The 57,671-nt window shown below is 67.6% G+C and carries 50 protein-coding genes (1 of these 50 running past the window's edge); 15 read left to right on the plus strand and 35 right to left on the minus strand.

Translation table 11 applies throughout. From position 1 onward, the window contains the following. From BKN37_RS01590 to BKN37_RS01605, 4 genes are all read right to left on the minus strand, one after another. Nucleotides 1-587: PPE family protein (locus BKN37_RS01590; RefSeq protein WP_131823507.1), on the minus strand; the 587-nt coding region annotated here is incomplete at its 3' end. 2 nt (nt 588-589) lie between these two features. Next, entirely contained in the window at nt 590-898 is a 309-nt protein-coding gene (locus tag BKN37_RS01595; protein WP_071020266.1) for a PE family protein, read from the minus strand. Between the two features lie 191 nt (nt 899-1,089). Then, complete coding sequence (locus BKN37_RS01600) at nt 1,090-1,872, minus strand: hypothetical protein (protein ID WP_071020269.1); 783 nt, start codon at nt 1,870-1,872, stop codon at nt 1,090-1,092. Then, nucleotides 1,869-2,276, minus strand: a complete 408-nt coding sequence (locus BKN37_RS01605) for a hypothetical protein (protein ID WP_071020273.1) — start codon at nt 2,274-2,276, stop codon at nt 1,869-1,871. The genes BKN37_RS01600 and BKN37_RS01605 overlap by 4 nt, the downstream gene beginning before the upstream one ends. 96 nt (nt 2,277-2,372) lie before the next feature. Here BKN37_RS01605 and BKN37_RS01610 point away from each other — a divergent pair, with 96 nt between their 5' ends. After that, on the plus strand, nt 2,373-2,909 hold the full coding sequence (locus tag BKN37_RS01610) for a hypothetical protein (protein WP_071020497.1): 537 nt from the start codon (nt 2,373-2,375) through the stop codon (nt 2,907-2,909). Nucleotides 2,910-2,921: 12 nt separating this feature from the next. On the opposite strand, the gene BKN37_RS01615 is transcribed toward BKN37_RS01610, so the two are convergent. From BKN37_RS01615 to BKN37_RS01625, 3 genes are read right to left on the minus strand one after another with little or no spacing between them, the layout of a single operon-like run. Beyond that, entirely contained in the window at nt 2,922-3,344 is a 423-nt protein-coding gene (locus tag BKN37_RS01615; protein WP_095406971.1) for a molybdenum cofactor biosynthesis protein MoaE, read from the minus strand. A gap of 33 nt (nt 3,345-3,377) precedes the next feature. Further along, the gene (gene moaA / locus BKN37_RS01620) at nt 3,378-4,454 is read right to left on the minus strand and encodes a GTP 3',8-cyclase MoaA (protein WP_071020275.1); all 1,077 of its coding nucleotides are present in this window, start codon (nt 4,452-4,454) and stop codon (nt 3,378-3,380) included. Between the two features lie 10 nt (nt 4,455-4,464). Beyond that, on the minus strand, nt 4,465-5,751 hold the full coding sequence (locus BKN37_RS01625; protein ID WP_071020279.1) for a sulfite oxidase: 1,287 nt from the start codon (nt 5,749-5,751) through the stop codon (nt 4,465-4,467). Nucleotides 5,752-6,526: 775 nt separating this feature from the next. Here BKN37_RS01625 and BKN37_RS01630 point away from each other — a divergent pair. The 4 genes from BKN37_RS01630 to BKN37_RS01645 all read left to right on the plus strand — a co-directional run bounded on the left by BKN37_RS01630 (nt 6,527) and on the right by BKN37_RS01645 (nt 12,586). Beyond that, nucleotides 6,527-7,978 carry a catalase gene (locus BKN37_RS01630; RefSeq protein WP_071020283.1) on the plus strand — a complete coding sequence of 484 codons (1,452 nt, stop codon included), beginning with the start codon at nt 6,527-6,529 and terminating at the stop codon, nt 7,976-7,978. A gap of 1 nt (nt 7,979) precedes the next feature. Then, nucleotides 7,980-10,328, plus strand: coding sequence for a molybdopterin oxidoreductase family protein (locus BKN37_RS01635; RefSeq protein WP_071020286.1), 2,349 nt, complete (start codon nt 7,980-7,982; stop codon nt 10,326-10,328). Then, on the plus strand, nt 10,325-10,840 hold the full coding sequence (locus BKN37_RS01640) for a hypothetical protein (RefSeq protein WP_207547198.1): 516 nt from the start codon (nt 10,325-10,327) through the stop codon (nt 10,838-10,840). Before BKN37_RS01635 ends, BKN37_RS01640 begins: the two co-directional genes overlap by 4 nt. Nucleotides 10,841-11,362: 522 nt before the next feature. Next, nucleotides 11,363-12,586: a DUF445 domain-containing protein gene (locus BKN37_RS01645; protein WP_242657043.1), complete on the plus strand. Its 1,224-nt coding sequence runs from the start codon at nt 11,363-11,365 to the stop codon at nt 12,584-12,586. A 2-nt stretch (nt 12,587-12,588) separates the two neighbouring features. On the opposite strand, the gene BKN37_RS01650 is transcribed toward BKN37_RS01645, so the two are convergent. The 16 genes from BKN37_RS01650 to BKN37_RS01720 all read right to left on the minus strand — a co-directional run bounded on the left by BKN37_RS01650 (nt 12,589) and on the right by BKN37_RS01720 (nt 31,366). After that, nucleotides 12,589-13,935 carry an Abi-alpha family protein gene (locus BKN37_RS01650; protein ID WP_071020298.1) on the minus strand — a complete coding sequence of 449 codons (1,347 nt, stop codon included), beginning with the start codon at nt 13,933-13,935 and terminating at the stop codon, nt 12,589-12,591. Between the two features lie 126 nt (nt 13,936-14,061). Continuing rightward, nucleotides 14,062-14,301: a hypothetical protein gene (locus BKN37_RS01655; protein ID WP_105369383.1), complete on the minus strand. Its 240-nt coding sequence runs from the start codon at nt 14,299-14,301 to the stop codon at nt 14,062-14,064. Between the two features lie 142 nt (nt 14,302-14,443). Further along, entirely contained in the window at nt 14,444-16,189 is a 1,746-nt protein-coding gene (locus BKN37_RS01660) for a GMC oxidoreductase (RefSeq protein WP_071020305.1), read from the minus strand. Between the two features lie 10 nt (nt 16,190-16,199). Beyond that, complete coding sequence (locus BKN37_RS01665; RefSeq protein WP_071020510.1) at nt 16,200-17,747, minus strand: succinic semialdehyde dehydrogenase; 1,548 nt, start codon at nt 17,745-17,747, stop codon at nt 16,200-16,202. After that, nucleotides 17,744-18,751 carry a Rieske 2Fe-2S domain-containing protein gene (locus tag BKN37_RS01670; protein WP_318276378.1) on the minus strand — a complete coding sequence of 336 codons (1,008 nt, stop codon included), beginning with the start codon at nt 18,749-18,751 and terminating at the stop codon, nt 17,744-17,746. The genes BKN37_RS01665 and BKN37_RS01670 overlap by 4 nt, the downstream gene beginning before the upstream one ends. A 29-nt stretch (nt 18,752-18,780) precedes the next feature. Further along, nucleotides 18,781-19,782 carry a PDR/VanB family oxidoreductase gene (locus tag BKN37_RS01675; RefSeq protein ID WP_071020310.1) on the minus strand — a complete coding sequence of 334 codons (1,002 nt, stop codon included), beginning with the start codon at nt 19,780-19,782 and terminating at the stop codon, nt 18,781-18,783. Then, the gene (locus BKN37_RS01680) at nt 19,779-21,017 is read right to left on the minus strand and encodes a cytochrome P450 (RefSeq protein ID WP_071020314.1); all 1,239 of its coding nucleotides are present in this window, start codon (nt 21,015-21,017) and stop codon (nt 19,779-19,781) included. The genes BKN37_RS01675 and BKN37_RS01680 overlap by 4 nt, the downstream gene beginning before the upstream one ends. 167 nt (nt 21,018-21,184) lie before the next feature. Next, a complete protein-coding gene (locus BKN37_RS01685) occupies nt 21,185-22,672 on the minus strand; it encodes a long-chain-fatty-acid--CoA ligase (RefSeq protein WP_071020317.1) in 1,488 nt (495 codons plus the stop codon). 6 nt (nt 22,673-22,678) lie between these two features. Then, nucleotides 22,679-23,587, minus strand: coding sequence for a lysophospholipid acyltransferase family protein (locus BKN37_RS01690; RefSeq protein WP_071020319.1), 909 nt, complete (start codon nt 23,585-23,587; stop codon nt 22,679-22,681). A gap of 29 nt (nt 23,588-23,616) precedes the next feature. Beyond that, the gene (locus BKN37_RS01695; RefSeq protein WP_083341517.1) at nt 23,617-24,858 is read right to left on the minus strand and encodes a PucR family transcriptional regulator; all 1,242 of its coding nucleotides are present in this window, start codon (nt 24,856-24,858) and stop codon (nt 23,617-23,619) included. Next, nucleotides 24,858-25,175, minus strand: coding sequence for a hypothetical protein (locus tag BKN37_RS28770; RefSeq protein WP_105369530.1), 318 nt, complete (start codon nt 25,173-25,175; stop codon nt 24,858-24,860). Before BKN37_RS28770 ends, BKN37_RS01695 begins: the two co-directional genes overlap by 1 nt. Nucleotides 25,176-25,242: 67 nt before the next feature. Next, the gene (locus BKN37_RS01700; protein ID WP_071020513.1) at nt 25,243-25,455 is read right to left on the minus strand and encodes a hypervirulence associated TUDOR domain-containing protein; all 213 of its coding nucleotides are present in this window, start codon (nt 25,453-25,455) and stop codon (nt 25,243-25,245) included. A gap of 161 nt (nt 25,456-25,616) precedes the next feature. Further along, nucleotides 25,617-26,447 (minus strand): formate dehydrogenase accessory sulfurtransferase FdhD, encoded by an 831-nt coding sequence (fdhD, locus tag BKN37_RS01705; protein WP_071020324.1) that lies wholly within the window; start codon nt 26,445-26,447, stop codon nt 25,617-25,619. A gap of 2 nt (nt 26,448-26,449) precedes the next feature. Further along, a complete protein-coding gene (locus BKN37_RS01710) occupies nt 26,450-28,822 on the minus strand; it encodes an FdhF/YdeP family oxidoreductase (RefSeq protein ID WP_083341518.1) in 2,373 nt (790 codons plus the stop codon). Further along, on the minus strand, nt 28,819-29,901 hold the full coding sequence (gene cydB, locus BKN37_RS01715; RefSeq protein ID WP_071020327.1) for a cytochrome d ubiquinol oxidase subunit II: 1,083 nt from the start codon (nt 29,899-29,901) through the stop codon (nt 28,819-28,821). The genes BKN37_RS01710 and cydB overlap by 4 nt, the downstream gene beginning before the upstream one ends. Nucleotides 29,902-29,917: 16 nt before the next feature. Continuing rightward, nucleotides 29,918-31,366: a cytochrome ubiquinol oxidase subunit I gene (locus tag BKN37_RS01720; protein ID WP_071020330.1), complete on the minus strand. Its 1,449-nt coding sequence runs from the start codon at nt 31,364-31,366 to the stop codon at nt 29,918-29,920. Between the two features lie 159 nt (nt 31,367-31,525). Between BKN37_RS01720 and BKN37_RS01725 the strand changes: the two genes are divergently transcribed. Continuing rightward, nucleotides 31,526-32,572: an FUSC family protein gene (locus BKN37_RS01725; protein WP_071020519.1), complete on the plus strand. Its 1,047-nt coding sequence runs from the start codon at nt 31,526-31,528 to the stop codon at nt 32,570-32,572. 227 nt (nt 32,573-32,799) lie between these two features. Next, nucleotides 32,800-33,954: an FUSC family protein gene (locus BKN37_RS01730; protein WP_242657044.1), complete on the plus strand. Its 1,155-nt coding sequence runs from the start codon at nt 32,800-32,802 to the stop codon at nt 33,952-33,954. Nucleotides 33,955-34,080: 126 nt separating this feature from the next. Here the strand turns inward: BKN37_RS01730 and BKN37_RS01735 are convergent, their stop codons facing one another. The 8 genes from BKN37_RS01735 to BKN37_RS01770 form a co-directional block, all read right to left on the minus strand. Then, on the minus strand, nt 34,081-35,535 hold the full coding sequence (locus BKN37_RS01735) for a catalase (RefSeq protein WP_071020336.1): 1,455 nt from the start codon (nt 35,533-35,535) through the stop codon (nt 34,081-34,083). 87 nt (nt 35,536-35,622) lie between these two features. Further along, entirely contained in the window at nt 35,623-37,074 is a 1,452-nt protein-coding gene (locus BKN37_RS01740; protein ID WP_071020338.1) for a catalase, read from the minus strand. Between the two features lie 138 nt (nt 37,075-37,212). Continuing rightward, nucleotides 37,213-38,367 carry an NAD-dependent formate dehydrogenase gene (locus BKN37_RS01745; protein WP_071020341.1) on the minus strand — a complete coding sequence of 385 codons (1,155 nt, stop codon included), beginning with the start codon at nt 38,365-38,367 and terminating at the stop codon, nt 37,213-37,215. A 303-nt stretch (nt 38,368-38,670) separates the two neighbouring features. Beyond that, nucleotides 38,671-40,413 carry a GMC family oxidoreductase gene (locus BKN37_RS01750; RefSeq protein ID WP_071020343.1) on the minus strand — a complete coding sequence of 581 codons (1,743 nt, stop codon included), beginning with the start codon at nt 40,411-40,413 and terminating at the stop codon, nt 38,671-38,673. Nucleotides 40,414-40,684: 271 nt separating this feature from the next. Next, nucleotides 40,685-41,071 carry a hypothetical protein gene (locus BKN37_RS01755; RefSeq protein WP_242657045.1) on the minus strand — a complete coding sequence of 129 codons (387 nt, stop codon included), beginning with the start codon at nt 41,069-41,071 and terminating at the stop codon, nt 40,685-40,687. Nucleotides 41,072-41,419: 348 nt separating this feature from the next. Beyond that, on the minus strand, nt 41,420-42,538 hold the full coding sequence (locus tag BKN37_RS01760) for a PucR family transcriptional regulator (protein WP_071020525.1): 1,119 nt from the start codon (nt 42,536-42,538) through the stop codon (nt 41,420-41,422). A gap of 327 nt (nt 42,539-42,865) precedes the next feature. Continuing rightward, nucleotides 42,866-43,783, minus strand: a complete 918-nt coding sequence (locus BKN37_RS01765) for a LysR family transcriptional regulator (RefSeq protein WP_071020347.1) — start codon at nt 43,781-43,783, stop codon at nt 42,866-42,868. 34 nt (nt 43,784-43,817) lie between these two features. Further along, nucleotides 43,818-44,720: an oxygenase MpaB family protein gene (locus tag BKN37_RS01770; protein WP_071020350.1), complete on the minus strand. Its 903-nt coding sequence runs from the start codon at nt 44,718-44,720 to the stop codon at nt 43,818-43,820. A 68-nt stretch (nt 44,721-44,788) separates the two neighbouring features. Between BKN37_RS01770 and BKN37_RS01775 the strand changes: the two genes are divergently transcribed. Then, nucleotides 44,789-45,430, plus strand: a complete 642-nt coding sequence (locus tag BKN37_RS01775; protein ID WP_071020353.1) for a TetR/AcrR family transcriptional regulator — start codon at nt 44,789-44,791, stop codon at nt 45,428-45,430. Between the two features lies 1 nt (nt 45,431). Further along, nucleotides 45,432-46,811 (plus strand): DUF4253 domain-containing protein, encoded by a 1,380-nt coding sequence (locus BKN37_RS01780; RefSeq protein ID WP_071020356.1) that lies wholly within the window; start codon nt 45,432-45,434, stop codon nt 46,809-46,811. 22 nt (nt 46,812-46,833) lie between these two features. Here the strand turns inward: BKN37_RS01780 and BKN37_RS01785 are convergent, their stop codons facing one another. Beyond that, nucleotides 46,834-47,409: a VOC family protein gene (locus tag BKN37_RS01785; protein WP_071020360.1), complete on the minus strand. Its 576-nt coding sequence runs from the start codon at nt 47,407-47,409 to the stop codon at nt 46,834-46,836. Between the two features lie 89 nt (nt 47,410-47,498). Here BKN37_RS01785 and BKN37_RS01790 point away from each other — a divergent pair, with 89 nt between their 5' ends. The 4 genes from BKN37_RS01790 to BKN37_RS01805 all read left to right on the plus strand — a co-directional run bounded on the left by BKN37_RS01790 (nt 47,499) and on the right by BKN37_RS01805 (nt 52,482). Next, the gene (locus tag BKN37_RS01790) at nt 47,499-48,122 is read left to right on the plus strand and encodes a TetR/AcrR family transcriptional regulator (RefSeq protein ID WP_071020363.1); all 624 of its coding nucleotides are present in this window, start codon (nt 47,499-47,501) and stop codon (nt 48,120-48,122) included. Between the two features lies 1 nt (nt 48,123). Then, a complete protein-coding gene (locus BKN37_RS01795; protein WP_071020367.1) occupies nt 48,124-49,260 on the plus strand; it encodes an alpha/beta hydrolase in 1,137 nt (378 codons plus the stop codon). Continuing rightward, nucleotides 49,236-50,210, plus strand: a complete 975-nt coding sequence (locus tag BKN37_RS01800; protein WP_242657046.1) for a 2-hydroxyacid dehydrogenase — start codon at nt 49,236-49,238, stop codon at nt 50,208-50,210. The genes BKN37_RS01795 and BKN37_RS01800 overlap by 25 nt, the downstream gene beginning before the upstream one ends. 73 nt (nt 50,211-50,283) lie before the next feature. After that, nucleotides 50,284-52,482 (plus strand): acyl-CoA dehydrogenase family protein, encoded by a 2,199-nt coding sequence (locus BKN37_RS01805; protein WP_071020374.1) that lies wholly within the window; start codon nt 50,284-50,286, stop codon nt 52,480-52,482. Between the two features lie 72 nt (nt 52,483-52,554). Here the strand turns inward: BKN37_RS01805 and BKN37_RS01810 are convergent, their stop codons facing one another. Both BKN37_RS01810 and BKN37_RS01815 read right to left on the minus strand, forming a co-directional pair. Next, nucleotides 52,555-53,115, minus strand: a complete 561-nt coding sequence (locus BKN37_RS01810) for a TetR/AcrR family transcriptional regulator (RefSeq protein WP_071020378.1) — start codon at nt 53,113-53,115, stop codon at nt 52,555-52,557. A gap of 90 nt (nt 53,116-53,205) precedes the next feature. Further along, complete coding sequence (locus BKN37_RS01815; protein WP_071020382.1) at nt 53,206-54,495, minus strand: lipase family protein; 1,290 nt, start codon at nt 54,493-54,495, stop codon at nt 53,206-53,208. A gap of 153 nt (nt 54,496-54,648) precedes the next feature. Between BKN37_RS01815 and BKN37_RS01820 the strand changes: the two genes are divergently transcribed. After that, entirely contained in the window at nt 54,649-55,155 is a 507-nt protein-coding gene (locus BKN37_RS01820) for a DinB family protein (protein ID WP_071020384.1), read from the plus strand. Nucleotides 55,156-55,330: 175 nt separating this feature from the next. Here the strand turns inward: BKN37_RS01820 and fadD2 are convergent, their stop codons facing one another. Continuing rightward, complete coding sequence (gene fadD2, locus BKN37_RS01825) at nt 55,331-57,001, minus strand: long-chain-fatty-acid--CoA ligase FadD2 (RefSeq protein WP_071020389.1); 1,671 nt, start codon at nt 56,999-57,001, stop codon at nt 55,331-55,333. 57 nt (nt 57,002-57,058) lie between these two features. Here fadD2 and ligD point away from each other — a divergent pair, with 57 nt between their 5' ends. Then, nucleotides 57,059-57,671: the 5' portion of a non-homologous end-joining DNA ligase gene (ligD, locus tag BKN37_RS01830; protein WP_071020392.1), read on the plus strand. The gene runs 626 nt beyond the window's last position; 613 of the gene's 1,239 nt are visible here — the first part of the coding sequence; the start codon lies at nt 57,059-57,061; its stop codon lies beyond the right edge, outside the window.

Genomic DNA, 57,671 nt, shown 5'->3' on the forward strand with positions numbered 1-57,671 from the left:
CCGCTACCCGCACCGGACCCGCTGCCGGCTCCCGCGCCGCTACCCGACCCGCTGCCCGCGCCGCTGCCAGCACCACTGCCGGCGCCGCTGCCCGAACTGGCGGCCTCGGCGGTGGCTTGATAGGTGCTCATGGTGGTGGCCGCCTGCGTCCACATCCGTGCGTAGTCGGCCTCGTTGACCGCGATCGGAATCGTGTTGACGCCAAAGAAGTTGGTCGCCACCAACACCCCATGCACGACGTGGTTGGTGGCCAGCTCCGGCAGGGTCGGCATCGCTGCCAGCGCGGCGCTGTAGGCGCCGGCGGTGACCTCATGCTGGGTGGCCGTCTCGGCGCTGACCGCGCTGGCCAACCCCAACCACGCCAGGTACGGCATGTGCGCGGCCACGTACTGTTCGGCGGTCGGGCCCTCCCACAGCTGCTGCGCGCCGGCCAGCGCGGCCGTGAGTTCGGTTGCCGCCGCTTGATATTCGGTGCTCAACGAACTCCAGGTCCCGGCGGCGGCCAGCAGCGGCCCCGGACCCGGACCGCTGCTCAGCAGCGCCGAATGCACCTCCGGCGGAAACGCCATCCAGACCGGCGCGATCATGCTCAGGCGCCGGCACCCAGATAGGTCGAGGCCGCCGCCGCGTCGCCGGCCGCGTAACTGGCACCGGCCAGGCCCACCCCGACCCCGGCGCGGCCCAACACCTCAACGCCTTGGGCCGCCGCCGCCGAATGTTGACCGCCGCGGGCGCTGAACGCCGCCGCCGACTGCAGCGACCCCGGATCCGCCGCCGGCGGCACCACCACCGAGATCGCCGGGGCAGCGGCCGCATGGGCGGCGGCCAGTCGGGCGGTGATCGCCTCGACGGCCGCGCTCGCCGCGGCCAGACCCTCGGGAACCACTTGCAGCGTCATGATCGGTACTCCTTCTTCCTGATGCCACGCGCGGCAGGCGCGCATCCACGGACTTTACTCCGGCCGACCTGCAAATTAACCCGCAAGTGAGTGATTGCGGCCTGGATCCGGTCATGATTTGCCCAGGCAGGCTGGGGCGGGGCGCCGCGGCTGCGGTTTCGGGCCGGCCCGATGAGGCCGAGCCCGCGCGATCAGTGCTTTTTGACGACGGCCCGCGGCGCGGTGCGCCAGCTGCGCGAACCGTCGGACCGCTGCCGGGGCGGGTCCAACAACAGCACGCTGCGGCCGTCGAGCAGCACCGGGCGCACCCAGTCACCCAGCTCGATCGGCTCACCGGGCGCCGGTGCGCGATCCGCACCGTCGCGGGCCTCGTCAATCGGCACCAGCGCGCGCAGCTCGTCGACGGTGGCTTCGGCGGGCAGGTCTTCCAGGCCGGGCAGGGTGATGAACAGCCCGTCGTTGCCGGACAGGTGCAGGCCCACCCCGGCCAGCGCGCCCAGCACCCCGTCCTGGGTGCCGCCGTGCCCGGACAAATGCACCCCCACCCGGGCGGCGAGCGCCCGGGCGTCCGCGGTGTGTAGCACCTCCCGCTTGGCCCGCTGCCCGAACTGCGCCAGCAGCGCCGCCGCACCGTCACCGAGTTCGTCGGGCACGGCGACCACCAGACCGGGGTCGGCGTCCGGCGGGCAGACCCGCTCCAAAAACCGGCCGGCCAGGTCGATCACCGCGGCCCGCACCTCCTGCGGGTTGCCGGCGGGGCTGCGCCAGGCCAGGCAGGCGCTGGAGTTGTGCGAGGTGTAGGGGATGCGGTCGTCGACCAGCAGCTGATGCCGGGTGGCCCCGGCCGGTGACCCCAAACCTTCGGCCGCCAACTCGACCAGCAGCGCCCGGGCGCGGCGGCCGGTGCCGGGGCTCCACAGGTCGTCGGTGTCGTCGATGCCGATCAGCAGATCGACACCGGCCAACGCGGTCACGGGTTGACCACCAGGGCGGTGACGTCGCGGACCCACCGGCCGCGGTCCAGGTCGGCCCCGACCAGCTTGAGGGTGTGGCGTTTGGTTTCGCTCAAGATGACCCGCTCGGTCAGCTCGTCGGCGGTCAGTGTCTGCGCCGGGTCGCGGCCCTCCACCCGCACCCTGCCCACCCGGGTCGCGCCGGCGGCGTCGAGCACCGCGCGCACCGTGGGTCCGCGCTGGACCTGCGCACCGCGCGACTGCGGTGTCGCGATCTCGACCTGGCGCAGCTCCCGCAGCCGCGCCAGCGTGAAACCGGCCAGCGCCCGGCCGTTCTCGCTGACCGCAAGTTCCACACCCCGGTCCGCGCACCCAGCCAGCAGCAACACGGCCAGGATCAGCAGCCGTCCGGTGAACGCGCGCATCGATCGACCTTATGGGTCGGATCAGCGGAGCCTCAAGGCGGCGACGCTCCGCACTTGAGGTTGTGCGGGGTGCTCGGACCGGCCTACCGTGAGGCCGTGACCGTGCTGCAGTCGACGAACCCGGCGGTGACCCGCTGGGCGCGCGAGGTGGTGTTTCCGGTGCTCGCGGTCGCCGTCATCGTCGCCTACGCCGACCTGCGCATCCCGATGGGGCTGCCCGGGCACCGCGGTTTGATCTGGCTGACGCTGCTGGTGGCGGTCGCCCTGACCACGCGGCGACGGGAAACGGTGCTGGCGGTCGGCGCGGCTGCGACGGCGGCGACGCTGCTGCTGCAGCTGGCGCCCGGACCCGCCGACAGCGCCCGCTACCTGGGGGCGGCGCTGCTGCTGTACGCGGTGGCCGCTGCACCGGTGGTGCGTCGCCGCCGCTGGCTGCTGGCGCTCGCGGCCGCACCGATTCACCTGGTCGCCCTGGCCGGTTCGGTCGCGGCCCTGCTCGGCGGCGGGCAGCTGCTGGCGTTGGCCTCGGTCGGGATGACCGACCGGGTACTGTTCCATCTCGGGTTCGGGCTGGTGGCCGGGCTGCTCGGTTGGGCGATCGCGCTCCGCCTGCATCGACCCGTCCGCGGTTAAGCAGCGGACGAGTTAGGCGCAGCCCACCCATTCGTCGGTGCCGTCGGCGAAGAACTGATGCTTCCACACCGGCAGCCGCGCCTTGACGAGGTCGACCAGTTGCGCGCACGTCGCGAACGCCGCCTGCCGATGATCGGCGGCGACCGCCGCCACCAGCGCCGCCGCCCCGATGGGCAGCGGCCCCACCCGATGGCTGGCGGCGATCGCCCGCACCCCCACGCAGTCCTCGGCGAGTTCGGCCAACACCTCGGCCAGCACCCGCTGCGCCGACGGATGCGCGGAATATTCCAGCCGCAGCACCTGCCGGCCGCGGTCGTGGTCGCGGATCGTCCCGACGAAGCCCACGACGGCCCCGGCGCCCGGACCGCCGACCAGTTCCTCGTGTTCGGACAACAGGATTGGCTGCTCGGTGACCACCGCGCGCCGCACCAGCACCGACCGCACGCCGGGCGTGAGAGCGGTCACCGGTCACCCACCGATCGCACTCATCGGCCGCGACGGCTGCACGAAGCCCGGCTCGTTGATGCCGTGGCCGGCCGGCTTCGCCCACATCGCCGCCCGCCACGCGGCCTCGATCGCGTCGTCGTCGGCACCGCCGCGCAGCAGCCCCCGCAGATCGGTCTCCTCGGTGGCGAACAGGCAGCTGCGCAGCTGCCCGTCGGCGGTCAACCGGGTGCGGTCACAGGCCGCGCAGAAGTTGTGGGTCACCGACGCGATGATGCCGACGCGGCCGCGCGCACCGGTCGCGCGGTCGGTGACCTGCCACAGTTCCGCCGGCGCCGAGCCGCGCGGCGCGGGATCGGGGTGCAGCGTGAAATGGCGGCCCAACGTCTCCAGCACCTGGTCGGCGGTGACTTCGGCGTCGCGGCGCCACTGATGTCCGGCGTCCAGCGGCATCTGTTCGATGATCCGCAGTTGGTAGTCGGACGCCAGGCAGAACCGCACCAGCGGCACCGCGTCGTCGAGCCCGGTGGTGGGATCGAGCACCGCGTTGACCTTCACCGGCCGCAGCCCGGCGGCCTGCGCGGCGGCCAGGCCGGCCAACACCTCGGCCAGCCGGTCCCGTCGGGTGATCGCCGCGAAGTGGGCCGGGTCGATGCTGTCCAACGACACGTTGACCCGGTCCAGGCCGGCCCGCGCCAACGCCTGCGCCCGCGCCGCCAACCCCACCCCGTTGGTGGTCAGCGCCAGCTGCGGACGCGGGCGCAGCGCCGCCGCGGCGGCGACGATGTCCTCGAGATGCTTGGCCAGCAACGGTTCTCCCCCGGTGAACCGCACCCGGGTGACCCCCAGCCGCGTCACGCCGATGCGTACCAGCCGGGTGATCTCGTCGGGGCGCAGCAGTTGCCGGCCGGGCAGCCACGGCACGCCTTCGGCGGGCATGCAGTAGGTGCAGCGCAGGTTGCACCGATCGGTCAACGACACCCGCAGGTCGGTGGCCACCCGCCCGTAGCTGTCGATCAGCGGGCCCCGTGACGGGACCGCGGTGCTGCGCCGCTCGACCCGACGCAGCACCGCCGGAATACCCAGCGCCGTGACCGTCATGCCGGCGCGCTCACAGCGACGGGAACTGCACCGGGCATTCGATCTTGTTGCCCACCGTCAGCGTGCCCTTGGGGTACACGTTCACATCGACGTACTGCGACTTGGGGATGTCCATCGCGTAGTAGTCGTGCGCCGAATCGTCGTCCATCGACATGTTGCCCCGCTCGTCTTTGGCGCGACACCGCAGCGTGTACTCGCCGGGGGTGACGTTCTGCCAGGTGAACGACCAGCCGACCCAGGCCCACTTGCCGAACGGTTTGTCGAGTTTCGCGAACGACCAGGTGTCCCCGCCGTCGAGGCTGACCTCCACGCTCTGGATGCCGAGCCCACCGGCCCAGGCCCGGCCCCGCAGCTCGACGGCGTCCGTCTCCTCCAGGTGCCGGATCCGGCACAAGAAGTCGGGGATGCCGGGCGGGATCATCATCGCCCGCACCTTCTCGAAGGTGCACGGGATGCGGTTGGGGTCCTCGTCGTTTTCGGCGTAGCTGTACCACTTCATCTGGTTCTTGGTGAGCCGCCAGTCGATCGCCTCGATCGAGTCGATCCATTTGACGTTGGTGGCCCCCAACCAGCCGGGGACCAGCAGCCGCAGCGGGAAGCCGTGCTGCGGCGGCAGCGGCTGACCGTTGATCTCGTAGCACAGCAGGACATCGTTGTCCGGGTTCATCACGTAGTCGACGGTCAGGCTGCGCTGGAAGTACTGCACCTCGGCGCCGTCCGGCGGGCCCTGGATGCCCTTGTCGCGCCCGGTGAACAGGATCTCCACCGCGCTGTCTTGCAGGCCGGCTTCCTCGAGCACCCCGCGCAGCGGCGTGCCGGTCCACTCGGCGGTCCCGATCGCGTCGTGGTTCCACGGCACGTGCGCCCACAGCCGCCATTTCTGGCTGGCCCGGCCGTTGCCGCAGCATTCCATCGTGGCCGGGATGGTGACCTTCGGCATGCTGCGCAGCTTGTCCATGTCCAGGGTCAGCTTCTTTTTCACCAGGCCGTCGACCTTGACCTGGTAGCTCTTCTCGTCGATGTAGGGGATGTCGTAGTGGATGAGCAGGTAATGCATTCCGATCGGGGTGATCGGGTAGGCCAGGCCCTCCAGGTGCATGCCGTGGCAGCGGCTCTTGCCGGCGACCTCCATCACGGTGAAGTTGTCCAGCCGGTCGGTGTGCTGATAGTCCATGTAGGGCGGGATGTCGTTGTCTCCGTGGGGATCCGCCCGCGACGCCGCCAGCGCGGCGGGCGGCACATCCAGGGTGAAGCGTCTGCCGTTCGCGGTCGGATAGGCCTGCGTCTTGGTGCTCATCGTGCCTCCTCGTGCGGGTTCGGGATCGCTGTCGCCCTCCCTGGTGGCGGGTAATCGACGCGCGCCAGCTGTCGTCGACGAGTCAGCGGGAACCGGGCTAGGGGTCATTATTCGCCCGATAAACGGCGGACGAAACCGCATTGGTCAATGTTGTGAGAATTGCTCAGATTGGCGGCGATATGCTGTGACACCGACCAAATTCCGCAGTTATTGGACAAAGACCGATAATCTCACGCAGTTGCGGATCGTGGTCGTGCTGTCTCCGCGCTGGCGGAACGCGCCGCGCGAAGTTGTTACGACAGCGAGCCTTTGGGGATCCGGGGTTCAGCCTGGGCACCCGCCCGTACGTGGGGGTGCGCGCTTATCCGCAATTAAGTATTAATTCCACGTTTCGACCATCGTTTGCGGAATATGCGGCGTGGGTGTCGCACACCGAAGTCATCACCAAGCCGCGAGATTGAAACCATGCAGCAAATGTGCGAGTGGACCCCTGCGTGGCTTCAATCTCGCGGGACCGGCGAGCTACCCGGCCCGGCCACCTGCTCGTGAGGCGCACAAGGGTGCGGCACTGCCCGCCGGTTTGGTCGTTACCACAGGGTTCGCGCGACGTTTTCGGCTGCCACCACAACATTCGTCAATGACGGCGCTCCCCGCCCCGCCCCGGCGAATAATGGGTCACACCCCGGTCCGCTGGCTAGGTCGGTGGCATCCGCGACATCCACCGTCTGCCCGACGAAAGGGGACGCCTGCCCGACCAACCCTAGGAGCGGCACTGATGACGGATAACTACACGACGACGAATGCGGGTGCTCCGGCTCCCAGCGACGAGCACTCCTTATCGCTGGGCCCCGATGGGCCGCTCCTGTTGCAGGATTTCTACCTGATCGAGCAGTTGGCGGCGTTCAATCGGGAGCGGGTACCCGAGCGTCAGCCGCACGCCAAGGGGACCGGCGCCTTCGGCCGCTTCGAGGTCACCAATGACCTGAGCGCCTACACGAAGGCGGCGGTGTTCCAGCCGGGCGCCAAGACCGAGGTGTTTGTACGGCTGTCGGGGAACGCCGGTGAGCGCGGCAGCGCCGACACCGTGCGGGACACCCGGGGATTCTCGGTGAAGTTCTACACCTCCGAGGGCAACCTGGACATCGTCGGCCTGGACTTTCCGGTCTTTGTCATCCGCGACCCGATCAAGTTTCCGCAGATGGTCCGCTCGGCCAAGACCCGGGCGAACAACGGTTGTCATGACCACAACATGCAGTGGGATTTTTGGACGCTCTCCCCCGAGTCGGCTCATCAGGTGACCATGATTATGAGCGATCGGGGTATCCCTAAGACGTTTCGGAACATGGATGGCTTTGGCCTGCACGCGTTCAGTTGGCTCAACGCCGCTGGGGAGATCTGTTGGGTGAAGTTTCACTTCAAGACCGATCAGGGCATCGAGTGGTTAACCCAAGAAGAAGGCGAGCAGTTGGCCGGTACGGACTCGGACTACGGGATGCGCGACCTGCATGACGCGATCGAGCGCGGGGAGTACCCGAGTTGGTCGGTGAAGGTGCAAATCATGCCGGTCGAGGAGGCCAAAAGCTACCGGCTCAACCCGTTCGACGTGACCAAGGTGTGGCCGCACGCCGACTACCCGCTCATCGACCTGGGCAAATTGACGCTCGACCGCAACTTCACCGACCACCACACCGAGGTCGAGCAGGCCACCTTCGCGCCGCACGCGCTGGTTCCGGGCATCGGACTGAGCCCGGACAAGCTGTTGCTCGGGCGCAGTTTCGCCTACGCCGACGCGCACCGCTACCGGGTCGGGGCCAACCACAACCAGCTCCCGGTCAACGCCCCGAAGTGCCCGGTGCACAGCTATTCCAAGGACGGGCAGATGCGCTTTGTCCCCTCCACCGACCCGGTGTATGCACCCAATTCCTACGGTGGGCCGAAAGCCGATCCCGATCGGGCGTCGGTGGTGCGTTGGGCCGCCGACGGAGGAATGATGGTGCGCGCTGCCTACACCCTGCGTCCCGACGACGACGACTGGGGTCAGGCCGGCGCCTTGGTCCGCGACGTGATGGACGACGCGGAACGCGAGCGCTTGGTGCACAACGTCGTGAGTCACGTCTCCGCCGGCGTCAAAGAGCCCGTGCTGTCGCGAGTATTCGAATACTGGCGCAATATCGATCCCGACATCGGCAAGAGAATCGAAGACGGTGTCCGCGCGAATCTGAAATAGCTTGCCTCCCGACCGAATCGCCGACATATGGGGCGCACGAACGCCCCACGCGTCCGGCACGGCGTGGCCGGTACGGGTCGATGAATACCTGGCCGACGGGGTCACCGCATCCGAGATCGAGCGCTGGGTGCGCGGTGCGTGCCTCCTGTGCTCCAACGGCTGCGGACTGGAGATCGCGGTCCGCGACGGTCGGATGGTCGGCGTCCGGGGACGCGCGGAGGACCGCGTCAACCACGGCCGGCTGGGCCCGAAGGGGTTGTACGGCTGGCAGGGCGAGCAACGCGACAGGCTCACGGTTCCGCTGATCCGCCAACGTGGCCGACTGGTCGAAACGGACTGGGACACCGCGATGACGCAGATCGTGGAGCGGTCCCGCACCCTGCTCGACGCGAAAGGCCCCCTCTCGCACGGCTTCTTCACCTCCGGCCAGCTGATGATCGAGGAGTACTACACGCTGGCGGTCATCGGGAAGGCGGGGTTGGGTACGCCGCACATGGACGGCAACACCCGGTGGTGCACGGCTACCGCATCGGCCGCGTTCCAGGAAAGCTTCGGCTGTGACGGGCAGCCTGGCTCCTACACCGACATCGACTCCTGCGACGCCGTGTTCTTGTTCGGGCACAACGTCGCCGAGACCCAAACCGTGCTGTGGGCCCGGATGCTCGACAGGTTGGACGGTCCGGACCCGCCGCAGCTGGTCTGCGTCGACCCGCGACGCACCAATGTGGCCGAACGGGCCACCGTCCATCTGCCGATCCGCAATGGCACCAACCTGGCGTTGATGAACGCCCTGGTGCGCGAGCAAATAACACGCGGATTTGTCGACGAGAGATATGTTGCCGCGCACACCATCGGTTTCGACGCGCTCGCCCGCATGACCCGGGACGCGACCCCGGAGTGGGCCGCCGATATCTGCGGTGTGCCGGCCGACGATATCCGTCGGGCCGCGGAGATCTTCGGCACCAGCCAACGGGTGGTGTCGACCTGCTCGATGGGTTTTTACCAGTCGCACCAGGCCACCGCCGCGTCCTGCCAAGTCAACAACCTGCACTTGCTGCGGGGCATGCTGGGCCGGCCCGGCGCGGGGATCCTGCAGATGAACGGTCAGCCCTCGGCGGAGAACAACCGGGAAGCCGGTTGCGGCCCGGCGCTGCCCGGCTTCCGCAACTGGGAAAACCCCGAACACGTGCGCGAACTCGCTGAACTGTGGAACGTCGATCCGATCGTGATCCCGCACTGGGCCCCGCCGACCGACGCGATGACGATGTTCCGCTACGCCGAGCAGGGCTCGATCGGGTTCCTGTGGATTGCCGGCACCAATCCCGCGGTGTCGATGCCCGACCTCGCCCGGGTTCGGCGGATTCTTTCCGGCGACCAGTGTTTCGTCGTGGTCTCCGACGGTTACCGCACCGAGACCACCGAGCTGGCCGACGTCGTCTTGCCGGCCGCGCTGTGGGGTGAGAAGACCGGCACCCACACCAACGTGGACCGCACCGTGCACCTGTCCGAACGGGCCGTCGACCCACCCGGGCAGGCTCGCGGCGATCTGGAGATCTGGATCGACTATGCCCGCCGGATGGCACTAGCCGACAAAGACGGGCGGCCCCTGCCCCCGTGGGAGGAGCCGGAGCAGGCCTTCGAGGCATGGAAACAATGCAGCGCCGGCCGGCCGGTGGACTACACCGGTTTGAGCTATGCCCTGCTGCACGAGCGTGGCGGCATCCAGTGGCCGTGCACCGCCGACACCCCGGCGGGCACCGAACGGCTTTACACCGACGGGAACTTCCCGACCGACCCGGATTCATGCGAGACGTATGGCCACGACCTGGCCACCGGAGCGGCGGTGAGCGAGACGGAATTTCGGGCTTGTCGGCCGGATGGGCGGGCGATCCTCAAGACCACACCATATGAGCCCGCCTTCGAGCAGCCCGACGAGCGGTACCCGCTGCGGCTGACCACCGGCCGCACCGTATACCACTGGCACACCCGCACCAAGACCGCCCGGTCACCGCAACTGCAGCGGGCCGCACCGGCGATGTGGCTGGAGGTGTCCCGACAGGACGCGCAGCGCTTGGGCATCGGGGAGGGCGACATCGTGCGCGTCACCTCGCGTCGCGGCAGCATCGAGGCACCCGCACGGGTCTCCCATGTGCGCGCCGGGATCGTCTTCGCGCCCTGGCATTACGGTGGCACCGCAGCCAACGAGCTCACCCTGTCCGCGTGGGACCCGATCTCCAAGCAGCCGGAGTTCAAGGTCGCTGCCGTTGACCTGGAGCGGGTACGTGACGGCGACGGCCCGGCACCCGCCCCCATCCACACCGCGTCGGCACCCGCCACCCTCGATCGGTGATGATCATGTACCTGACGACCTACCTGACCTTGCTACACGGCGCCGAGAACATGCTCGCCGAGTCCTACCGGCAGGTTGCCTCCGGCCACCAGCTCGATTTCGACGTGTATTACATGTGCCAGAGCTTCGCCCGGGAATGCGATGCACACGGCTCGGCGCTGGTAGCCAGCGTCGAGCGCTACGCGCACGTCGTCGAGCCCGAGCCCGAACGCCTTCACCCGAAAGGTCTGACCGCAACTCGAGGCGGCCCGGTCGGCCTGCTACGGGACCTGCAGGACCTCTACCAGCTGGCCAACCTGGTCGATATCACCTGGACGCTGGTCGGTCAGGCCGCCCACGGCGCCCGGGACCGAGACCTCATCGCCCAGGTGAACCACTGCGGTCGGCAGATCTCCGTCCAGGTGTCCTGGCTGCGGATGCGGATGAAAGCCGAAGCGCCGCAGGCACTGCTGGTCGGTTCCTCAGCGGATCGTCAAACGTCGAGGTCCCACGACACCGCGAAGACACCGTGACTATCGCGCACACTGACCGCGGTTGAGTTGTCGAATCCTTGCCGCCGATAGCGAACACCGTTCCGGCGCAACAGTAATGGCGTCGCCGTGTCTGCCACCCGCATCCCGAACGCGAGGTACGCGGGTAGCGAGACGACCCATCGGCGAGCCACGCGGTACGACCAGAACATGATTCGCTCACTTTCTGGGCATAACGGAATGTTCGAATTCGGCGCGCATTCCGGCGGTGCGGTGTGCATGAAGCTACTGAGCCCAGTCGTAGTGCGTCATGTTGTCAGCCGACCAAGTCTGGCTCCATCTTTGTCTCCGGACGACAACCGAGCGGGAGTTCGTCACGCTACGATGTGATTTTCAGGGTGCGAAATCCCGATGGGTACGGGTGCAATGAACGAGCTGATCACCGCGTCGTCGTTTATCGACTGGGAAGAGCTGACCGGCCAATCGCAGTTCATCGTCGACCTCGTCAGTATCCCGATCTTCAGCGCCATCGCCGGCCTGATCACGAACTGGACCGGGGTGCTGATGCTCTTCGCGCCGGTTCATTTCACCGGGTTTCACATGCGCGGACTCAAGACGATCTTTCCGCTGCTGCCCCGCAAGGTGCAGATCCTGCCGATCTTTGCGCCCAACGGCGTTTTGGGCTTCCAGGGCTTCATCCCCTGTCGGGCCGAGAAGATGGCCAGCTTGATCGTGGACAAGTCCATTTTCCGGATCGGCGGCATCGCGGATTTCTACCAGGAGCTCGAACCGGATGTCCTGGCGGAACAGCTCTCGAAAGCGGCGCGGCCGAATATTCGCCAGCTCGCCACCGATGTGCTGGAGAAGGAACATTCGCTGCTGTGGCAGGTGCTGCCGCAACCGGCCCGCGACGCGGTGCTCGCCACGATCGATGAGCGGCTGCCGGCGATATCCCGGAAGGCGTTTGCCAAGATCGGCGAGCACATCGACGACCTGCTCAACGTCAAGCTGATGACGGTCAATTACCTGCGCAGCAATCCCGGGATCTTGTGCGATATTTTCCAGGGATTTGGCGGCCCGGAACTGCGGTTCATGGTGCGCATCGGCGCGCTGGGTTTTGTGTTCGGTTTCCCGCTGGCGCTGTATCTGACGTTCGTGCGCGAGTATCACCCACCGGTGCTGAGCGCGATCCCGGCGTGGTGCATGGTCCTCGGCGGCGCCGCCCTCATCGGGGTGATTGTCAACATCTTGGCGATCAAGGTCGTGTTCGAGCCCGGTGAACCGCAGCCGCGGTACAGGTACCTGTGGAAGCAAGGTCTATTGCCCAAACGCCAGCACGAAGCGGCGGCCCAGTTTGCGCACATGCTGTCGACCGAAGTGCTCACCGTGACCAACTTCTCGCGGGAGCTGCTTTTCGGTGCCAGCGGCGACAAAACCGCGGCTTTTATCGGGGAGGTGGTTTCCGAGGAGGTCACCGGGATTCTGACTCCGGTGGTGTCCAGCGTGGCCCACACGCTGGGTCTGGTGAATCTCGATTCACTGCAGCAGCGGGCCAGTGCGGAGTTCGTCAATTTCGCGCCGGAAGTGTTCTACTCGAAAGAGTTCAACGAGGAGAAGGCCAAAAAGATCGAGGCCTTCGCGACCGAGCGGTTCCGTGCCCTGCCTCCGGCCGAGTTCGGTGAAATGCTCTACACGGCGATCGAGCAGGATGCCTGGCTGCTCTACGTCCACGGCGGGCTGCTGGGCATCGTGGTCGGCGCCGTCCATCTGCTGCTGTTCGGCTGGTGAAATCAGGACGCGCCGCGGATTCTGTCTTGCCGGCCGTCGCTGTCCCAGCCGCCCGCGTTATAGCCTTCGGTATCGATACACACGTCGATGAATTGTCGACCGAACGCGGTCAGCCCGATACTCCGGTAAATCGTGATCGTCCGCTCCCCGCTTTCGATCGCATGCAACGCCGCCGGTTGCACCTCTAACAATGCGTACCGGCGATAGTCGTCCACCGGTTCGCGCGACAGGTCGACCAATCCCAGCCGGTTGAGATTGGCGAAGTAATGGTGATCCCGGTCGGGCCAATGGCATCCCGCCATCGATGCGACCATGCTGACGTCCCCGGCTAACAGCACCGAACCCACTTGAAACAGCGTCTTGGTTCGAACGTCGAGCAACGGTTGGGGGCCGGCCACGCCCAGGAAGCGCAGGATCCGCGCCTCGTCGGGAAGCAGCTCGTCGAGGATGCGGGCGAACGACGGGTGCACGTCGCGCCGCTGCAGCTCCGGTCTGTAGGAGATCCCGATCAATGCGTTACCGCGCTTCCGCAACGCGTCCGTCTCGTAGCGTGCCCCCGTTCCGACAACCCTGTCGAGGACGTCCTTCACACCGGTCAACGGACCCGTGGCGACCTGCCGCAGTCCTTCGCCGACTTGCTCGATGACCGGTTGGACCGGCTGGGTGACCGTATCGATAGCCCTGCCCAACACCTCGGTGGCCGGATTGGCGCCCAGCAGCGCGGTGACGAGGTTATCCGGTGGTCGCACGGGCGGTGCCGGCCCGTTCGCGGCGGGGGCATCGGTGGCCGAACCATTGGCGCCGGGCGGCGGTGCGGTACTGGATTTCGACGTGCCCGGCGACTTCTCCGGCTCCGGCCGTTGCTTTTCCCGACCCCCGGTCCCCCCTAACACGTCGTTCACCGCGTCGGTCAGTACGCCCACCGGGTTCTGCGGACCGCGGTCGCCCGCCGATTCGGGCTCCGAGCCGCTCGTTCCGGCTGGAAAGTTCAGTAACCTGCGGATGTCCGCCGCGCTGCCGGACCGGCCGACCACACCCAGAGGATTCAACAAGTCACCCACCGGGCCCTGCCCCACGTGGCCGCCCAGCAGTCCGGCGACATTGCCCAGCGGGTTCCCCGATCCGCCGGGCCTATCACCCGCGTTGTCTGGATAACGCAACAAGGTCAGTGCATTCCACACGCTTGTCGTCGCGCCGCGCACGTGCTCGACCGCGTTGACTATCTCTGTCGCGAGGTTCCGGATCAGAATCACCGACGTGCCCAATTCGCCGAGCGATTCCAGGTTCAGGTCGCCCAGAAGCGATGCCGCTTCCGGCGTTTTGCGTTCTTCCGAGCCTGGACTACTCATCTCGTTCCCCGCTATCGGGTGTGCGCCACATCACAGTCTACGGCACTGCGACCGATAGCCGCATGTGCCAACCCAACCCCTGATCCCCACCCTGGCACGCTGGAGTAGGGATCAGGGATGGAGCTGCTACTTCTTGGCCGTTGCCTTTTTGGCCTTGCTCTCCTCGACCTTGGCCAGCTTCTCGATCTGCTCGTTCAAGCTCTTCGAACGTGCGCGCAGCGCTTCGATGCTCGAATCCTTTGTATCTCCGGCCATGTCGGTGACATCCGTCTCGATTTCCTCGGCCTTTTCGAGCAAATCGTCGACGAACTCTTTGGTGTTGTCGAGTAGCTTCGACACGAGATTGAAGACGCTTGGATTTGCCATTGTGGACTTTCCTTTCGTTGCGCCGGGCCCCTCCCGGCAGGTCTAGCTGTATGCACGATGTCGGTGGATGTTCGGTGTTCGGTGGAACTTTGGCGGCGTCAGGGCGGGCCGCGCATCCGCTCCGGCAGGCGGTGTGTTCTTCTCATGCCACACCGGCGCCCGGTGTTCGTGGCGAATCGGTGCCCCGCGAGCGGATTTCGACGATGGGGAGCCGCAACGCACCGGGGGCGCCCTCGGGCACCACCGGGTTGTTCGGGGCGATCGGCGGCACCCGGCGGTAACCCTGGCCCTGTTCGGGTCGTGGGTCGGCTTCCCCGTAGTTCGGCCACATCGCGGCAGCGCGCTCGGCTTGCGCGGAGATCGTCAACGCGGGATTCACCCCCAGGTTGGCCGACACCGCCGAGCCGTCGACGACGCTGAGGGTGGGATAGCCGTACACCCGGTGGTAGGGGTCGATGACACCGTGTTCGCGATCGGCGCCGATGGCGCAGCCGCCGAGGAAGTGCGCGGTGAGCGGAATGTTGAACAGCTCGCCCCAGGTGCCGGCGGTGACGCCGCCGATCTTGTCCGCGATCCGGCGGGTCGCCTCGTTGCCTTCCGGGATCCACGTCGGGTTGGGTTGGCCGTGGCCTTGCTTGCTGGACAGGTGACGCCCGCGCAGGCCACGCTTGGTGAAGGTGGTGATCGAGTTGTCCAGGTGCTGCATCACCAGGGCGATGACGGTGCGTTCGCTCCAATTCCTGACGGCCAGCACGCGCAGCAGCGCGACCGGGTTTTTCGCCGCCACACCGAGGAACTTCAGCCAGCGCGGCCAGCGTCCACCGCCGTCGGTCATCAGGGTTTGCAGCAGCCCCATCGCATTAGAGCCCTTGCCGTAGCGCACCGGTTCGATGTGGGTGTCGCCCGACGGGTGGAACGAAGAGGTGATCGCCACCCCCTTGGTGAGGTCCAGGGCGGGGTCGACCTTGTACTTCATCGCGCCGAGGATCGACTCGGAGTTGGTCCGGGTGAGCATGCCGAGCCGGTCGGACAACCGGGGCAGGGTGCCGGTGTCCTTCATCTTGTGCAGCAGGTTCTGGGTGCCCCAGGTGCCGGCGGCCAGCACCACAAACCGCGCGGTGTAGGTTCGGCGGTTCTTGCGCAGCAGCGCGCCGGTCCGCACCGTGTCGACGCGCCATCCCGCGTCGGCGCCGGGCTGCAGTGCGGTGACGGTGGTCAGCGGATGCACTGTGGCGCCGGCTCGTTCGGCGAGGCCGAGATAATTCTTCACCAACGTGTTCTTGGCGCCGTACCGACACCCGACCATGCATTCGCCGCATTCCACGCAGCCGGTCCGCTCGGGCCCGGCGCCGCCGAAGAACGGGTCGGCGACGGTTTTACCGGGTTCGCCGAAGAACACGCCGACCGGTGTCTGGATGAAGGTGTCACCCACCCCCATGTCGTCGGCGACCGCTTTGACGATCTCGTCGGCCGGGGTCATATGCGGGTTGCGCACCACGCCGAGCATGCGCTGGCCCTGCTCGTAGTAGGGCGTCAGTTCGTCTTCCCAGTCGGTGATGTGCCGCCACTGCGGATCGTTGAAGAACGGGGCGGGCGGCTTGTACAGGGTGTTGGCGTAGTTCAGCGACCCGCCGCCGACGCCCGCGCCGGCCAGGATCACGCAATCCCGCAGCAGATGGATGCGCTGGATGCCGAAACAGCCCAGTTTCGGTGCCCACACGAAGTTGCGCAGATCCCAGCTGGTTTTCGCGAACTGATCGTCGGTGAAACGCCGACCCGCCTCCAGCACGCCGACCCGGTAGCCCTTCTCCGTCAGCCGCAGCGCGGTGACGCTGCCGCCGAAACCGGATCCGATCACCAGAACGTCGTAGTCGAATTGGTTGGACATGTGTGCTCTCCTATTTGACGCCGGGCAGTCGCTTCAGCGCCCGCAGTCCGGTGGTCATGACCCGCGCGTAGCGGCCCGGCTCCAGCCAGGTCGGCGCACCGACCGGCAGCAGCCGCTCGGTGGCAATCGTTTGCGGTTCGGTGTATTTGAGGATGCCGTGTTCGCCGTGCCGACGCCCCAGGCCGGAGGCCTTCATGCCGCCCATCGGCGCGTCGACCGACGCCCACGCGGCGGCGTAGGCCTCGTTGACGTTGACGGTGCCCGCCTGCAGCCGCGCCGCGACGCGGCGGCCGCGCTTCGGGTCGGCGGTCCAGACGCTGAAGTTGAGGCCGTAGGCGCTGTCGTTGGCGCGCTCGATCGCCTCCTCTTCGCTGTCGACGCGGTACAGCGAGACGACGGGGCCGAACGTCTCCTCGGCGAACGCGGTCATGTCGTCGCTGACCCCGGACAGGATGGTGGGTTCGTAGAAGTACGGGCCGAGGTCTGGGCGGGCCCGACCGCCAGCCAGCACGGTGGCGCCCTTGGCCACCGCGTCCTCGACGTGACCGGTGACCGTCTTGAGCTGCTTCTCCGAGATCAGCGAGCCCATATCCGCCGAGTAGTCCAGGGCCGCCGAGAGTTTCATCGCCTTGGCGGCGGCGGCGAACCGGGTCGTGAAGTCATCCCACAGCGTCACCGGAACATAGATGCGTTCCACCGAAATGCACAGCTGCCCGGTGTTGGAGAACGCCGCGCGGATGGCGCCGGTCACCGCCTTGGTGACGTTGGCGTCGTCGAGGACCAGCAGGGCGTTTTTCCCACCCAGTTCCATCGAGCAGTCGATCAGCCGCTCCCCGGCCTGGCCGGCGACGATGCGCCCCACCGCCGTGGACCCGGTGAACATCAAATAATCGGAGTGGTCGATGATCGGGGTGCCCAGCTCGGAGCCGGATCCGGTGACCACCTGCACCAATCCCGGCGGCATCCCGGCCGCCTCCAGCAGCGTCACCGCCCACAACGCCGAAAACGGGGTCTGCTGATCGGGTTTGGCCAACACGGCGTTGCCGGCGACGAGGGCGGGCAGCGCATCGCTGATGCCCAGGGTCAGCGGGTAGTTCCACGGCGAGATGATGCCCACCAGGCCCTTGGGGTGGTGCAGTTCGGTCACCTTGGTGAGCGCCAGCTGCACGCCCTGCCGGCGTTTGGGGCCCAGGTAGCCGGCGGCGGTGTTCGCGTAGTAGCGGGCGGTCAGGCAGACGTCGAGGATTTCTTCAAACGCGTGCCGGCGGGCCTTGCCGTTCTCCAGCTGAATCAGGTCCAGGACTTCGTCCTGGCGTTTGAGCACCAGATCGTGGAAGCGCCGCAACACGTTTGCCCGGTCGCGGATCGGGCGGGCGGCCCACGCCGCCTGCACCGCGCGGGCCCGCTGGGCCGCCGTGGCGACATCGGCGGCGGTGCACCGCGGGACGGTGCCCAGCGGCCGGCCGGTCATCGCGTTGGTGACCTCCATGCGGGCATGCGGGTCGGCGGCCTCCACTCGGGCCGCGAGCGCGTCGAGCTGGGTCATGGTCGCGGTCATGGCGTCCAACTCAGCACGAAGCGACCGGATTCCTCGTCGACCATCTCCATGGCGATGCGGCGCGCCCGCACCGCGGCCCGGTCGGCTTTCACGTTGATGTCGCGGCGCGGCTCGCCGCGCTGGCTGAGCCGGTCCTGAATGGTTTCCAGCACCACGGAGTCCCGCATCGCCCACTCGTGGAACATGGTGCGCAGGAATTCCGCGACCCGCTCATCATCGGTCGCGAAATTGCGGGCCATCTGCAGAAAGACGTGGGTCGCCTCGGGGGATTCGGGAGTGAAGCCCTGAATCCGCAGCAGCTCATGGGTTTTCCCGGCGTCGGGATCGATGACGTAATGCTGCACATGTAGTCCGGGTGAGACGAACGTTCCTTCCTCGCGTCGGGTGCCGGTGGTGTCGACGGGCAGGCCGGTGATCTCGGCCTCCCAGGCGGCCAGCCGGCTGGGCGGGGTCGTCCGGGTGTAGGACACCGAGCGTTCGGAGACCTCGACCTCATCGAGTTGGGGCAGCACCTCGATGTCGGGTGGCACCACCTCCGGGTGCATCACGAACACGTCGGTCAGGTCGAGGTAGTGCTCGTGCAGCAACAGGTAGTTCGCGTCGATGCGCAACGCCTCGGTGGTGCCGGCCCAGCCGGAACCGTCGGCGTACCACGGCACCCGGGGCGGCGGCCGCAGCGCCGCGGCACCCGGGTCACCGAGCCAGATCCACACGAACGGCGCCTGCTCGTGCACCGGGTAGCTGCGCACCCGAGCGCCGGGCGGCACGTTCTCCTGCGAGGGGACGTCGACCAGGCAGCCGTCGGGGTCATAGCCGAAGCCGTGGTAACCGCAGATCACCCGGTCGCCGTCGCGGCGGCCGGCCGACAGCGGGTAGGCCCGGTGAATGCAGCGGTCCTCCATGGCGACCACCGCCCCGGAGCCGCGCCGATACAGCAGCACCGGGATGTCCAGCAGCCGGCGCGCCAGCAAGCCCTGCCCGACCTCGTCACTGACAGCGGCCACATACCAACAGTTGTAGGGATAGTTGGGTCTCATAGGTCGAGTACCAGCCTTTCCGAGCGGGACCGGGACACGCAGGTCATGATGACGTCGTTGCGGGCCTTTTCGGCGTCGTTGAGCACCGAGTCCCGGTGGTCGGGTTCGCCCTCCAGCACATCGCATTCGCAGGTGCCGCAGACCCCTTCCATGCAGGAGCCGAGCACGTCGACGCCGGCGTCTTCGCAGGCCTGGTAGATCGATTTGTCCGGCGTGACCGTGACGGTGACCCCGGAGCGTTGGCATTCGACCTCGAAGGTCGCCAACGCGTCCGGTGACGGTTCCTCGAGCGCCTTGGCGGAGAACCGTTCGATGTGCAGGGTTTCGTCGGGCCAGTGGCCGCACCCGGTTTCGACCGCGGTCAACAATCCTTCGGGCCCGCAGCAGTACACCAGGGTGTTCTCGCTCGGCTGCGCCAAAACGGAGTCGAGGCTTGCCCGGAAGTTCGCCCCGTCCTGGGCATCCCGTGCACACAACGTCACCCGGTCGCCGTAACGTCGCAGGTCGTCGACGAACGCCATCGACGCCCGGCTGCGGCCGCCGTAGAGCAGCCGCCAGTCGGCGCCGATGGCGTGCACCGCCGCGATCATCGGCAGCATCGGGGTGATGCCGATGCCGCCGGCGATGAACAGGTAGCGCGGTGAGCCCACCAGCGGGAAGTGGTTGCGCGGGCCGCGCACCCGCACCGCGGCGCCTTCGTGGAGTTTGTCGTGGACGAACTGGGATCCGCCGCGGCTGTTGGGATCCAGCAGCACCCCGACCTGCCATTCGCCGCGGTTGGCGGTGTCGCCGCACAGCGAGTACTGCCGCACCAGCGACGGCGTCAGCAGCAGGTCGATGTGCGCGCCCGGCGCCCACTCCGGCAGGTCCGCGCCGGTCGGGTCGGCGAGGGTGAGGGCGACGACACCGTCGGAGACGGTGTCGCGGCGCCGCACCTCGACATCGAGTTCGACCTCCCGGTAGGCGGGCCGGGCTCGGGTCTCGGCCGTGGCGGTCACGACGTTCTCCGCACCGGGATCGACTTGAACTGGTTGAGGAACAGCGCCCGCACCCGGGTCGGTTCGCCGTCGAGCGCGAGATCCGGGAAGCGTTCCAGGGTCCGCTGAATCCACAGCTTCAGCTCGAGGCGGGCCAGGTTGGCGCCCAGGCAAAAGTGCCGACCGCGGCCGCCGAACGCCTGGTGTTTGTCGGCGAGCCCCTCACGGGTGATGTCGAAGGTGTGCGGGTCCGGGAAGGCGGTCTCGTCGCGGTTGGACGCCAGGTACCACAGCAGCAGCCGGTCGTTTTCCTTGATCGTCTTGCCGTGCAGTTCGACGTCGCGGGTGGCCGCGCGCCCCATGAAGGAGAACGCGGGGTAGCAGCGCAGCCCCTCCTCCACGGCCGCCGGGATCAACTCTGGACGCTCGCTGAGCAGGGCACGCAACTCCGGATCCTGCAGCAGGTGCAGCATCGTCGCGCTGTAGGTGGCCCGGGTGGAGTCGTTCGCCGCCGACATCAGCAGGATGAAGAACGTACCGAGCTCAATCTCGTTGAGTCGCTCGCCGTCGACCTCGGCATCCATCAACGCGCTCACCAGATCATCGCGTGGCGACTGCCGGCGCTCCTCGACTTGCCCCATGACGTAGCCGATGATTTCCTGGAGCACCGCCGCCGTGTCGGACCATTGCTCGCGGATCGCCGGGTCTTCGAACGCGGTGAAGACGTTCGTCCAGTGCACCAGTTTCTCGTCGTCTTCGGCCGGGGTGCCGAGCAGCGAACCGGCCACCCGCGCCGGGACGGCGCGGGCGACGTCGGCGACCAGGTCGAATTGCTCCTTGTCGGCGACGCGGTCAAAAACATGGTCGATGATCTGCTTGATGTGCTCTTCGTGTTCGGCCACACGTTGCGGCGTGAACGCCTTGATGGCCAGCGCCTTGAGCCGGTTGTGGCGGGGTGGATCGATCGAGATCATCTGTGACTGCTGCACCGCCAGCGGCACCCCGATGTCGTCGAGAAGAAAGATGCCGCGGCGTTCGGAGGAGAAGGTTTTGTGGTCCCGGCTCACGGCGCGCACGTCGTCGAAGCGGGTGATCGACCAGAAACCACCCTCGTCGGGCGCATTGCGTTGCGGGCTGAAATGCGCCGGCGCCTCGCGCTGCATCCTGGCGAAGAGATCCCACGGCGGCCCGTCGTCCCACACACTCGGTTCGGCCAGGTCGACGTTGTCGAGGTCTTGTTGGTCGAGGGTTGTCATGGTCGCTCCTTTTGCTGCCGGCTGGTGTTCAGTGTGCGCCGCAGACGCCTTGACGGTGGGGGGATCGAGGTCAATGATTGACGCCATCTGGCGAGTGCGTCGCGGTCACGTCGGGTCACGTGAGCGCCCGGATTCTTGCAGCCACAATTGTTGTGTCACAACGGTTTTCATGACGCCTCCACCGGCTTGGCGGGGACGCTGATGTCGCGTTTGAGGATCTTGCCGGTCGGGCCCTTCGGCAGCTCATCGACGAACCAGATGCGCCGCGGGTATTTGTAGCCGGCAACCCGCTCCCTGACGTAGTCGCGGATTGCTGACGCGTCCGCCGCGGCCCCGGACTTCAGCGTGATCGCGGCGCCCACCTCTTCGCCGAGCAGGTCGTCGGGCACGCCGACCACCGCCGCCTCGCGCACCGCGGGATGCTCGTAGAGCACCTCTTCGATCTCGCGCGGGTAGACGTTGTACCCGCCGCGGATGATCAGGTCCTTGGAGCGGTCGACGATGAAGTAGTAGCCGTCGTCGTCCACCCGGGCCAGATCCCCGGTGTGAAACCAGCCGTCGGGATCGATCGCCGCGGCGGTCGCCTCCGGCCGGCGCCAATACCCCTTCATCACGTTGTGGCCCCGGATGACGATTTCGCCGACACCCTCGGTGCCGGCGCCGACGAGCTTCATCTCCACACCGGCCACCGGCGTGCCGATCGAGCCCGGCTTGCGCGCCCGGTCGGGGTGATTGAACGAGGCCACCGGCGAGGTTTCGCTCAGCCCGTAGCCCTCCAGCACCATGGTGCCGAAGGCGTTCTCGAACCCGCGCATCACTTCGACCGGCATCGCGGCGCCACCGGAGATGCACAGCCGCAGCGAGCCGGTGTCCGGTCGCTGGTCGGCGTGCAGCATCGCGGCGAACATGGTCGGGACGCCTTCGAATACGGTGACGCGGTCGCGCTCGATGAGTGACAGCGCGGTGCCCGGGTCGAACCGCGGGATCAGGGTCAGGCAGGCGCCGGCGGCGATGGTGGCGTTGAGACCGGCGGTCTGACCGAACGCGTGAAACAGTGGCAGGGCGCCGAGGATCACGTCATCCGCCGAGAGATCCACCATGTCGACGACGGTCGCGACGTTGTGGCGCAGGTTGGCGTGGGTTAGCTCGGCGCCCTTGGGGGTGCCGGTGGTCCCCGAGGTGTACAGGATCACGGCGGTGTCCCGGTCGTCACGGGCCACGGCGTCGACGACGGGGGTGGCCGCGCAGATCAGCTCCTCGAATTGCCCGGGGGTCACCACGATGCATTCGGCACCGACGGCGACCGCCCCGGCGTGGGCGGTGGCGGCGAACTCATGCCAGGCGATGATCGCGGTGGCCTGAGAATCGGATAGGTAGAACGTCGTTTCGCGTTCCTTCAACAGCACGTTCATCGGGACCACCACCCCGCCGGCCCGCAGCACCGCGTAGTACGCGATGGCGAAGTAGGGCACGTTGGGCAGCATCACCGCGACCCGGTCGCCGGGCCGCAGTCCCCGCGCAACCAGCAGGCCGGCCAGGCAGGCGCTGGCCGCGTCCAGCCCGGTATACGGTATTTCGACTTCGTTGAGGCGCAGCGCCACTCGGTCAGGGTGGCGGTGGGCGGCCTCGATCAGGCCGGCGGCCAGGCTGGTCATGATGCATCACCCCAGTACCGGGAAGCTGCGACGTTTGGCCAGGCGATCCACACCGTTCTGGATCGCGCACTCGACCTGGTCGTACACCGAGTCGACGTACTCGGTGTCGTCGGCACGGGCGGGATCGGTGTCGACCTCGATGGGGTCGAGGAATTCGGTGCGGATCTTCGCCGGCAGCGGCAGGTGCGCCGGCAAGACCTCAATGGCCAGCGGGAACGGGAATCCCGCGATGATCGGCATCGTCGCCCCGCGCAGCCGCTTGCCCAGCCCGGTCCAGCGGGCCAGAAACCGGCCTTCGGACAGCACGAAGACGGTGTCGTGGCCGCCCACCGTCGCGACGGGGACGATCGGCACCCCCGACCGGATGGCCTGACGGACGAATCCCTTGCGGCCGAACAGTAATGCCTTATCCCGGTGGCGCCAGTTGCGCATCGCGTCCTGTTCGCCGCCGGGCCACACGACCACGTCGTGTCCGGCGGCCAGCGCGGCGGTGACGCCGTCCCGCGACGCCGGGATCACCCCCAGCGCCCGGAAGTAGTCGCCGAGCAGTGGTGCGGCCATCAAGACGTCGTGGGCGGTGCCGTGCAGGACCCGCTGGCCGGCGAATCGGCGCTGCCAGGCGTGCACCAGGGTCCACGCGTCCATGGTCAGGGCACCGCCGGAATGGATGCCGATCAGCAGCGACGGTTCGGCGGGGACGCGGTGCCAGCCGTCGATCTCCAACCGGAAGTAGTGGTCGCACAGGAAGTTCCAGATGGGGTCTTGCACGTAGCGCATGAACTTCTCGTTGGGACCGCTGAGCTGAGTCGGCGCGGCGGTGCGTCGCGCGATGAGTTGCTGCAGCCCACCCCGCGGGGCCCCGGCCTTGCGGGTGGTGGCGCGTTGCGGTTCGGCTTGTTCTGTCGATGTCGTCATGGCTTCCTCAGGTGATGGCGTGCATGCGGTTAAGCATCTGCCGGATCGGGACCGATGCGTACGGAGTGCGCTCCGAGATTGCTCATCTCGTCTTGGGGGCTACTACAACCGTCGTGACCTGCCCGTAGTGCCCACCAGACACCGAACAGCACTTCGGCGTCACGCAGGCTGGCCCCGGTCAGTTCTTCAAATCGGGCCAGGCGGTAGCGCACGGTGTTCTGGTGGACGAACAACCGTGTGGCGGCCCGTTCGACGTGCATCCCGCAGGCCAGAAACGCCCGCACCGTGGCGATCAGCTCACGAGCCGAGCCGCCCTCGGCGAGCGGTTCGAGATAGCGCTTCCGCAGCACATCGCCGACGTCGGCGTCGGTCGCGACCGCCGCCCGCACCCCGAATGAGGCGATGTCGTAGGCGCCCCGCAGACCGCACGCCTGAATCGTGGTCAGCGCCCGGGTCGCCAACCGGTAGGACTCGGCCAACAACCCGAGCGGCTTGGGCGGACCGATCCCGACGACGGCGTCGACCTCGCGTGGTGGCGGCTGGCTCAGGAAGCCAACGACGCACCCGTCAACGACGGTGCCCAGCCCGCGCGACGCCGGATCGTGAAAACCCAGCGTCCACTCCAGTTTGCGCTGCGAGGTGGTGTCGCTGAGCAACGCGCGGACCGCGACGTAGTCGCGGGTGAGGTCAAGCCCGTATGCCTTGGCCTGGATGCCGAGTTCGTCGGCCGGGATGGCGCCGGACAACGCGCCGCGCACGAACGTGGCGCGCTGCTCCTCCTCGGCGAACCCGAACGCGAGCTCGGCGCGGCGGTGCGCCCCGGCGGTGGCCACCATCGCCACGTCGGACCAGGCCAGCGTCGACTGCACGAACTCCAGCACGGCGGCATCGCGGATGCCGAGTCGCGCGCTCTCTGCCCGCGCGTGCGCAACGACGACCTCGATGCCGATCCGCCAGGCCCGCAGCATCTCGTCGACGGGGACGCCTTGCTGCGCCCGTGCTTCACCGATCGCGGTCAGCTCGGCAAGTTCGAGGTCACTTACCGCCGCGCGTCGGCCGCGCGCGGAGCGTAAGACCCGCTCCAGTTGGAATCCGATTTCGTCGTCGAGCGTCGCGCGGCCCAAGGTGCGGTAGGTGGGCAGCTGAGCCTGGATCGCTTCGCCGACGCGCCCGGCGAGCGCAGCCAGTTGGCCGAGCAGTGTGTCGAACAGGGCATCCCATTCCGCCAAGGTCCCGTTTGGCGGGGGACGCTGGTCTGCGAGGCGCTGCATCACGATGCGCTGTCGAGGGCCGCGCGCTTCCTGCTCGCCAGGGCGTGGCCACCGGAGATGAGCGCCGGGATCCACACGGGCGCCAAGACGATCAGCATGATGAAAATGGCAGCGAACATCGTTTTACTCATTCCTGGGGTCGGATTCACGGTTTTCCCGAAGCCGCTCCGGCCTTCGAATTCGAATTTCGTGGAATTCGTGCCGTCGCGTTCGTGATAAAAGCTACGCAGCCCGCCCCGATGCAGCGACGTCGCCAGCCGACGAACTCTTCGCGGATCGTCGTCTTCCGGGAACAAACCGGCGCCGCGACCCAGCATACCCGCAGGTCAGGACCGCGGGGCACCGGCAACCGGCGCGCCGGCAACTATGGTCGGGGCCCGGGCGTCAGTCGATCTTTTCCAGCGCCGATCCCTTGTGCATCGCGATGTGATCGGTCTTATCGCTTTTGATTTCGTACTGCGGTTCGTCCTGGCTGGCCCGGCGCTTATGCCCCTTGTATTCGGTGTCCTGCGTGTGCACCTTGGTGATCGTGCCGCTGACGTGGCCCGCTTCGGAGTTCCACCGCACGTGGTCGCCGACCTGGAAACGTGTGGACATCTGCCGCTCCTCGGTTCCGTTCCTCACCTCGGTGTGCCCGATGGCCGGATTGCTCAAACCGGCCGTCGACAAGGCGGCCGGCGCCGATTGCTGCTGAGATCGACGCCTAAATTTCCCGAAACCCGGTTTATTCGGGCTATGCGTCAGTTTGCGCGTCGATTTCAGTGGCCGTGCCGTCGGACGATGCGGTCGGGCCTGCTGTAGACGTTCATCGAGTCCCCGCGCAGGAAGGCGACCAGCGTTAACCCGGACTGGGTGGCCAGGTCGACCGCGAGTGAGGACGGCGCGGACACCGCTGCCAGCACCGGAATACCGGCCATGACGGCCTTCTGGGTCAATTCGAAGGACGCGCGCCCGCTGACCAGCAGCACGGTGCCGGCCAGCGGTATCCGGTCGTGTTCGACCGCCCAACCGATCACTTTGTCGACCGCATTGTGCCGGCCGATGTCCTCACGGACCACCAGCATGGTCTCGGCGTCGAACAGTGCCGCCCCGTGCAGACCGCCGGTGCTGTTGAACACGTTCTGGGCGGCGCGGAGTCGATCCGGCATACCGGTGATCGCGTCCTTGCCGACGATGACCGGGTCATCGCCCGGACAGTACCGGCTGACCGACTGCACCGCGTCGAGGGACGCTTTGCCGCAGATGCCGCACGAGGAGGTGGTGTAGAAGTTGCGGGTGACATCCACGTCGGGCAGCGGCACGCCGGGGGCCAGCGACACATCGAGCACGTTGTAGGTGTTGGCGCCGTCCGCGGCGCCGCGGCAGTACCGCGCGGCCAACACGTCGTCGCGGCACGCGATCACCCCCTCGGTCAGCAGAAATCCCTGCGCGAGTTCGACATCCGAGCCGGGGGTGCGCATGGTGACCGTTAACGCGCTGCCGTTGACCCGGATCTCCAGCGGCTCCTCCACCGCCAGCGTCTCGGGCCGCTCGGCGGCGTGACCCGCTGCCAGGTGACTGGCCCGCCGGCGCGCGGTGACCCGTCCCATGCTCACCGGGCCTTGGAGTGGGTGACCTCGATCGGCACGTGCTTCATCACCGGTTGACCGCTTTCCGGGTTGACGTCACCGATCGGGCACAGCACGTTGAGTTCGGGCATATATCCGGCGGCGTTGCCGGCCGGAATGTTGTAGGCCACCGCCCGGTAGCCGTACACACTGCGCCGGCTGCCGTCCCGGGCGATGCTGGTGATGTCGATGTAGTCGAACTGCTTGATGCCCAATGCCTCCATATCGGCGGCGTTCATGAACAGCAGGGTGCGCAGGTTCTTCACCCCGCGGTAGCGGTCGTCGTCGGAATAAATGGTGGTGTTGAACTGGTCGTGGGAACGCATCGTGCCCAGCACCAGCCGCCCCTGGGCGGGCAGCACATCCGGCAGCGGACCGGCGGAGAACTCGGCTCGGCCAGACTTGGTCAAAAACACCAGTTCTCGCGCGGGTTGGCGGATACGGAAGCCCAGCGGCTGCCGCACCCGGCGGTTGAAGTCCTCAAACCCGTACAGGCCCTTGGCCATCCGGTCCCGGATCCGATCGTAATCGGCCACCAGGTCGTCCCACGGGGTTTTCGTCGCGGGCAGCGTCGCCTTGGCCATCCCGGCGATGATCGCCGGTTCGGAGCGCAGCTGCGGGGACGCCGGCTCCTTCATCCCCACCGACAAATGCACCATGCTCATCGAGTCTTCGACCGTAATCGACTGCGGCACACCGCCCTGCCGGTCGATCTCGGTGCGGGCCACACACGGCAGGATCAGCGCCTGGCGACCGTGCACCAGGTGGCTGCGGTTGAGTTTGGTGGAAACCTGCACGGTCAGTTCGCAGCGGCGCAACGCCTCGAAGCTGTAGGCGGTGTCGGGCGCGGCCAACGCGAAGTTGCCGCCCATCCCGACGAACACCTTCACCTCGCCGCGGTGCATGGCGTGGATGGTGGAGACGACGTCGAGGCCGTGGTGGCGCGGAACGTCGATCTCGCAGGCGGCGGCGAGGTAGTCCAGCGTCTGTTTCGACGGGTGGTGGTCGATGCCGCAGGTCCGGTTGCCCTGCACGTTGGAATGCCCGCGGATGCAGCACGGTCCGGCGCCTTCGCGACCGATGTTGCCGCGCAACAACAACAGGTTGATGATCTCCCGGACGGCGTCCGGCCCGTGGGCGTGCTGGCTGACCCCCAGACACCACGCGATGATGCTGGCCCGGGACTGCCGGTAGATCCGGGCCAGGGTGTGGATCTGCTCGACCGGCACCCCGGACTGGTGCTCGAGCTCCGGCCAGCTCACCGCCTCGCAGGCCGCCCGGTACTCGGCAAACCCGTGGGTGTAGCGCTCGATGAATAGCTCGTCGATCGCCTCGGGGTCGTTGACCGAAGCCTCCAGCAGCGCCTTGGCCACCCCGCGCAGCAACGCGAAATCGCCGCCGATCCGCGGCTGGATGTTCATGGTGCTGATGTCGGTGGCACGGAACAGCGCCATGTCGACCATCTCGTGCGGCACGATCGTGCGGGTCGCGGCCGCTTCGATGAGCGGATTGATGTGCACGATCTGGGCGCCGCGCCGGTAGGCCTCGGCCAGCGCGGTCAACATCCGGGGAGTGTTGGAGGCCGCGTTGACCCCCATGATGATCAGGCAGTCGGCCTTCTCCCAGTCGACCAGGTCGACGGTGCCCTTGCCGGTGCCCAGCGAGGACAGCAGCGCCTTCCCGCTGGCCTCCTGGCACATGTTCGAGCAGTCCGGGAAGTTGTTGGTGCCGAACTCGCGAACCCACCACTGATACAGGAAGGTGGCTTCGTTGCCGAGGCGCCCGGAGGTGTAGAAGGCGGCCTGGTCGGGGGAATCCAGCCCCCGCAGCGTCTCGCCGACCAGCGCGAACGCCGCATCCCAGTCGATGGGTAGGTAGTGATCCGAGGCGGCGTCGTACACCATGGGTTCGGTGAGCCGGCCGGCGTCCTCCAGCGCGAAGTCGCTCCAGCTCGCCAATTCCGCGACGCTGTGGGTGGCAAAGAAGTCCCGGCCGACGCGCTTGGGGTCCATTTCCCAGGTCGAGTGCTTGATGCCGTTCTCGCAGATGTCCAGGCGCAGGCCCTTGCGGTCGTCGGGCCAGGCACAGCCGGGGCAGTCGAATCCCCCGTTCTCGTGGTTCATCCGGGTGATGACCTGCGGGCCTTCCAGGATCTCGCGGCGCTTCAGCAGCACCTTGGCCACGCTGAAGGAGGCGCCGTAGCCGGCCGCGGGGTGGTGGTAGTCCTTTTGCTTCGGCTCGCCGGCGCCGGGTCCGCATCCGGGCGCCGCCGAATCGGGGGTGCCCTGACCCAGCAGCAGCTCGGGTGCTGCGGCCGGCCCGCGGGGCGCGGACTCTTGCGGTGATGTGGTCGTCATTGCAGTAAACCTCCTGCGGTCCTGGGCAATCCGATTGCGGCGGGAATGGCCTCGGCGGAGATCCGTCGACGAAACACCCAGTACGTCCACGCCTGATACACCACGACCGCCGGGGCGAACAGCAGCGCGGCCCACGTCATGATCTTCAGGGTGTAGGGGGTCGACGACCCGTTGTAGATGGTGACGCTCCAGTGCGGGTTCAGGGTCGACGGCACCAGATTCGGGTACAGCGCGCCGAACAGCAGCACCACCACCGCGGCCACGACCAGCAGGGTCAGCACGAACGTCCAGCCCTCGCGGGGGTTGCCTGTCATGACCTTCAACCCGACCCACTGGCGCCACACCAGCCCGACCGCCGCCAACAGGGCGACCACCGCGACCGCCAACACCAGCCAGGTCCACCGCTTTCCGTACGCCAGCTGGGTCCACAGCCCGAACGCGGCGACGACCGCGGTCACCGGCAGCGACACGATGGTCGCGAACCGCAACGCGTCCTCGCGGACCCCCTGGGCGGTCTTCAGCACGAGGAACACCGCGCCGTAGAACACGAACAGGCCGCCGGTCGCCAAGCCACCGAGCACCGTGTAGGGGTTGATCACGTCGCCGAACGTGAGGTGCACGCGATGGTGGGCGTCCACCGGCAGGCCGCGCACCAGGATCGCGAACGCGACACCCCACAGGATCCCGGGCAGCCAGGAGCCGGCCGCGATGCCGAAGTCGGCCCAGCTGCGCCACCGGGCGTCGTCGATCTTGCCGCGCCATTCGATGGCGACCGGGCGCAGGATCAGCCCGAACAGGATCGCCAGCAGCGGCAGATACAGCGCGGAGAACACGGTGGCATACCAGTTCGGGAACGCCGCGAACATCGCGGCGCCCGCGGTGATCAGCCACACCTCGTTGCCGTCCCACACCGGCCCGATGGTGTTGAGCACCGCCCGGCGATGCGCCTCCGGGTCGCCCTTGGCGACCCGGCCCAGCGGCGCCATCAACATGCCGACCCCGAAGTCGAAGCCCTCCAGGATGAAGAAGCCCAGAAACAGCGCGGCGAGGATGACAAACCATGCTTGCTGCAAACCCACCGTGAATCAGCTCCTCTCAGTAGGCAAACGACAGCGGTGCGACCGCGTCCTCAGCCGGCGGCGCGGGCGGCGCCGGCTCGGTGTCGTGCTCTTGGGGGCCGGCGACGACGTAGCGGCGCAGCAACTCAAACCAGAACACCGCCAGCACCGCGTAGACGAGGGTGAACATCACCAGCGAGATCACCACCGTGGCGGGCGCGTGATCGGAGACGCCCTGCTGCACGGTGATGCGGATCGATTGGTCGCCGGTGGGGTTGGGGGCCACGATCCAGGGTTGGCGGCCCATCTCGGTGAACACCCATCCGGCGCTGTTGGCCAGGAACGGGGTGGGAATGGTCAACAACGCGAACCAGGCGAACCAGCGCTGGCGGGGGATGCGGCCGCGCCGGGTCAGCCACAGCGCCACGAGGGAAAACAGCAGCGGCACCGCCAGCAGCCCGACCATCGCACGGAACGACCAGTAGGTGACGAACAGGTTCGGTCGGTAATCCCCCGGCCCGTACTGGTGCTCGTAGCGCAGCTGGATGTCCTTGACCCCCTCCAGCGTGACGCCGGTGAACTTGCCCTCGGCCAAGAAGGGCAGCACGTACTGCGCCTCGATCACCCGGGCGATGCTGTCGCAGTTGTTGTGGGTTCCTGCGGTCAGGATCGAGAAACTGGGGTCGGTTTCGGTGTGACACAACGATTCCGCCGACGCCATCTTCATCGGCTGCTGGCGGAACATCAACTTGCCCTGCACATCACCGGTGAAGAACAAGCCGGCCGCCGCCGCCAGCACCACCAGACAGCCCAGGATGATCGCCGGCCGGTACAGGGTGCGGGCTTCCTCCGCGCCGGGCTTGCGCACCATCCGCCACGAGCAGACCGCGGCCACGAACGTCCCGGCCGTCAGCCACGCGCCGGCGACTACGTGGGTGAACGCCGCGATCGCCGTGTTGTTGGTGAGCAATGCGACGATGCTGTCGAGTTCGGCGCGCCCGGTGGCCGGGTTGTAATGCGCGCCGACCGGGTGCTGCATAAACGAGTTCGCCGCAATGATGAAGAACGCCGAGACGTTCACCGCGACCGCGACCACCCAAATGCAGGCCAAGTGCACCAGCCGCGGCAACCGACTCCAGCCGAAGATCCATAAGCCGATAAAGATCGACTCGAAGAAGAAAGCGGCCAGCCCTTCCATCGCCAGCGGTGCGCCGAAGACGTCGCCGACAAACCGGGAATACTCGCTCCAGTTCATCCCGAACTGAAACTCTTGCACGATCCCGGTGGCCACCCCGATCGCGAAGTTGATCAAGAACAATTTGCCGAAGAACCGGGTCAGTCGATACCAAGCGGCCGTGCCGGTGGCCACCCAGATCGTCTGCATGACCGCCACCAACGGCGCCAGACCGATCGTGAGCGGCACAAAAATGAAGTGATAGACGGTCGTAATCCCGAATTGCCACCGCGAGATGTCGACGAGGTCCATCTGCACCAACCCCCTAGTACCGGGGCGAACCCATGTACTAGGGACAGTAGTAGGGGCGGTGTGCAGCGTCTAGGTTTTGCGGTTGGCGTATTCACCAATATCACCTGGCAAAATCTGGAACGCCTACCACGTCGGCCGCAAATGCGGTTTGGTAACAGCATGAAGGGGGCGCTCCCCGCCCGCACAGCCCGGATCGGGCCGGCGGCCGAGCGGCTACTGCGTGTGGTGGTGTGGCCGATCGCGCAGACCGCGCTCGCCGCCGGGCTGGCCTGGTACCTCGCCCATGACGTGCTCGGCCACCCGGAACCGTTCTTCGCCCCGATCGCCGCCGCGGTGTGTCTGTGGGCGACGAACGTGGTGCGGGCGGAATTGGCCGTCGAAATGATGATCGGTGTAGCGGTGGGGATCGGGTTGGGCACCGGGGTGCACGCCGTGCTCGGCACCGACCCGATCGCCATGGGCGTGGTGGTGCTGCTCGCGCTGTCGGTGGCGGTGGTGATCGGGCAGGGTTTCATCGCGCAACGACCGATGTTCGTCAACCAGACCGTCATGTCAGCGATTTTGATCTTGGCCTTCCCGCACCGCGGCTTCGGTCTGGAACGGTTCTACGACGCCTTGATCGGCGGCGGTTTGGCGGTGGTCTTCAGCATCCTGGTCTTCCCCAAGAATCCGCTGACCGTGCTGCGCGACGCTCGCCGCGACATGCTGACCGCGCTCGGCGACATTCTCGACCAGATCGGCCGCCTGACGGGCGATTCCCCGCCCCCGGACCCCGACTGGGCGTTGGCGGCCGCGGCTCGGCTGCACCGACGCCTGGCGCGGCTGGCCGACGCCCGCAGCACCGCCGAACAGTTGGCGCGGGTCTGTCCGCGCCGCTGGCCGCTGCGCAGCGCGACCCGGGTGGCCGACCGCCAGGCCGCGCAGTTGGCGCTGCTCGCCGGCTCGGTGCTGCACCTGGCGCGCACCGTCACGACCGCCGGCGATATCGGCGACGTGCTGCGTGACGCGGTCGGCGGCCTCGCCGCCGCCGTGACCGCGCTCGCCGACGACCAGCGTGCGGCCACCGCCGCCCATGCCGCCGCCGTTCGCCGCCGTAGCGCCGCGTGTCACTCTGTCGGCCCGGCCAGCACCCAAGCCCTGCTGGCCGCGATCATCGATACCTGCGCCGACGAGCTGCAGCGGGTGGTCGACCTCACGCCACGATGAAGACCGGAATCGCCATCACCCAGGGGTCGCAGCCGGTTCCAGAGATTCCTCGGCGGATATTGGTGTGCCCTCCAAACGCATCACGCCCACCCCAGACCGCCCTGATCGCTGGCTCCTATCACGTCGTAGGCAAGTCCGTTTGGACGTGCGTGTGCCGCTTCGTCCAGACTTTCCACCAGTCCCGCAGTGGCGCGGCGCGCATGTTCCATGGGCTGCCGTCAACCGGTGTGGACACCACGAACGAGCCGCCCGCAACCGATGATCGGAGACCTTCCTTGTGTGCGGTTCGGACGAAGGCAAGCGGATTGGTCGGCCTCGGCCCCGCTGACAACGACCACGTCCACGCGTGCCGGGTTGTCATCGGGCTGGTCGTTCCCGGCGTGGTCTTGCTGATTGCCGAACGGCCGGATCTGATCATCTTCGCCGTGTTCGGGTCATTCACCGGTATGTATGGGCGGGCCGAATCGCACCGGTTGCGCCTCCGCCATCAAGCGCAGGCAGGCACGGTGCTGCTGACCGGGGTGGGCACCGGAGTTGTGTTGTCCAGCGTCCATGCTCGCTCGTGGATGCTGGTCGCGACCGAAGTCGTCTTCGCCTCGATTGGTTCACTGGTGACCGACCGACTCGGTCTCAGCCCCCAGGGCCCCTTCTACGGCATCTTTGCCGTCGGCGCCGTCGCAACCATCCCGGCCGACCGGGTGGCGGCCTGGCCGGCATTGTCGATCTGTGCAGCGACGGCGACGTTTTGCATCCTGGTCAGTACCGTCGGCATGCTTGCCGCTCCTGGCCCTGGTGGCCGCCAACTGCACGACGTTCGGCCGACTGCCTGCGCAGCGAAAAGGCGGGCGGCTGACAGCCGGGTGCACGCCCTGCGCTATGCGTTGGCGATCTCGGCCGCGGGATCGAGTGGTCTGCTGCTGGGCATCGATCACGCCAACTGGGCGATGGCCGCCGCCGCGGTGCCGTTGGCCGCCGCCAACGCACGTGACGGGCACTCCCTGAGCGTGTCAGGCGTGATCCAGCGCGGTATGCACCGGGTGCTGGGCACGCTGGCCGGGCTCGTGGTCGCCGCGCTGCTGCTGCTACCCCACCTCGGCGCGACCTTCCTGGCCGCCGTCGTGATAGCGCTGCTGTTTCCCACCGAACTGTTCATGACGCGCCATTATGGGCTCGCCGTCTGGTTCTTTACCCCGCTGATCATGCTCATGACCCAACTGGCCGCGCCCGCCGAACCGTTGACGTTCCTCGCGGACCGTGCCATCGACAACCTGATCGGCGTCGCCGCCGGCATTGCGGTCGCAGTGCTCATCCGCGGCGGCCGCAGCACAACCCCCACCCACGACCGGCTGGCAGTCGGCAGCCCGAAAGGAACCCCGCGATGAACAACCTCGACCGCGATCTGGCCGGCCTGGCTCCCGTGCGAGCAGACGCAGAATCGCACAAACACAGCCCGGATCGTGCGATTCTGCGTCTGCTCGGCGCAGGCCGGTAAGCGATCGCGGCGGGCTTCAACTACGCGCGTTGGCGCGGACGCCTTGTTCGACTTGTTGGCCGAGCTCGGGGTCGATGTTGCGCCAGTATGCGAAGACGCGGGATAGGACGGGTTCTTTGACGCCATTGGACACGTGGCCGACGATGTTGGAGACCAGCCGTGCCCGTTGTTGGTCATCCATCACCTCACGCACCAGGGTGCGGGCCTGGCCGAAGTCGTCGTCGTCCGGGTGCAGGGTGTAGGCGGCGCGCATCATTTCCCCGTCGGCGTGCCACCCGACTTCGGCCGCCCGGGCCGCATCGGCGTGCGGGCCGCCGACCGTGTTGGGGGTGTACACCGGGTCGGACACATTCTGCACCCGCATCCGGCCGTCCTTGGAGTAGGAGCGCACCGGCACCTTGGGGGCGTTGACCGGGATCTGGTGGTGGTTGACCCCGATCCGGACGCGGTGCGCGTCGGCGTAGGCGAAGCTGCGCCCGAGCAGTAATCGGTCCGGGCTGAGCCCGGTGCCGGGCACGGTGTTGTGCGGCCCGAACGCGGCCTGCTCCACCTCGGTGTGGTGATCGGTCACATTGCGGTCCAACGTCATCCGGCCAACCTCGATCAGCGGATAGTCGGCATGCGGCCACACCTTGGTCACATCAAACGGGTTGAACCGATACGTTTTGGCATCCTCGAACGGCATGATCTGCACCCTCAGCGTCCAACTGGGGTACTCACCGCGCGCGATCGACGCGTGCAGATCCCGCATGCAGCGATCGGGATCGGTGCCGGCCAGCCGGTCGCCCTCCGCTTGGGTCAAACACTGCACCCCCTGGTCAGAGATGAAGTGATACTTCACCCACGAAATCTCCCCGCCCAGGTTGACCCAGCTAAACGCGTGCAGGCCGTAGCCGTTCATATGCCGCAATGTCTTCGGGATACCGCGATCGCCCATCACCAAGGTCACTAGATGCGCGGTCTCGGGGCTTCGCGTCCAAAAATCCCACACCATGTTGTGGTCGTGGCAGTCGTTGTCCGCGCGGCGCCCACCGGCGCGGATCATGTTGGGAAACTTGATCGGATCCCGGATCGCAAACACCGGGACGTTGCTACCAACGAGGTCGAAATTGCCCTCGGTGGTGTAAAACTTCACCGAAAACCCGCGGTTATCGCGCACCGTATCCGCGCTGCCGCGCTCACCGCTATTGCCCGACGAGAACCGGGCAAACACCTCGGTGGACGCACCCGGCTGCAGGAACGCCGCCTTGGTGTAGGCGCTGACGTCGTTGGTCACCTCGAACCGGCCAAACGCGCCGGCGCCCTTGGCGTGCGGTTGGCGCTCGGGGACCCGTTCCCGGTTGAACGCGGCGAGTTGCTCGATCAAATACGTGTCCTGCAACAGGATCGGGCCGTTGGGCCCCAGCGTCAACGACCGCTCACCACTCGGCGCCGGCGCACCCCCATCGGTCGTCGTAAAGTTGTCCACCATCTCGCACCCCGTCGTACGTTGAGATCCAGCGCAACCGCCACGATGGCGCACCGCGGCGGTTGCGCTGGATGTCGCGACTGTCGTGTCCTATTGGTTGAGGTTTGCGCGGACTCCCTTTTCGATTTGCTGACCAATCTCGGGATCGATGTTGCGCCAGTATTCGAACACTCGGGACAGTACGGGTTCTCTGACACCATTGGAGACGTGGCCGACGACGTTGCGCACCAGACGTTCGCGTTGGTCGTCGTCCATCACCTCACGGATCAGGGTGTGCGCCTGGCCCCAGTCGTCGTCGTCGGGGCGCAGGGTGTAGGCGGCGCGCATCATCTCCCCGTCGGCGGCCCAGAGCACCTCGGCCGCCCGGGCCGGGTCGGCGACCGGGCCGCCGACGGTGTTGGGCGTGTACACCGGGTCGGACACATTCTGCACCCGCATCCGGCCGTCCTTGGAATAGCTGCGCACCGGCACCTTGGGCGCGTTGACCGGAATCTGATGATGGTTGACCCCGATCCGGGCCCGGTGCGCGTCGGCGTAGGCGAAGCTGCGGCCTAACAACAACCGGTCCGGGCTGAGCCCGGTGCCGGGCACAATGTTGTGCGGCCCGAACGCGGCCTGCTCCACCTCGGTGTGGTGATCGGTGGGGTTGCGGTCCAACGTCATCCGCCCGACCTCGATGAGCGGGTAGTCGGCGTGTGGCCATACCTTGGTGACATCGAACGGGTTGAACCGGTACGTTTTGGCATCCTCGAAGGGCATGATCTGCACGTAGAGTGTCCAGCTCGGGAACTCGCCGCGCGCGATCGCATCGAACAGGTCCCGCTGGCAGCAGTCCGGGTCGGTCCCGGCCAGCCGGTCGGCCTCCTCCTGGGTCAAACACTGGACGCCCTGATCGGACTTGTAGTGGTATTTCACCCAGCAGATCTCCCCGCCGACGTTGACCCAGCTAAACGTGTGCAACCCGTAGCCGTTCATGTGCCGGTAGGTTCTCGGGATGCCGCGGTCCCCCATGATCAGCGTCACCAGATGCGCGGACTCGGGCGACTGGGTGAAGAAGTCCCACACCATGTTGTGGTCGTGGCAGTCGTTGTCGGCGCGGCGTTTGTTCGAGCGGATCAGGTTGGGAAATTTGATCGGATCCCGGATGAAGAAGATCGGCACGTTGTTGCCGACGATGTCGTAGTTGCCTTCGGAGGTGTAGAACTTCAGCGAAAACCCGCGGGAGTCGCGCAGCGTGTCGGCGCTGCCCCGTTCGCTGGCGTTGCCGGCTACTCGCACGAACACGTCGGTCACGGCGCCGGGCTGAAACACGGCCGCTTTGGTGTAGGCGCTGACATCATTGGTCACCTCGAACCGGCCGAACGCCCCGGTGCCCTTGGCGTGCGGCTGACGTTCGGGGACCCGCTCCCGGTTGAACGCCGCCAGCTGCTCAATCAGGTAGGTGTCCTGCAGCAGGATCGGGCCATTGGGGCCCAGCGTCAACGACCGTTCATTACTCGGCGCCGGCGCACCCCCATCGGTGGTGGTGTAGTTGTCCGTCATTTCGCCATCCTCTCGGTGTTGTGGGCTGAGCTGCTGTCACCGACCCGCCCCAGGCATCCCCTCGCTGCCTTGGGCGGAACGTTGGACGACTCGGCGGGGCGGTGTGCGGTCAGCCGCCCCGCCGAATCGGTCTGCGGCCTACTGTGCGTAGGACTTCGCCCCCGTGCCGGCGAACTTGCCGCCCTCGACGATCAGGTACTCCGAGCGGATCGGCTTGCCGGCGAACCAGTCTTCGAGGATCTCCCGGGTGCCGGCGGCATAGCGGGCCTGCGCCGACAAACTGGAACCCGAGATGTGCGGGGTCATCGCGTGGTTGGGCATGGTGCGCCACGGGTGATTCGGCGCCGGCGGTTGCGGGTACCACACGTCACCGGCGTAGCCGGCGAGCTGGCCGCTCTCCAACGCCGCGACGATCGCCTTTTGGTCGGTTTCCTCGGCGCGGGCGGTGTTGACGATGTAGGAGCCGCGCCGCATCGACTTCAGCAACTTCTCGTTGAACATGTGGTGCGTCTGGGCGATCAGCGGTGAGTGGATCGACACCACGTCCACCGAGCGGGCCAGCGACTCCACATTGGGGTGATAGGTGACGCCCAGTTGCTGCTCCAGCTCCGGCGACAGCCGGTGCACGTCGAAGTAGTGCAGGTTCACCCCGAATGGCTTCATCCGCTCCAGCACCGCCCGACCGATCCGGCCGGCGGCGATCACCCCGACGTCCATGCCCTCCACGTCGTAGGAGCGCTGCACGCAGTCGGCGATGTTCCAGCCTCCGTCGACGACCCACTGGTGCGACGGGACGAAGTTACGCACCAATGCCAGGATCTGCATCACGGCGTGCTCGGCGACGCTGATGCTGTTGCTCCAGGTTTCCTCGGCGACGGTCACCCCGCGGGCCTGCGCCTCGGCAAGATCGACGTGGTCGGAGCCGATGCCGGCGGTCAACGCCAGCTTCAGCTTGGGCGCCTTGGCGAACCGCTCCTTGGTGATGTAGGCCGGCCAAAACGGTTGGGAGATCACGATGTCGGCGTCGGGCAGCTCGCGCTCGAACTCCGAATCCGGACCGTCTTTATCCGAGGTCACCACCAGCTCGTGTCCGTTTTCCTCGAAGAACTTCCGCAGGCCCAACGCCCCCGAGACGCAGCCGAGCAGCTCGCCGGGGGTGAAGTCGATCTTCGACGGGGTCGGCAAGCTGCTGCCATCGGGGTAGCTGTCGATCACCGGGACACTGTCGCGGGCGTACTGCGGCGGGTACCCGGTTACCGGATCCGGGTACAGGACCATCACGCACTTCGCCATCGGTTCCTCCTCATAAGCGGAAATATTGCGCTGCCGCTGGCAGCATCTTGTGGTTAGGGCGGTCAGCTGCGGAGCCGTGTCCGAGGTTTCCGTCCCGCTGTGGCGCGGACTCGGTGAGTTCGTCGTTGCTTCAGCACTTTTCAGTTTTGTCGGACGACACCCGACTGTCCAAAGCGTGGCTCCGATCGGCTGATAGGCCGGACCGATGATGGCAGGTCGAGGGCAGCCCGGATGATCCCGGCCGGGCTGCCCTCGGATCGCCGCTGCCCCATGAGAGGCTCGTGGGCGAGCAGCAGTCGCGGATTACCTGAAGACGTCTTTGTGGTCGGCCTTGATCAGGTCGGCGCCCTTCTCGCCGACCATGTAGACGGTGTTTTGGATGCGGCAGTCCGGGATGATCGGGAAGACGGACGCATCGATGACGCGGAGCTTGTTGACGCCGTGGACCTTCAGCTTCGGGTCGACCACACCCTGGTCGATGTTCTTCGACAGCCGGTTGGTGCCGCACGGGTGGTAGGACGTCTGGACACGATCCTGGACGGACGTCCTCATCAGCTCGTCGGAATGCAGCGGCATATCCCACGGGTACTGGCTGACGACCAGGTCCTTGAAGCCGTCACCCTTGGTGAGGATGTCGTAGGCGAACCTGACGCCCTCGCGCAACGCGATGATGTCCAGCTCATTGGACAGGTAGTTCAGGTTGATGTTGGGCGCCATGAACGGGTCATCGCTGTTGAGCGTCAGCTCGCCGCCGTCGTAGGCCGGACGGACCAGGTCCACCATCACCGTGATGTGGTCGCCGTCCGGGGGCGTCGGGTACTGCCACTGGAACGCGCTGCCGAAGGCGGGGACGAAGTCGATTTCGAAGTGCGGCTGCCCCTCCGGGGAGAACGGGTCAAGTCCGCCGTTGGCGGCCTTGGCCTCAAGGTAGACCGGGTCCTTCTCCAGGTACTTGTCGATGCGGGGGAATCCGATCATCTCCAACAGGCCCGAGCCCAACGGTCCGGAGTGATCCTTGGCGTAGGCGGCCACCGCCGCATCGTGTTTGGGGCCCGGCCGCAACAGGCTGCTGTCCAGCGCGAAGCCGTCCTTGATCCGCAGCACGAACGGGACACCGGGGTGGTCGTAGAGATGTTGGCCGACGTGGCGCGAGTCGACGACCACCGGGATGCCGTGCTTGGCCAGCTCGCGCGCTGGGCCAATACCGCTGAGCATCAGCAACTTCGGGCTCTCGAAGACGCCCTGGGCGAGGATGACCTCGCGGGTGGCGTAGTAGTTGCGTTCATTGCCGGCGGCGTCGATGACGGTCACACCCTTGGCCGTGCGATCGGCGTAATCGATGATCAGCTGCTTGGAGCGGACTTCGGGAACGATGGTGACGTTGGGCTTGTCCTTCACGAACAGGAAGCTGCCGGAGCGCACGCCCCGGTAGATGGTGTTGACGGCGTGGGTGAGGCCCTTCATCTCGCCGTCAAAGATGTTCTCGGTGAGCGGCTCGCCCCGGGACGTCCAGGCCTTGGTGATGACATCGCGGAACGGCTGCAGCTCCGGGATCAGGTTGTGCGAAATGGGCAGTGGACCGCCGGCGCCGATCTTCTGCAGGTCGGACGAGAACAACCCGGAGTCGTCGTGGTAGGTCGCGCTCTTGCGGAGGTAGGGAACCAGCGGCTCCCAGGTCCACTCGGAGCCACCGTACTCCGCCCAGCGGTCATACGTGGGCTTGCAGCCGGGGACCCAGCTGAAGTAGTTGGCGGAGGAACTGCCGCCGAGGATCTTACCGCGGGTATCCTGTTTGTCGATGCGTTCCCACACGCCACGATCAACAAACTTCGCCTTGTAGTCCCAGTCGTATTGGCTGTGGCGGAGCTCCATTGCGGTGCCCGGGGTGGTGACCCCGTCCAGGTCCCAGGGGTTGCCGACACCTGCCTCGACGATCAGGACCCGGACATTGGGGTTCTCGGCAAGTCGGCCGGCGACGACGCAACCCGCCGTCCCACCGCCAACGATTACAAAGTCAAACTGAGCTCCATCGGGCACGTTGGCCATCAGTGTCTCCTCAGATTCGGAATGATCAGCTGCAACTAGCAGCGTCTGCGGTCTGCGGCCGGATAGCTACGGAGCTGACTCCGAGATTTGCGTGCCGGCTTTGGTGGCGACTACAAACCAGGTGGCTACCATGGGCAGCTACCCCGGCGGCGGCCGATTGGTTCGCTGAAGTTTGCTTTACCGCAATCTATTTCGATACTGTGAGGCACGCCAGGGTCGTCCTAGATCGGATGTCTAGCTGCGATCGATCGAGCCGCGCGACTGGTGCGACCTATCGCGAGCGGTAGGATTGGATGTCTTTCCGCTCGATTGTTCGAGCGAGCCGTTCACCGGTATCCGTGAGCTCCAACCACGCGTAGTACATCCACTTCTCGGGATCCTCGTAATGCTTGACGTAAACGTGGGACAGCTTGTGCAGCGATTGGTCGAGTGGGCGGTCCCAGGGCACGAAGCGTCCATCCCGCGAGAGTTCCCCCAGGTGAAACAGTCCGTCATTCACCAGGGAGCGAATGACCTCCAGGGTTTCCTCCTGAATGTCCGATGGTGACGCTGCCGGATTCTGCTGTCGGACATGCCAATCGACGGCGTTGAGATCCACCGGTTGGCCGAGACCGTCCAGGACGAGCCCGATACGGACCATCTCGCGTGCGGTGCTCATCTCTCACCTTGCCCTTTCGTTCTGTCAGGTCAGCTTCCCCGTTCCCGGCGCGTAGGTTGCGGCGATGCGCTGCAGCAGCGCGAGCGGGTGCCGGCGAGGCCTAGCCCAACGGCGCCGACGACCACCGGCGGGCCTGCCCACTTGCAGAGCTGCCAGCCCAAGATATTCATGCGATCACCTCGCGAGGACAAGTTCTCTACCCGTCGCGATCCCGCCAACATGGGCCGAAAGCCGTCGCATCCCGTTTTTCGTGGAGACGTACCGCAGTTCTGCGTTTGACTGTCCCTTCTCAACGGTTGGGTGACTACGGAGCCGGTTCTGAGATTTCCGTCCGCACTTTGGCGGTCCCTACATGCGCATCGCCGACAGCTCGAGCGCCCACCACAGCTCGATGAGCACCTCCGTCTCGCGCAGGCTGGCCCCGGTCAGCTCTTCAAAGCGCGCCAGCCGGTAACGCACCGTGTTCTGATGGACGAATATCCGGGTCGCGGTGCTTTCCACCCGCATGCCACAGGCCAGATAGGCGCGCAGCGTCGCGATCAGATCGTCTGCGGACCCCCCCGCGGTCAACGGCTCCAGATAACGGCGCCGCAGCAACTCGCCCACGTCGGCGTCCATCGCCACGGCCGAGCGCAGGCCCAGCGAAGCAATGTCGTGTGCGCCGCGCAGCGTGCAGGCCTCGGCCGTCACCAGCGCACGCGCCGCCAGCCGGTAGGACTCGGCCAGGCGCTGCAGCGGCCGCGGCGGGCCGAACCCGACCACCGCGTCGACGGTGCTTGGCGGTGGCTCGCTCAGGAAACCGGCGAGGTCGCCGTCCACCAGCGCGCAGAGCCCGCGCGGGCGCTGCGCCGCATCCCGGAAGCCCAGCGCCTGTTCGAGCTCGCGTCGCGAGACGTCCTCGCCGAGCCGCGCCCGGATGGCGACGTACTCGCCGGCCGGGTCGAGTCCGTAGATCTCGGCGTGGATCCGCAGCTCAGCGGTCGAGACCGCACCCAACAATGTCGTCCTCACGAAACGTTCCCGGTCCTCGTCGGCCGCGGACGCCAGGGCACGTTCCACCCGTCGATGTGCGCTGACCGTGGCGATCATCGCGGTGTCCGACCACGCCAGCATCGATTGGACAAACTCCAAAACCTGACCGCCGTCGATACCCAAATCTTGGGCGGTCTCCCGCGCGCACCCCACCAGCACCTCGACGCCGATCCGCCACCCACGAAGCAGGTCGTCGACACCCACGCCCTGCCGCGCCCGGGTCTCGCCGATCGCGGCAAGCTCCACCAGGTCCTCATCGTCGACGGTCGCGCACCCGGGGTGAACCGAGCCCAACACCCGGTCCACCGCGAGTTCGACCTCGACATCGAGCACCCCTACGGGAACCGAGCGATACGCGGGAAGCCGGGTCCGGAGAGCTTCGCTGACCCGCCGGGCCAGCGCCTTGTGCTCACCCCGCAACGTGTCGACAAGCATCGCCCAATCCGCATCCGGCGTTCCCGGCACGTTCGGCCCATCCAACGTGTCGCGGTACCGCTGCGAGTTGGTCGCACCATCGATTGACGTTGCCCGGTCAGTCATCGCGGCACCCGACAACTGGACGCTTGAGCGCACCCCGCAAATGCTGGGTGGACGCGTGCCGAGTTCACGAAACCGCCCACACCACAAGAGATCTTAGCCATCGGCCACCCCGCTGAATTCGTCGTTTCTTGACGCGCTTTTCAGTCTGCTGGGACGACGTTGCTGGTGTCCAAGACGCGTTTCCGACCGGCCGATAGGCCAGACCAATCGTGCGGTGAATCCTCAGCCCGCGGCGGGCGGCCCGCTGAGCGCAGCATCGATGCCGGCCTCGCGGGCGGTCTGCAGCAAGGTGCGCGCGAGCACCGAGCCCGGCTGCCCCGCGCTGGTCACCAGCGCGACCGGCGCGGTCAGCGACGGATCGCGCAGCTGCAGCGTGACCGTACTGGCCGGGCGCAGGGCGCGGATCCAGGTTTGCGGGACGATGGTGGCCCACCGGCCGGTGCCGACATGGGCGAGCAGCGCCACCACCGAATCGGTCTCCAGCCGCGGTGTCACCGTCAGCCCGTGCGTGGCCAGCGCATCGTCGATGAGTTGGCGACCGCGCATGCCCTGGGCCAACAGGCACATCGGCAATTCCACGACGTCGGACCAGCTGATGGTGTCGGCTTGTCCGGGGAGCAGGTCGGTGCCGGCGACCAGGACCTGTTGCTCCTCGTACAGCGGGGTGACCACCAGGTCGGCGGTGTCTTCCCGGTCCGGGTGGATGACGCCGGCGTCCAGCTCGAATCGGCGGACCCGTTCCACGATGTCCGCCGAGCGCAGGCTGGTTTCCAGTTGCACCCGCACCAGCGGGTGCGCGGCGCACAGCGGGTCGGTGAGCAGGGCCACCGTGCTCGCGGCCGCCGGGATGACCCCGAGCCGCAGCTCACCGGTCAGCCCGGTCTGCAGGGCGGTGACCTCCTGTTTGAGCGCATCCCGGTCGGCCAGAATGCGCCGCGCCCACAGCACCAGCCGCTCCCCCTCCGGGGTCAGGCCCTCGAATTTCTGGCCGCGCCGCACCAGCGGCACCTTCAGCTCGTGTTCGAGCTTGCGGATGGCTTCCGACAACGCCGGCTGGGAGACGTAGCACGCGGCGGCGGCACGGGCGAAGTGCCGCTCCCGCGCCAGCGCGACAAAATATTCCAGCTGACGAAACAGCATGGCCTATTCGACCACGCCGCGAGCCTGCCAACCGTCAAACCAGCGGGCGGCCGGTCCTGATGCGTCGATCCACGTCCCACAGCAGCACGTTGAACGGGAAGTTCCGGATGAACGCGGGCAGCAGGTTGTTGACCACCCGCAGCACCCGCATCAGCCGGTCGAAGCGGCGCTGCTTGGCCGCATCCCACGGCAACCGCATCTCGTCGCGGAAGCGTTGCGGCAGGAAGCCGGTGGTGATCAGCAGCGCCATCCGCTCGGACGCGCGCTGCAGCGGGCCGGGCAGGGTCATCCCGCGCATCCGGGACGCCGCAATCGGATACAGGTACTCGCGCACCGCGTCGTCGATGTGCACCTGGTCCAGCTGCTCCTGCCAGTACCGGTCGAACGCGGCGCGGTCGGCCGGCCACATCGCCTCGGGCACCTGCAGCATGGTGGCCATCGCCTTACCTTCGCCGTGGTAGTGGCGGTCGGCGTGCTCGTCGTCCATCTCACCGAGGAAGATGCGATGGATGTCGACCTGGCCCTTGTACAAACACGCGCCCACCCACAGCTGTAGCTTGGGGTCAAAAGCGTTGTAGCGCACCGGGCTTTCGGCGGTCGAGCGGACCTGACGGTGGGCGGTGTTGACCGCCTCCCGAAACGCGGCCTTTTGCGCCGGACTGCCTTGGGTGGACACCACCAGATACGTGAACGTGGTCCGGGCCCGTTTGATCGGATGCAGGTCGACCCGACCGCTCTCGACCCGGCTCTCCAGCACGCCGTAGCCGACCCCCGGGCTGGCCAGCTGCATGATCACGTTGGCTGGACCGGCCAACAGGGCCGCCCCCATCATCATGTTGTCGGTGCAGGCGACCTGCGGCAGCCAGCTGCGCCGACGGGTCGCGCGCGTCAGGTCCAGCGAATCGCTGACCGTGCGTTCGACCAGGGGTGTTGTCATCGCTGCTCCTCGCCAATTGTGAGAACGTCTGTTTCCTGATATTGCCGCGGTCGTCGACACCTGTCAAGATGGTCAACGTGGCTTCAGCCGTGCGCGAGCGCCCCTACCGTGGCGTCCAAGCAGCCGACCGGCTGGCCGCGCGCCGGGCCCGCCTGCTGGACGCCGGGCTGGACCTGCTGGGCGCCGACCCGCAGGACATGACCGAGCTGACCGTGCGCGGCGTGTGTCGACGGGCCGGGGTGGCCGCCCGGTATTTCTACGAGAGCTTCGCCGACAAGGACGCGTTCGTCAGCGCGGTGTTCGACTGGGTGATCACCGACTTGGCGACGTCGACCCAGTCCGCGGTGGCGGCGGTGGCGCCCGCCCAGCAGACCCGCGCGGGGATGGCCCACCTGGTCAAGACCATTGCCGGGGACGCCCGGATCGGGCGGTTGTTGTTCAGCGCGGAGCTGGCCAACGCCGTGCTGGTGCGCAAGCGCGTCGAATCCAGCGCGCTGTTCGCGATGCTGTCCGGCCGTCACGTGGAGAACGCGTTGCGGGTGCCGACGAACGACCGGATCCGGGCCGCCGCGCATTTCGTGGTCGGCGGGGTGGCCCAGACCATCAGTGCCTGGCTGGCCGGCGCGGTGCGGCTGAACCCCGACCAGCTCGTCGACCAGCTCACCGCGCTGCTCGACGAACTCGCCGATCCCGCGCTGTACCGCGACTGAGATGACCGAATTGGGGACCGCAGCGGCCGCGATCCTGGCCGCGTCGCGACGGTGGCCGATCCTGCCGGGCCTCACCGACGCCGAACTGGCGGCGATCGAATCCCGGTTCCGCATCCGGTTCAGCGCCGATCACCGCGCCTTCCTCGGCGCGGGCCTGCCGTCCGGTCCGAGCTGGCCGGACTGGCGCGCCGGCGACGAGATGCTGCTGCGCCAGCACCTGGGACTGCCCGCACGGAGCCTGCTGCAGGCGGTCGAGCGGGACGGGTTTTGGCATCCGGGGTGGGGAGCGCGCCCGCTCGGGGAGGCCGCGGTGTCCCGTGCCAGCGAGGTGATCGCCACGGCGCCGCGGCTGCTTCCGGTCTACGGGCACGCCTTCATGGCCGGCGATAGCGACGCCCCTGGTGCGCCGGTGTGGTCGATTGACGGCGCCGCGGTACGCCTACTTGGCGATCTGCGGGAATTCATCGAGCTGTTGTGCACGCAGCGCGCCGCCCCCGAGGTGCCTTGGGAATCTGCTGCGGCGGTGGAGTTTTGGCGTGAGCTGCTGCCCAACGCACCGCAACCAGATCCGGAATACTTTCCACCGCTGGGTGTTCCACCGTTCCGCTCCGACCCGACCGTCAGCGTTCCGGCCCCGGTCGCGCCGCCACCGGAACCGGCCGAGGCGTTCGCCGCACGGGGCATGAACCTGGTCGACGTGACCCGCCACGACGGTGTGCTGCTGTTCGGTATGCCGCTGTGGACGGCGAGTGTCGAGCCGGGCCCCGATGCCGCCGCGGGGTGGGAATCGGCGCGGGCGTTGTTCCCGCACACCGGGCTGTGGCCGGTGTTGATCACCGAGCGCACCTGGCACCGGATCGGCGAGCAGGGCGTTCCGGGGCCGGTGAACCTGCTGTCGGCGGAACTCGATGGCGCGCGATGGCTTGCGCGCAGATTCGCCGCCGCCACCGAAGATGAGCCGATGCCGCGCAGCAGCGCCGGCGACTTCCTGCGCACCGAGCGGCCCGATTGGCGCAGCGACTGGGCCCGCGGCTACGACGTGGACCGCTACCGGCAGTTGGCGCTGGTTCCCGCACCCGCCCAGTGGTTGGTGCCGGGCCTGCTGCAGTGGTCGGGTGCGGTCAACTACGACGTCGCCGGCCTCGAGCACGCGACCATGCTGCGCCGCTGGTTCGGTCGCTGGGCCACTGAGCTGGTGGCCCTCGACAACGAAACCATGACTCTCCGGGCGGGTAAGCCGCCGGTCGATCCGGCCACCGCCCTGCAGTGCGCGGTCGAGGCCTACCTGTACTGCCCCGACACGCTCGATCCGCACCCCGACGGCGTCGACGTGCTGACCCCGTGGCTGACCGGGCCGCTGTGGAGCTTCTGGTGGGATTGAAACGCCACCGCGGCGGCGCGGCTTAGTGCGTGGCCGGAACCCGCCGGTCCGCGGCGGTCTTGGGCACGGCCCGCGCGTCGGCCGCGGTGAATTCCTTGGTCCAGCACGCAAACTCGAGTGTGATGCCGTCGGGATCCTGGAAGTAGAACGAGCGCACGTAGACCCCGGGGTGCACCGTCGCCGACACCTGCATCTCGGATTCGTCGTGGTTGAGCACCGGGCCCACCCGCACCCCTTTGGCTTTCAACTTGACCCGGTATTCGTCGAACTTCTCCGGCGGCACCTGCAGGGCGACGTGGTTCAGCGAGCTGACCGCGCTGACGATGTCGCCGATGCCGGGGATCGCCGCCGGGGCGGTGACCCCGGGCACCGAATCCGGGGCCTCGGCGAACCAGAAGAACGCCAGGCAGTCGCCGTTGCCGGCGTCGAAGAAGAAATGCTGGCCCATCCCGCCGGGCAGGTCGAGCGCCTTGACCAGCGGCATACCCAGCACATTGGTGTAGAAGTCGACGGTGCGCGCCATGTCGGAGCAGACCAGCGCGACGTGGTTGAAGCCGCCCAGTTCAAATTCGCTGTTGGTGTTGTGGGGTCGGATCATCTCGAATCCTCCGAGCGCTAGGCAAGGACTGAATCTGAATCTAACATCAGGTTCAGATTCGATCAATGCCGTCGAAAACCGGGAGCCACATGTCGGCGCACTCCAGCCAGCTCGGGCAGCCCACCGCCCGCGGTCGGCAGACCCAGGCCGCGATCGATGCCGCCGCGCGGGCGGTCATCGCGCGTAAGGGCATCCTGGCGGCCACCATCGCCGATATCGCCGCGGAGGCCGGCCGGTCGACGGCGTCGTTCTACAACTACTACGACTCCAAAGAGTCGATGCTGCGGGAATGGGCGCTGCGGTTCCGTGACGAGGCGAACCGGCGCGCGGCCACGGTGACCCGGCACGGCTTGTCCAACCGGGAACGGGCCCATGAGGCGGCGGCCGCGCATTGGCGCACCTACCGCCACCGGCTGGCCGAGATGATCGGGGTGTCCCAGCTGGCGATGGTCAACGACGACTTCGCGCAGTACTGGGCCGAGATCTGTGCCATTCCCATCGGATTCATCACCGAGATGGTCAAGCGCGCTCAGGACGACGGCTACTGCACCGGCGACGATCCGAAGTTGCTCGCCGAGGCGATCGTGGCGATGTTCAACCAGTTCTGCTACGTCCAGCTCAGCGGGGTGGGGGCCGACCCCGACGACGAGGCCTGCATCACCACGTTGAGCAACGTTTTTTACCGCGCCATCTACTGCCGGGAGGACAGCTGACATGACGCAATCCCGCACCGGGACACCGGGTGTTGTCCGCGAGTTCATCGGGCTGGACTCCCCCACCGCCCGGCGCGCCGGCGCCGGCGGGCACCCCTGCCAGGGGCTGTATCACCGCGGGGTGGGCCGCAAGCCGAAGGTGGCGCTCATCGCCACCCACTACCAGATCGACTTCGCCGAGCACTATCTCGCCGACTACATCGCCACCCGCGGCATCGGATTCCTGGGCTGGAACACCCGCTTCCGCGGTTTCGAGAGCAGCTTCCTGCTCGACCACGCGCTGGTGGACATCGGGGTCGGGGTGCGCTGGCTGCGGGAGGTGGCCGGGGTGGAAACCGTGGTGCTGCTCGGCAATTCCGGCGGCGGGTCGTTGATGGCCGCCTATCAGTCCCAAGCCGTGGACCCCAATGTGACGCCGCTGCCGGGGATGCGGCCGGCGGCCGGGCTGACCGAGTTGCCGGCCGCCGACGGCTACGTGGCCAGCGCCGCCCACCCCGGGCGCCCCGAGGTGTTGACCGCCTGGATGGACGGCGCGGTGGTCGACGAGAACGATCCGGTCGCCACCGATCCCGCCCTGGACCTGTTCAACGAACGCAACGGCCCGCCGTACGCCCCGGAGTTCGTCGCCGCCTACCGCGCCGCCCAGCTGGCCCGCAACCACGCCATCACCGACTGGGCCCAAACCGAGCTCAAACGCGTTCGGGCGGCGGGGTTTTCCGACCGGCCGTTCACGGTGATGCGGACCTGGGCCGACCCCCGGATGGTCGACCCGACGCTGGAACCCACCAAACGTCAGCCGAACATGTGCTACGCCGGGGTGCCGGTCAAGGCGAACCGGTCCGCGCACGGCATCGCCGCGGCCTGCACGCTGCGCAACTGGCTGGGGATGTGGAGCCTGCGGACCGCGCAGACCCGGGCCGAGCCGCACCTGGCCCGCATCACCTGCCCGGCGCTGGTGATCAACGCCGACGGCGACACCGGGGTGTACCCGTCGGATGCCCAGCGCATCTATGACGCGCTGGCCAGCACCGACAAAACGCTGTGCTCGATCGACAGCGACCACTACTTCACCACCCCCGGTGCGCGCAGCGAGCAGGCCGACACCATCGCCAAGTGGATCGCCAAACGGTGGCGGTGAGGGTGCTGGCCCACTTCGTGCCCGGCGAGGCGGTGCTCGAGGTGGTGGCGCGCGAAGCGCAGTGGCTTGATGTCCGGTGGTGCCCCGCCGACGACGACACCACCTTCTACGCCGAACTGCCCGAGACCCAGGTCATCTGGCATGTGCTGCGGCCGCTGTCGGCGGCCGATCTGCGGGCCGCGCCGCGGCTGCGGCTGGTGCAGAAGCTCGGCGCCGGGGTCAACACCGTCGACGTCGACGCCGCCACCGAACACGGCATCGCGGTGGCCAATATGCCCGGGGCCAACGCGCCGTCGGTGGCCGAGGGCACGGTGTTGCTGATGCTGGCCGCGCTGCGCCGGCTCACCACGCTGGACCGTTTAACGCGCGCCGGCCGCGGCTGGCCGGCCGACCCCGAGCTGGGCGAGCACTGCCGCGATATCGGCGGCTGCACGGTCGGGCTGGTCGGCTACGGCAGCATCGCCCAGCGGGTCGAGCAGATCGTCGCCGCGATGGGCGCCACCGTGCTGCACACCAGCACCGGCGACGACGGCCGGCCGGGCTGGCGCCGGCTGCCCGAGTTGCTGGCCGGCAGCGATATCGTCTCGCTGCACCTGCCGCTCACCGCGGCGACCCACAGTCTGCTCGACCGTGCCGCGCTGGCCGCAATGAAGCCGGGTGCGGTGCTGGTCAACACGTCTCGCGGCCCGATCGTCGACGAGCGCGCCCTGGTTGAGGCGTTGCGCGAGGGCCGGCTGGCGGCGGCCGGGTTGGACGTGTTTGCCGTGGAGCCGCTGCCGGCCGATCATCCGCTGCTGGGTCTGGACAACGTGGTGCTCACGCCGCACGTCAGCTGGTACACCGCCGACACCATGGCGCGCTACCTGGAGATCGCCATCGACAATTGCCGCCGTTTGCGCGACGGTAAGACCCTGGCCCATGTGGTGAACGCGGCCGACCGCCGTCCCTGACCGATGAGTAAGCTCGGCCCCAACCCACCGGTTATTAGGTACTGGCACGAACTTCAAAGCGGAAGGCAAGCCGATGCCCATTGCGATCACCTCCGAGCATCAAGACCTGGCCGACTCGGTGCGGTCCCTGGTGGCGCGGGTCGCGCCGTCGGAGGTCCTGCACGCGGCCCTGGAAACCCCGATCGATAACCCGCCGCCGTACTGGCAGGCGGCCGCCGAGCAAGGCCTGCCGGGCGTGCACCTGGCCGAATCCGTTGGCGGGCAAGGCTTCGGCATCCTGGAGCTGGCGGTGGTGCTGGCCGAGTTCGGCTACGGCGCGGTGCCCGGACCGTTTGTGCCGTCGGCGATCGCCAGCGCGCTGATCGCCGCGCACGACCCCGACGCCAAGGTGTTGGCCGAGCTGGCGTCCGGCGCGGCGATCGGCGCCTACGCGCTGGAGTCGGGGCTGACCGCGACCCGGCACGGTGCGGGGCTGGTGATCCGCGGCGAGGTGCGGGCGGTGCCCGCGGCCGCGCAGGCCTCGGTGCTGGTGTTGCCGGTCGCGATCGACAGCGGCGAGGAGTGGCTGGTGCTGCGCGCCGACCAGCTGGAGATCGAGCCGGTCAAAAGCGTCGACCCGCTGCGCCCGATCGCGCATGTGCGCGCCAACGCCGTCGAGGTCGGCGACGACGTCGTGCTGAGCAACCTGCGCCAGCCGGTGGGCCACGCGCTGATCACCACCCTGCTGTCCGCCGAGGCGATCGGCGTCGCGCGCTGGGCCACCGACACCGCGGCCGCCTACGCCAAGATCCGGGAACAGTTCGGCCGACCGATCGGCCAGTTCCAGGCCGTCAAACACAAGTGCGCCGAGATGATCGCCGACACCGAACGGGCCACCGCGGCGGTGTGGGATGCCGCCCGTGCGATCGACGAGGCCAGCGAAAACAACTGGGAATCAGGCGATTCCGCCTACGTGTTCGCCGCCGCGGTGGCGGCGACGTTGGCGCCGGCGGCCGCGCAGCGCTGCGCCCAGGACTGCATCCAGGTGCACGGCGGCATCGGCTTCACCTGGGAGCACGACACCAACATCTACTACCGCCGGGCGCTGATCCTGGCCGCGTCGTTCGGCCGGCACGCCGAATACCCGCAGCGGGTGGTCGACACCGCGACCAGCACCGGGATGCGCCGGGTGGACATCGACTTGGACCCCGACACCGAGAAGCTGCGCGCCGAGATCGCCGCCGAGGTAGCCGCGCTCAAGGCCATCCCGCGCGCCGAACGCAACGTGGCGATCGCCGAGGGCGGGTGGGTGCAGCCGCATCTGCCCAAGCCGTGGGGCCGCGCGGCCAGCCCGGTCGAGCAGATCATCATCGCCCAGGAGTTCAGCGCCGGGCGGGTACGGCGGCCGCAGATGGGGATCGCGGCGTGGATCATCCCGTCGATCGTCGCCTACGGCACCGAGGAGCAGCAGCAGCGGTTCCTGCCGCCCACCTTCCGCGGCGAGATGATCTGGTGCCAGCTGTTTTCCGAGCCGGGTGCCGGTTCGGACCTGGCCAGCCTGACCACCAAGGCCACCAAGGTCGACGGCGGCTGGCGGATCACCGGGCAGAAGATCTGGACCACCGCCGCCCAGTTCTCCGAGTGGGGCGCGCTGTTGGCCCGCACCGACCCCAGCGCACCGAAACACAATGGCATTACCTACTTCTTGCTGGACATGAAGGCCGACGGCGTGACGGTCAAGCCGCTGCGGGAGCTCACCGGCGGCGCGATGTTCAATACGGTGTTCATCGACGACGTGTTTGTGCCCGATTCGATGGTGCTCGGCGAGGTGAACCGCGGCTGGGAGGTCAGCCGCAACACGCTGACCAACGAGCGGGTGTCGATCGGCAGCAGCGAGGCACCGTTTTTGGCCAACCTCGACGAGTTCGTCGGCTTCGTGCGTGACGGCCAGTTCGACCAGAGCGGGCACCACCGGGCCGGGCAGTTGATCGCCGAAGGCCACGCCGCCAAGGTGCTCAACTTGCGGTCCACGCTGCTGACGTTGGCCGGCGGTGATGCGATGCCCGCGGCCGCGATCTCCAAGCTGTTGTCGATGCGCACCGGGCAGGGCTACGCCGAGTTCGCGGTGTCCTCGTTGGGCGCCGACGCCGCGATCGGGGACGCCGAGCAGCTGCCCGGCAAGTGGGCCGACTACCTGCTGGCCAGCCGGGCCACCACCATCTACGGCGGCACCTCGGAGGTGCAGCTCAACATCATCGCCGAGCGGCTGCTGGGCCTGCCCCGCGACCCGTAGCCCTTGCGCGAGCAGACGTAAAAGCCCCCAAATCACCGACGATTTCGGGGCTTTTACGTCTGCTCGACACACCTACCGCCGATAACTGTCGGCGATCGCGGCGAGCAGCGCCTGCAGCAGCCGGTCGAGCCGCGCCTCGTCGTCAATCACGGGGCCGCCGATGACGAAGCCCATCATCACCCCGTTGACGAACGCCAGCGTTGCGGCCGCCTGTTCTTCGAGGAGCCCGGGGTCGGGTGCGGCACCGGGGGGATGCCATTGCCCGACGACCTCACGGGCAAGCTGGTGGAACAGGGCGGTCGTCTGCTGCACCGTCGCCCCCAGGTCGGGGTCTCGGCTCGCTTGCAGCATCAGCTCATAGCGGGCCTTGGCGCGGGTCAGCCAGGGCTCCGTGGCCGAGATCATCACCATCTTCGCCAAACCGGCCGTGCCGGAGAACGGGCCGGGTGGGTCATGGGCGGCCTGCACCATGCGGGAGAGGTCCGCCACGTCCAACTCGGTCAATCGTGCCGCGGCGCCCTGCAGCAGGGCTTTGCGGGTGCGGTAGTAAAACGAGGTGGTGCCCGGTGGCATCCGGGCGCGTCGATCGACCTTGGGGTGGCTGAGCCCGCGGTCGCCGTCTTCGCCGAGCAACTCGATGGCCGCATCGCACAGTTCTCGGCGACGCTGCTGCGGGTTGGGCTTTCTGCGTGCGGGAATGCGCGCAGTCTAGCGTGGCCGCACTCAGAATTCGCCGCAGTTCGGGGTGGTGGGCAGGCCGTTGAACCGGTCGGCGATCCACTGCATGGCCGGTTCGCCGTCCACCAGCATCGGCAGGGCGTGGTTGATGACGAGCTTATTGAGGAACGGGGGCTCCTCGTTGGTGCGGAATTCGGTGTCGGCGCCTTGGGCGCACCAGTCGCGGCCGAGTTGATTGGCCGCGGTCCACGGCACCAGCGGATCATAGCGATTGCTGTTGATCAGTACCGGCGCGTTGGGTTTGTAGCGGCCCAGACGCTGCAGCTCGAACAGGCTGTTGAACGGCTCCTCGTCGATCAGTTTCCAGATGTCCTCGGTGAAGTAGGGCTGCAGGTGGCGGAACGCGAAATCGACGATGGTTTGTCCGATGCACTGGCGCGACGTCGATTCGAGCATGGCCGCACCGCGTGGCGTCAGCTTCGAGCGGATCGCGTCGGCGGCTTCGGGATAGGCATCGATGACGCCGTTGAGGGCGTAGCCGACCACACCGACCAGGGCGCTGCCGTCGGTGTAGGGCAGCAGCTCTTTGAGGTCCGCCGGCGGCGCGCCGGCGTAGGTGCCGACCACGTGGAGCTCCGGCGCGTAGCCGGATGCCAGTTCGGCGGCCGACGCGGTTGCGCCGCCGCCCTGGGAATACCCCCAGAACGCGACGGGTCCCTTGGGGTCCAGGGACGTACCGGGCAGGCGCTGGGCGGCGCGGGCCGCATCCAACACCGCCTGCCCCTCCGCGAGCCGGTTCACATACGTGTGCATCGGAGGGGTGCCCAGCCCCTCGTAATCGGTCATCACGATGGCGAATCCGCGGGCGACCATCGTCGCCACGAATAGCTCCTCGTAGTTGACCATGATGTCCCAGCCACCGGAGTAGTGGATGCCCTGGTTGAACTGTCGCGACGGGGCGCACTGATTGCCCTGGCCTTGCGTGCCCGGCGCGTAGCTGATCAATGGCCGCGGACCCTCGCCCGGCCACGGGTTGTCCGGTTCGAAGTAGGTGCCGGTCACCGCGGTCGGATGGCCGCGGGCATCGGTGCTGCGGTACATGATCCGGGTGCCGGTCGCCACGATCGCGCCCAGCTGGCCGGACGGCTCCAGCACCAGCCGCGACGGCTCGGCCCGGATCAGGTCACCGGGTCGGCCCGGCGGCAGCGGGTCGGGCGGCAGATAGAAATCCGCATACCGCGGTTCGTCGCCGCTATCGGCCGCCGCGGTCGGCGACCCGAGCACGGAAATGCCGATCACCAGCAGGACGGCGACAACCGCTCCGACACAACGCATTACCGGACAGTAACAAGCCGGACACATTCAGGGAAGAGATTTCTCTAATTTTTTAGAGAGCAATCTGTAGGCGGGCGGACACCGTCCCGCGTCCGCACCGGCGGCCGGAAATTCCGTCGCGCCGGCGACGGGGCCGGTGTTAGGTTCGCCGTCATGACCGAAACCCCACCCAACCGTCGCGACCGCGCCGCCGACGGCGAGCGCGAGACGCTGGAATCGTTCCTGGACGACTACCGAGACATCGTGGTGCGCAAGGTTTCCGGTCTCGCCGACGCCGATGCCCGCCGTCGGCTGGTGTCCTCGGCGACCACGGTGGGCGGCCTGGTCAAGCACCTGCGCTGGGCCGAATACGGCTGGTTCGATCAGCTGCTGCAGGAGCGGGTCGATGACAACCGCCGCCTGCACGAGCGGGAATGGGAGTTCGAGTTCCTGCCCGAGGAGTCACTCGCCACGTTCATCACCGAATACCAACAGCAGTGTGAGCAGTCCCGCCAGATCGCCGCGCGGTACCCGCTGGATCACACCGTGCCGCATCGCCGGTTCGGCCGGGTGTCGCTGCGCTGGATCTACGTGCACATGATCGAGGAGACCGCCCGCCACTCCGGGCAACTCGACATCCTGCGCGAGCAGCTCGACGGCGCAACCGGTTTCGACGGCTGAGCCACGGCCGCGGGACGCGGTGAAATTGCGGCCAGGGTCGCGGTTCAGCCGAAAAGCACAGCCCTAGGCGCAATTTCACCAGCTAGGCATCGAAGCCCCACCGCGAGCGTGCGCAGAAACGGTGAAAACCTCGGCGTGTCGGCCGGGGACACGCACGCTCGCGCGGAAGAGGGCCCTACAGTTCGCGCAGCTCGCGCTTGAGGATCTTGCCGGTGGGGTTGCGCGGCAACTCGTCGAGGAAGATCACCTCGCGGGGCACCTTGTAGCGGGCCAGGTGCTCCTTGACGTACAGCTTGATCGCGTCCTCGTCGACGCTGGAATCGGGTTTCTTGACCACGAACGCGCGCAGCCGCGCCCCCCACTCCTTGTCCTCGACGCCGAGCGCGGTGGCCTCCACCACGTCGGGGTGCCCGCTGATCAGGTCCTCCACCTCGGCGGGGAACACGTTCTCGCCGCCGGAGACGATCATCTCGTCGTCGCGGCCGGACACGTAGAGCAGCCCGCGCTCGTCGAAGTACCCGACGTCCCCCGACGACAGCATCCCGTCGATGATCTGCTTGCCGCCGCCGCCGGTGTAGCCCTCGAACGGGAAGAAGTTGCCGACGAAGATCCGCCCGACCTGACCCTGCGGCAGCTCGTGGCCGTTCTCGTCGAGGATCTTGACCTTCACGCCCTTGACCACCGGCCCCACCGTGGACGGGTCGTGCTGCAGATCCTGCGGCCGCGCGATGGTCGCGAACGCCACCTCGGTGGAGCCGTACATGTTGTAGATGACCGGCCCCAGGTCTTTCATCGCCCGGCTGGCCAGCTCGCCGCCGAGCTGCGAACCGGACACGAACACGATCCGCAGCCGCGACAGATCCGGCCGCGGCTCGGTCTTCTCCAGCTGGTCCAGCAGCCGGGACAGCATCACCGGGACGACGACCATCGCGGTCACCTGGTGCTTTTCCAGGTCCTCCAGCACGGTGGCCGGCTTGAACCGGCGCCGCAGCACCAGCGTCGACCCGAAGAACATCGCCAAGGTGGCGTGCAGATACCCCAGCGCGTGGAACATCGGCGACGGCAGCGACGTCACCTCGCCGGCCTTGAACGGCACGTGCGACAGGATGCCGCCGACCGGGGCCAGGGTGGCCGGGGTGGCCCGGTTGGCGCCCTTGGGGGTGCCGGTGGTGCCCGACGTCAAGATGATGATCGACGCGTGCTTGGTCACCTTCGGCGGCGGCGCGGCGCTGCCGCGGGCGACCACCTCGGCCAGCGTCTCGTCGGTGGACCCCGACGGCTGGTCGCTGTCCGGGTTGACCCCCAGCGCCCGCAGCTTGCCCAGCGGCGGGTTGGCCGCCGCGACGGCGGCGGTGTACTCGTCGTCGTAGATGATGACCTTGGCGTTCTCCCGCTCGGAGACGTCTTTGATCTGCGGGCCGGAGAACTCGCTGTTGAGCATGATCATCCGGGCGCCGACCCGGGCGCAGCCGTAGTTGGCGATCAAAAACCAGCGGTGGTTGCGGGCCAGGATCGCCACCCCGTCACCGCCGCGCACCCCCATCGCCAGCAGCCGGTTGGCCACCGCGTTGGCGGCGTCGTCGAGCTCTCTGAAGGTCAGCGTGCCCTCGTCGTCGATGACCGCCGTGCCGTTCGGGGTGCGTCGCGCGTTGAGGGCGGGAATCATGCCGAGCTCCCCCCACCGCACCCCGTCGGCGATCGCGGTCGCGAGCACCTGCGGAGACTCCAGCTTCAACGCGCCGGATTCCAAGACTTTGCGCAAGTAGTGCAGTTCGGCCGAGCCGCGCTCGGCATACTGCTGGACTTTGGCCACGACCTGCCCGGGCAGGTCAATGAGGTTGAGCATGGGTTCACAATATGTGACCGGCGTCGCAGTGCGGCACCGATCTCTACCATCGAACCCATGGCCGCTCGCCTGGCGCTCGATGTCGGCGAGCACCAGGTCGTCATCACCCACCCGGACAAGGTGGTCTTCCCCGAGCACGGCATCACCAAGCTGGACTTGATCCGCTACTACCTGGCCGTGGCCGACGGTGCGCTGCGCGGGGTGGCGGACCGGCCGATGATCCTGAAACGCTTCGTCAAGGGCATCGACGCGGAGGCGATCTTCCAGAAACGCGCCCCCGCCAGCCGCCCGGACTTCGTCGACGTCGCCGAGCTGCGGTACGCGTCGGGCACCTCGGCCGCCGAGGCCGTCATCCGCGACGCCGCCGGGCTAGCGTGGGCGATCAATTTGGGATGTGTGGACCTCAATCCGCACCCGGTGCGCGCCGACGACCTGGACCATCCCGACGAGCTGCGCGTCGACCTGGATCCGATGCCCGGCGTCGGCTGGGCGCAGATCGTCGAGGTGGCGTTGGTGGCCCGCGAGGTGCTGGAAGATCACGGGTTGACCGCGTGGCCCAAAACGTCGGGGTCGCGCGGCTTTCACCTGTACTCCCCGATCCGCCCGCGCTGGCCGTTTGCCCAGGTGCGGCTGGCCGCGCAGACGGTGGCCCGGGAGGTCGAGCGGCGGG

This window comes from Mycobacterium talmoniae, assembly GCF_001854525.1.
Classification (GTDB): domain Bacteria; phylum Actinomycetota; class Actinomycetes; order Mycobacteriales; family Mycobacteriaceae; genus Mycobacterium; species Mycobacterium talmoniae.

Coding starts and splice junctions, on each gene's coding strand:
- BKN37_RS01745 (WP_071020341.1), bottom strand. CDS start 38,367: ATGGCGAAGTGCGTGATGGTCCTGTACCCGGATCCGGTAACCGGGTAC.
- BKN37_RS01695 (WP_083341517.1), bottom strand. CDS start 24,858: ATGCAGCGCCTCGCAGACCAGCGTCCCCCGCCAAACGGGACCTTGGCG.
- BKN37_RS01645 (WP_242657043.1), top strand. CDS start 11,363: ATGCTCTTCGCGCCGGTTCATTTCACCGGGTTTCACATGCGCGGACTC.
- BKN37_RS01780 (WP_071020356.1), top strand. CDS start 45,432: ATGACCGAATTGGGGACCGCAGCGGCCGCGATCCTGGCCGCGTCGCGA.
- BKN37_RS01665 (WP_071020510.1), bottom strand. CDS start 17,747: ATGACCGCGACCATGACCCAGCTCGACGCGCTCGCGGCCCGAGTGGAG.
- BKN37_RS01680 (WP_071020314.1), bottom strand. CDS start 21,017: ATGACAACCCTCGACCAACAAGACCTCGACAACGTCGACCTGGCCGAA.
- fdhD (WP_071020324.1), bottom strand. CDS start 26,447: ATGGGACGGGTCACCGCGCGCCGGCGGGCCAGTCACCTGGCAGCGGGT.
- BKN37_RS01735 (WP_071020336.1), bottom strand. CDS start 35,535: ATGGTGGACAACTTTACGACGACCGATGGGGGTGCGCCGGCGCCGAGT.
- fadD2 (WP_071020389.1), bottom strand. CDS start 57,001: ATGCTCAACCTCATTGACCTGCCCGGGCAGGTCGTGGCCAAAGTCCAG.
- BKN37_RS01820 (WP_071020384.1), top strand. CDS start 54,649: ATGACCGAAACCCCACCCAACCGTCGCGACCGCGCCGCCGACGGCGAG.
- BKN37_RS01725 (WP_071020519.1), top strand. CDS start 31,526: ATGAAGGGGGCGCTCCCCGCCCGCACAGCCCGGATCGGGCCGGCGGCC.
- BKN37_RS01650 (WP_071020298.1), bottom strand. CDS start 13,935: ATGAGTAGTCCAGGCTCGGAAGAACGCAAAACGCCGGAAGCGGCATCG.
- BKN37_RS01660 (WP_071020305.1), bottom strand. CDS start 16,189: ATGTCCAACCAATTCGACTACGACGTTCTGGTGATCGGATCCGGTTTC.
- BKN37_RS28770 (WP_105369530.1), bottom strand. CDS start 25,175: ATGCTGGGTCGCGGCGCCGGTTTGTTCCCGGAAGACGACGATCCGCGA.
- BKN37_RS01750 (WP_071020343.1), bottom strand. CDS start 40,413: ATGGCCAACGTGCCCGATGGAGCTCAGTTTGACTTTGTAATCGTTGGC.
- BKN37_RS01805 (WP_071020374.1), top strand. CDS start 50,284: ATGCCCATTGCGATCACCTCCGAGCATCAAGACCTGGCCGACTCGGTG.
- BKN37_RS01655 (WP_105369383.1), bottom strand. CDS start 14,301: ATGGCAAATCCAAGCGTCTTCAATCTCGTGTCGAAGCTACTCGACAAC.
- BKN37_RS01790 (WP_071020363.1), top strand. CDS start 47,499: ATGTCGGCGCACTCCAGCCAGCTCGGGCAGCCCACCGCCCGCGGTCGG.
- BKN37_RS01625 (WP_071020279.1), bottom strand. CDS start 5,751: ATGAGCACCAAGACGCAGGCCTATCCGACCGCGAACGGCAGACGCTTC.
- BKN37_RS01755 (WP_242657045.1), bottom strand. CDS start 41,071: ATGAGCACCGCACGCGAGATGGTCCGTATCGGGCTCGTCCTGGACGGT.
- BKN37_RS01595 (WP_071020266.1), bottom strand. CDS start 898: ATGACGCTGCAAGTGGTTCCCGAGGGTCTGGCCGCGGCGAGCGCGGCC.
- BKN37_RS01785 (WP_071020360.1), bottom strand. CDS start 47,409: ATGATCCGACCCCACAACACCAACAGCGAATTTGAACTGGGCGGCTTC.
- BKN37_RS01700 (WP_071020513.1), bottom strand. CDS start 25,455: ATGTCCACACGTTTCCAGGTCGGCGACCACGTGCGGTGGAACTCCGAA.
- BKN37_RS01775 (WP_071020353.1), top strand. CDS start 44,789: ATGGTCAACGTGGCTTCAGCCGTGCGCGAGCGCCCCTACCGTGGCGTC.
- BKN37_RS01720 (WP_071020330.1), bottom strand. CDS start 31,366: ATGGACCTCGTCGACATCTCGCGGTGGCAATTCGGGATTACGACCGTC.
- BKN37_RS01770 (WP_071020350.1), bottom strand. CDS start 44,720: ATGACAACACCCCTGGTCGAACGCACGGTCAGCGATTCGCTGGACCTG.
- moaA (WP_071020275.1), bottom strand. CDS start 4,454: ATGACGGTCACGGCGCTGGGTATTCCGGCGGTGCTGCGTCGGGTCGAG.
- BKN37_RS01690 (WP_071020319.1), bottom strand. CDS start 23,587: ATGACGACATCGACAGAACAAGCCGAACCGCAACGCGCCACCACCCGC.
- BKN37_RS01795 (WP_071020367.1), top strand. CDS start 48,124: ATGACGCAATCCCGCACCGGGACACCGGGTGTTGTCCGCGAGTTCATC.
- BKN37_RS01765 (WP_071020347.1), bottom strand. CDS start 43,783: ATGCTGTTTCGTCAGCTGGAATATTTTGTCGCGCTGGCGCGGGAGCGG.
- BKN37_RS01605 (WP_071020273.1), bottom strand. CDS start 2,276: ATGCGCGCGTTCACCGGACGGCTGCTGATCCTGGCCGTGTTGCTGCTG.
- BKN37_RS01740 (WP_071020338.1), bottom strand. CDS start 37,074: ATGACGGACAACTACACCACCACCGATGGGGGTGCGCCGGCGCCGAGT.
- BKN37_RS01760 (WP_071020525.1), bottom strand. CDS start 42,538: ATGCTTGTCGACACGTTGCGGGGTGAGCACAAGGCGCTGGCCCGGCGG.
- BKN37_RS01815 (WP_071020382.1), bottom strand. CDS start 54,495: ATGCGTTGTGTCGGAGCGGTTGTCGCCGTCCTGCTGGTGATCGGCATT.
- BKN37_RS01710 (WP_083341518.1), bottom strand. CDS start 28,822: ATGACGACCACATCACCGCAAGAGTCCGCGCCCCGCGGGCCGGCCGCA.
- BKN37_RS01630 (WP_071020283.1), top strand. CDS start 6,527: ATGACGGATAACTACACGACGACGAATGCGGGTGCTCCGGCTCCCAGC.
- BKN37_RS01685 (WP_071020317.1), bottom strand. CDS start 22,672: ATGACCAGCCTGGCCGCCGGCCTGATCGAGGCCGCCCACCGCCACCCT.